The organism is Occallatibacter riparius, assembly GCF_025264625.1.
Taxonomy (GTDB): Bacteria; Acidobacteriota; Terriglobia; order Terriglobales; family Acidobacteriaceae; genus Telmatobacter; species Telmatobacter riparius.
On record NZ_CP093313.1, the window covers coordinates 6,678,272 to 6,735,942 of the forward strand.

Consider the following 57,671-nt stretch of genomic DNA (forward strand, 5'->3'; position numbering starts at 1 on the left):
CTTCAGTCGTTGCGGGTGTGGGTTGAGTCTTAATGGACAATGCCTCTGGCGCAGTCGCTATCGGTGGCAGGGACTCCATCTCTTTCCGCCAGCTTTCCAGCAGTTCGCGGGTCTGCGCGCCTCCTGCCTCAAGTCCCTCCAGAATTGCATTCTGTAGATACTTGTGCAGGAAGAATACGTCAATGCGCTTGCCGAATTCGGGCTCTTCGGCGGCCGCAATCAACTCCCGATGCAATTGCTCGGCAGCGCCCGCCGCTTTGAGCAACGCGATCGAAGCCGAAACATAGATCCGCTCAAGCCGGCCGGCTGCTTCACCCAGCATTTGGGTCAGGCGGCGCGCCTCCGTGGGGTCGCCGAGATATCCTAGCGCCAGCATCGCGTTCAGCCTTCGATAATGGTCGTGCGATTCGAGGGACTTCGCCAGGTCCGGATGACGCGTCCCAAGACGCGCCAGCGAGACCAACGCCTCCGCTCCGTAAATGGATTCCTGGTCAGAGATCGAGGTCAGAGCCTTTCGCGCTCGATCCTTATCGCTTGCCCGCCAACCCGCCTTCGCGAGCGACTGGCCGCCCTCTCCCTCGCCGCTCTCAAACACCTCCAGCAGAGCATTTGCGCCCGCCGTGGAATCACTTCGCTCCAGGGCATGCAGAAGGGACTGCCGAATGCGCGGCACCTGCTCGACGCGAAGCCAATCGACAATCGGTCTGACCGTTCGCACAAAACCGAGGCTCGCCAGCAGTTGTGCGCCAAACCAGCGGACCCGCCAGTGCGCGTGACCTGACCAGTCGCGTAGCACTTGATCCGCGACATCCCCTCGCCTCCAGATCAGGAACGTGTGGTTCGATTCACCCCACATCTCGGAATCATCGATGCCGATTCGCCGAACTGACGCGTCGGGCGAGTTGGCGACCTTTTCCAGTTCGAAACCATCTCCGTCCCACCTGTGCGTAATCAGTTGTTCCAGCACCCACAGATTGCCTATGTTGATCCTGGCGCACGATACGCAGCCGCTTCGAAAGACAAATGTGCTCAGCTTCTCCCACGCGAACCTGTTCTCGTTGATGAGGTGCCAGAGTGAAGCTCCGTCGGCGCCCGCATAGCCGTATGCCATTACGGCGGCATCGGCATCGCCCGGCCTGAACTTCTCGATCTCAGCCTTGATCGGGCCATAGACGCCGGTCGAGATACTGCTCGGATCGCTCAGACCTGCGCACAGAAATGCCGCGGAGAACTTGTCTCCAAACTCATTCTTGCCTTGTAGCCGGTCCAGAAGGCGCGGACCAACACTGGATTCCCTCGCAGCCACATATCGCAGCCAGCGTCGTCGCACCTGGACCGTCTTCCCGTAATCGAGCGGACGCGAAAACAACTCCTGCTCCGCGACATCCCCCAACTCCACAAGCTCGCGAAGTGCATTTGATCCAGCAATGGGATCGCCCCCGAAGAAGTCCTTGATCAACCCCTGATCCAGCGGCATGGTGACAAATCTACACAACTCCTAGGCGAACTTACTAGAAAGATCATTGCCCCAGCCCTGACTACCCTCTAGGAAACCTGGGGCACCGTCTCATGCCAAAACCAGGCCCTCAAGTCGGAAGAACAAGATAGGAAGGCTCATTGAGCGAGGATCGAGGCAAACTCCCCGAGATGGAGTCGTATATGGTTCCCGCGGATCGGTCCTGGTAAGCGGGCTTCAAGCCCGCGATCTTCCACGGGGCATCAATGAGTGCATAATCGCAAACGCGCTCATCGACTGGGACAGCGCCAGCCACTTCGCCCGTGACCACCATCACCGATCAGCCCGACAAACCTCGCTACAATCTCATTAGGCTCTCGGAGAAATCCGGGAGTTTCGCCGTTTAAGGGCGGATGGCACCCCCTCCCCCCCCCGTCGCTGCACCAACCTTGGTGCAACCCGTCGGAGGGCCGTGGAAGTGAGGAACCCCCACCCCCCGGGCGAACGGGACAACGGGACCATGAAGAGGCGGGACATGCAGCGAGAGGAACGAAGCTCAGAAGGAAATGGGGTACCCCCCTCCCCCCGTCGGGATCCGAATGACCGAGAACCGGGGCAAGGCACCCCCTCCCCCTCCCGGGTCGGCCAGCCAGTCGAACGAGTGGCCCGGCGGGTTGAGCGATGAGAAGCAGGGTACCCCCCCCCCGCCACCGCAACATATCTGGTGCAATCCAGTGCGGGACGAGGGTCATAATGGCCGGAACACCCCACCCCCTCCCCCCAGCCGGTAGTCGAAGCCGCCAAGACCTGGGCAGGTACCCCACCCCTCCCCTTGACTACCGAATCGGATAAAGACAGTCCAAAATGCCAATCCTCGGTTGCAATTTGGACCCGGGAGCTCCTATTATCCATATATGCAAGGTCTGACCTGTTGTCGCTGCTGTATGCACGCATCGCGCGCACAGGTGACCTGCACCACGAGCTAGTTCGTACCCCAGGTTTACCCGACGCCCGCGATGGCTACCCATCGCGGGCGTTCGTCTTTTGCGCGGAAGAAGCCACCTCAAAGCTGCCTCCTCCCCCGCAACGACATCCTTCACATGAACGAAAGCCGAGGCATTATGAGCACCGCAGTCCCCGTGAAAGAGACAAAAGCCCAACGTTCCGAACGCCTGAAGAAGCAGCTGAACCCGTGGGAAGCCTTCGACGAAGTGCGCCAGTTTGCGCGCGACGGACGCGCCAGCGTCCTGCCCGAGTGGGCCGGGTTCTACTTCAAATGGTGGGGCGTTTACACCCAGGGCGACGGCGTGGGCGCCACCGGCGGCAAGGGCGGCGAGGGCCTGGCCAGCGAGTACTTCATGCTCCGCATCGGCATCCCCAACGGCATCCTGACCTCGCACCAGCTCCGCACCATCGGCGGCCTCACCCGCAAATACGCCCGCAACCTGGCCGACATCACCACCCGCCAGAACATCCAGCTCCACTGGCTGACGATCGAGTCGCTTCCCGAAGTAGTGGACACGCTGGCCTCCATCGGCCTCTCGCCCAAGGGAGCCTGCGGCGATGTTGTCCGCAATGTAACCGGCTGTCCTCTCGCCGGCCTGGCCCACGACGAGCTGATCGACGCCTCCCCTGTCGCACAGGAGATCGCCCACCTGCTCACGGCCAATCCCGACTTCGTCAACCTTCCGCGCAAATTCAAGATCTCCGCAACCGGCTGCCCTGACTGGTGCAACTATCCGGAGATCAATGACGTAGCCCTCACAGCCGTAGAGCGCGAGGGCGAAGTCGGCTACTCGCTTTGGGTGGGCGGCGGCCTATCCAAGGAACCCCACCTCGCCGTGAAGCTCGACGCATTCATCCTGCCGCACCAGGCTGTCCCCGTGGTCAAAGCGGTCGCCGAGATCTTCAAGGACCAGCAAGGGCTGCGCGAGAACCGCGACCGCGCCCGCCTCAAGTACCTGTTCCTGAAGGAAGGCTGGACCGCCGAAAGGTTCCTCGACGAACTCCAGAACCGCCTCGACTTCACCCTTCAGCCAGGCGCCGAGGACAGGGTTCCCGCCGGCACCCTGCGCGATCACGCCGGCGTTCATCCGCAAAAGCAAGCCGGCCTCTCCTATGTCGGCGCAAGCGTTCTCCGCGGCCGTTTGACGGGCGAACAGCTTGAGGCCGCCGCCGACCTCGCCGACCGTTTTGGCAGCGGCAACCTGCGTGCGACGATCTCGCAGAACCTGATCTTCGCTGATATTCCGAACAAAAACACCGCCGAACTCGTGCAGGAACTCGGCAAGATCGGCCTGCATGTCGACGGAACGCCGTTCTGGCGCGGCGCCATCGCCTGCACGGGCACGGAGTTCTGCAAGCTCGCAATCTCAGAAACCAAGGCGTTTACCCGCTGGGTAGTGGAAGAAATGGAAGAGCGACTACCCCAGTTCGACCAGGAACTGCGCCTGCACGTGACCGGCTGCCCCAACAGTTGCGGGCAGCACTGGATCGCCGACATCGGCATGGAAGGCAAGAAGATCAAGTACGAAGGCCAGATGATCGACGCCTTCTACTTCTGCGTCGGCGGCGGAGTGGGCCAGGACGCCGGCATTGCGCGGCCGGTCGGCTATCGCTGCCCCGCACCGCTGGTGCCTGAATCCATTGAACGCCTGCTGCGCCAGTACCTGGGAAGCCGAGATGGCGACACGGAGAATCTGCGTGCCTGGTTCCGCCGCCACTCCAATGACGAGTTGCGTGCCTACTTGGCCGGCGAGCCGCTTCCGGCAGTCGAGCGCGATCTGCCCACCGGCGCCGTACCGCACTCCGTCGCTGAATAACGCACCAAAGGAGACTGCATGAGCCTGTTGCCGATCTTCCTGAAACTCGAAGGGCGCCCCGTTCTCGTGGTCGGCGCGGGCGCTGTCGCGCTGGACAAGATCGGCAGCCTGCTCAAAGTGGGCGCAAGGCTGCGGGTCGTCGCGCCTGAGGCTCGTGCAGAGGTTCGCGCCCTGGCGAGTGACAGCGTAATCGAGTGGGTGCAGCGCGGGTTCGAGCCCGCCGATCTCGATGGCCACGAGCTCGTGATCGCAGCCACGGATCAGGCCGATGTAAACGCGGCCGTCTATCGCAATGCCGGTGAGCGCGGCATCTTCTGCAATAGCGTTGACGACATTCCCAACTGCGATTTCTTCTTCGGGTCAGTGGTCGCGCGCGGCGAATTGCAGATTGCCATCTCGACCGCCGGCGAAAGTCCCTCTCTGGCGCAGCGTCTGCGACGCGAAATTGATGCGCAACTGCCGCAGGACCTCGGCCCGTGGCTCGAACAGATCGGCGAACTGCGGCGCGAGATCCTTGCCACACATCCTCGAACTGAGGAACGGCGCCTGCTTCTGCACGAACTGGCGCACCGCCCGCTGTGCGATTCGCCTACATGCTCAACGCGACTCATGGCAAAGCCGGCCAAGGCGCCTTCTGATCAGGCTGCCCAGGTCTACCTTGTAGGTGCCGGGCCGGGCGATCCCGATCTGTTGACGGTGAGAGCCGTGCGCCTGGTCCAGTCGGCCGAGGTCGTGCTGCACGATGACCTCGTTCCTCAAGCCATTCTGGATCTCGCGCCTAACGCTGAAATAGTCAACGTGGGCAAGCGCTGCGGGGTCAAGCGCATCACTCAAGAGGAGATCAACGCGCTAATGATCGATTACGCGCGTGGCGGCCGCGTGGTGGTTCGCCTTAAGAGCGGCGACCCACTGATCTTTGGCCGTGCGGCGGAAGAGATGGACGCTCTGCGCGATGCACGTATCCGTTTCGAAGTAGTCCCGGGCATCACGTCGGCGCTCGCAGCCGCGGCGTCGATTCCTGCTTCGCTCACCGATCGTCATGCAGCGTCCAACGTGATCTTCTCGACCGGCCATCATGCGCAATCGCACAACGATGCCGCTCTGCCTTCCATCGAAGACGCAACCCGCGTGGTCTACATGCCCGGACGCGACCTGACTCTGCTTGCAGAGGAGTGGCTCACGGAGGGCCTTCCGGCCGATTTTCCCTGCGTGCTGGTTTCCCGGGCCGCTCAGCCTGATCAGCAGGTCTGGCACACGACCTTGTGGCATCTTGGCAGCGCACCGGCGATGCAGGCGCCGAGCCTGTTGCTCGCAGGATGGGCAGTGGGCAAGCTTCCGGCATCCGCGCTCAAAGGCACGATTGAAGACGCGCTGCCGGCCTGAGCAGCAAACCGACCTTTTATACTGGACCTTTGCAGAACAAGTGCTACGCCCTTGCGATCGCAGGCGCGTGCGCAAGGAGAGCGAGCATTGGCTCAGGCGGAGATCGGCATCATCGGCGGCAGCGGGCTCTATTCCATGCCCGGATTCACTAACATCCATGAGGAGCGCGTGGAAACGCCTTTCGGCGACCCGTCCGACGCGTTCGTTCTCGGCGAGCTCGAGGACCGCAAGGTTGCCTTCCTCGCCCGTCATGGCCGCGGGCATCGCATCCTGCCGTCGGAGCTCAACTTCCGCGCCAACATCTACGCCTTCAAGAAGCTTGGCGTAGAGCGCATCATCTCGGTTTCGGCCGTGGGCTCGCTGAAGGAAGAGCACAAGCCCACCGACTTCGTGATTCCCGATCAGTTCATCGACCGTACGTTCCATCGCATCTCCACGTTCTTCGGCGAAGGCATCGTTGGGCACGTTGCATTCGGCGATCCCGTCTGCGCAACGGTTGCGAACGCGGCGAACGAAGCATGTGCCAAGGCCGGCGTGGTGGGCAAACTCGGCGGCACCTACGTCTGCATGGAAGGCCCGCAGTTCTCGACGAAGGCGGAATCAAACCTCTACCGCAGTTGGGGCGCCGACGTGATCGGCATGACCAACCTGCAGGAGGCCAAGCTCGCGCGCGAGGCGGAGATCTGCTACGCGACCGTCGCGATGGTCACCGACTATGACTGCTGGCGCGAAGGACACGACGCGGTGACGATCGAGGAGATCGTCGCCGTGCTGCACAAGAACGCCGCCAATGCATGCGAAGTGGTAAAGCAGGCCGTGGCCGCAATGCCTGCGGAGCGCACGTGCGCGTGTGCCTCTGCGGCAAAATACGCAGTGCTAACGCAGCCCGACGCCATTCCCGCCGCAGCGAAGGAACGCCTCGGCCTGCTCTTCGGCAAATATCTCGGCTGGTAGTAGATATTCCATCTCCCGCTCATCGGCGAGTTGAACCGCATTGAATGACAATCGCATTGCGCGCCGCGAAGCCCTGGCTGTTCTGGCCTGCTGCGTGACTGCATCCGTGGTGGCCTGCGCGTGGAGCTGGCAACAGGATGCACTGCTGAACTATGGCGATGCCGAAGCTCACCTGCACATTGCGCGTCGCGTTCTCGATTCGCATCGTCCCGGGCTGACCCAATTGGGGTCGGTGTGGCTTCCCCTGCCGCACCTGTTGATGATTCCGTTCGTCGCATGCTTCGACTGGTGGCGAAACGGGCTTGCAGGACTGATCCCGTCGAGTCTCGTCTGGCTCGCATCGTGCTGGGGAATCTATAAGCTTGCACGCCGCTGGTTGCGCCCCGCACCGGCCGCCATCGCGCTCGCGTTCTTCGCGCTCAACCCCAACCTGCTCTACCTGCAAACTACGGCCATGACCGAGCCTCTCTTCGTCTGCGAGATGGTGTGGACCGTCTTGCTGCTGGTGGAGTGGAGTGCTGCACTGGATGCGGCTGACCACAGGCGCAGCACGCGCCTGCTGTGGCCAATTGCGCTCATCCTCGCTGCTGCTGTTTTCACCCGCTATGACGGATGGATCATGGCGCTGCTTGCCTGGACTGCCATCGGTATCGTGCTTCTGAGGCGCAGCAAACTGCGCTCCGGCGTCTTCTGGATTGCGACGGTGATCGTTGTCGCGGCACCACTCGTCTGGTTTGCGTATAACCAGATTGTTTTCGGTGACTGGCTCGACTTCGCTCGCGGTCCATATTCGGCGAAAGCCATCGAAATGCGCACCGCGACACCCGGAGACGGACCGCCACACCCCGGATGGCACAACATGTGGGTGTCGCTGATTTTCTACGTGAAGGCCGCTGAGATGGTCGCCTTTGCCGAGCAATGGGGCAATTTGCTTCTGGTGATCAGCATTCTTGGAACTACGTGGGGATGGCTGATAGCGCGGCGAAAAGCGTTCGCGTGGGCGCTGCTGTTGTGGCTGCCGTTTCCTTTCTATGCGTACTCGGTAGCGTATGGATCCGTGCCGATTTTTCTGCCGGTGTGGTGGCCGCACTCGTTCTACAACACGCGGTATGGGCTGGAGATGATTCCGGCGTTTGCGCTGGGTGCGGGCTTCGCTGCGAATCTCCTGCTGACCGCATTGGGCGAATTCGCGCCGCGATCAAGGCGCGCCGTCACTGCCATTCTGTTTGTCCTCATCGGGTTGAACCTCGGCATCATGCTTCGGCACAGGCCTTTGGTCTATGTGGAAGGAACGAAGAACGCCACGGCACGCCGGCCTTATGAACGGGAGATCGCTTCGGCGTTGCGCGCGCAATTGGCCAAGCGTCCCGATGCGATCGTCCTGACGGACACTTCGGTTTATCCGCATATTGTGGCACTGAGCGGAATTCCTCTGCGGCAGACCATCAATGAAAGCGACAAGGAGTTCTACCAGGCGGCGCTTCAGGCGCCTGCGCAACACGCCGCCTTAGTGCTCGTGCTCGAGGGAGGCCAGATTGAGAAGGCGGTGCACGACCATCCTGCCGGCCTTGTCGTGATCGGCCGATTCTCGGCTCCATACCAGCCCGCCGTAACGCTTTACGCCTCCGATACCTCACGCTCGATCGATGCGCGCGGAGCACCCGAAGCGGTGGTAGCATCGGCCAAGGAAAAACTCCCATGAGCATATCCCTGGCCCATTTCTCACAGCCCTATAACTTCGATTGGTTGCAACAGCAGGTGATTGCGAACGGCGCGATAGGGCGTCTGCTGCTTGCATGCGTACTCGGGGCCATGGTTGGCCTTGACCGCGAGGTGCACCGCAAAGCTGCCGGCGTTCGAACCAATCTGCTGATCTGCATGGGAAGCGCATTGTTCACGCTGCTCTCGGCGGTGCTTGCGGGAGAGAACGGTCCAAAGGGTCAGGTAGCCTCAAACATTGTGCAGGGGATCGGCTTTCTGGGCGCGGGAGTGATTTTGCACAACCGCAGCCGCATCAGCGGGCTCACCAGCGCGGCGAGCATCTGGGTTGTGGCCTCGATCGGCATGGCGGCGGGAGCCGGACTTTACGCCACCGCAGCGGTTGGCACTGTCATTGCGATTGTCAGCCTCGAGATTGTGGGAATTCTGGAGCGGCGCGGCAATCTGAAGGGCTTTCCGCTCGTCTACGAAGCGCGCGGCAGCAACGAGACTCTGATGCTAACCTCGATCTTGGATGCAATGGACCGATGCGGCGAGAGGCTGACTGACGTTGGCCGCGACGCCATAGGCGATCTGCAGCGAATCAATTTTGTGCTTACGGCAACATCAAAGAAGCACGCGCAACTGCAGAGCCGCTTGAAGACCGAGACTGCGATCGATTCCATTCATACATTCCGCGATCCGGAGGAAGATTGATTCCCTTCATCAAGGCCCACGCTTGCGGCAACGACTTTCTCATTGTGACCGAAGATGCGGCGACAGGCCGCGACTGGGCGGAACTGACGCGCAAACTGTGCGAGCGCAACACGGGAGTAGGCGCCGATGGAGTCGAGTTTTTCGCCTGGACGAATGAATCCGGTCCAGGGCCGAAGTCTGGGCGTATCCGCCTCCATAACTCTGACGGCTCCATTGCCGAAATCAGCGGCAACGGTACGCGCTGCGTCGCTGCCTGGATGGCGGAGGCGACGAATGCTCGCGCCGGGGATTCCCTTGAAATCGAGACCGACGCCGGGCTGCGCGTGTGCCACGTCAATGCGGTGAATCATGCAGGGGAGTTCACGGTCGACATCACGACTGGCATGGGCGTGCCACTGTTTGCGCGGCGCACAGTGACGATTCCGGGCGGCGTGCAGGTAGAAGGCGTTGAGGTTTCTACCGGCAATCCGCATTTCGTGATCATCGTGGACAATCCTGATTTTGAAGTGGATGGCCAGCGCTGGCCGAGCATCGGACAACAGATCTGCGGCCACCCCGACTTCCCTCACCAGACCAACATCGAGTTCGTCCGCATCCTGAGCGCGAGCGAGATCGAGATTCGCATCTTCGAGCGCGGCGTGGGACCGACCACTTCGTCAGGAACGGGAACGTCTGCGTCAGCGACTGCGGCCATCGCGCTGCACGGATGCACGTCGCCACTGCGTGTGATCGCGCCGGGAGGCGCACAGACTGTTTTGTGGAACGGGCCCGACACGGAAATGCATCTCACCGGTCCAGCGGCGCTGATTGCGCGGGGTGAGGCTTGGTAATGGAGTCGGCTCCGCTGGTTCGTCTTGCGCCGGTAGAAGAGGGCGCAGGCGTGAGTATCGTTGCGCCCGCGTCATTCGCGCGGCAGGATCGCATCGATGATGGTGTCAAGGGGCTTCAGGCCGCGGGCTTTGTGCCTCGGTTCGCGGAAAACGCACTGGCGCGCGGGCCGCTGTTTTTCGCGGGAACGCCCGAGCAGCGGATATCTGATCTCCATTCGGCTTTTGCTGACACGGAAGCCCACATGATCATGGCACTTCGCGGAGGCTATGGATCGAATTACCTGCTCGACAGGCTTGATCTGGAGCTAATTCGCAGCCATCCAAAGCCGTTTTTTGCGTACAGCGATTTGACTGGTATTCAGCTTCATCTGCTCGACAAGCTCGGGCTTCCGGTCTTTCACGGGCCCATGCTGGCCGCTGACTTTTATCTCGAAGACGGCGTGCACCTGGCGAGTTTCAACGCGGCGCTTGCCGGCGAGCCCTATACGGTGGGAGCAGCGGAGGGTCTGCGCAGTTTGCGTAAGGGAAGTGCAAGCGGCACGCTCTACGGAGGCTGCCTGAGCATTATCGTTTCGCTGCTTGGCACTGCGTACGAGCCGCAGACGGAGGGCAAGCTCCTCTTCCTCGAGGACGTCGGCGCGAAGCCGTATCAGATCGACCGCATGTTGTGGCAGCTCCGGCATGCCGGTAAACTCGACGGCGTGCGAGGCATCGTCTTCGGCGAGATGCTCGATTGCGCTTCGCCCGGTGTGGGTCCCGAACTGCTCGAGCAGGCGATTCTGAGCGCGCTTGAGGGCATTGATGTTCCCGTGGCTTTCGGGCTGCGGAGCGGGCACGTTTCGCGACAGAACGTGACTCTTACGTTTGGCGTGCAGGCGGAACTTGAGATGGGCGAGGAGACGGAGCTGCGCATCTTCGAACCCGCCGTGAAGAAATCCGAGAATAGATAGGTGCAGGTTTCATCAGCAATGAAGGCAATGATCAGTTTTGAACGACCGGCGGTGACCCGGTGAGCCAATCCCAAAAGCACATTCACCTGAGCGGAATCTGCGGCACGGCCATGGCGTCGATCGCGGGCCTGCTGCAACTGCAGGGACATCGGATTACCGGTTCGGACAACGCGGCCTATCCGCCCATGAGCGACATGCTGCGCGAACTCGGCATACCTGTGCTCGAGCCTTACTCGGAGTCCAATCTTGATCAGGTTCCGGACCTCGTCGTCATCGGCAATGCGCTCTCGCGCGGTAATCCCGAAGTGGAGCGCGTGCTCGATCAGCGCATTCCGTTCGCGTCGATGGCCGCGTTGACGCACGATGAGTTTCTGAAGGGGCGCGAGTCGCTGGTTGTGGCTGGCACGCACGGCAAGACGACCACGACGAGCATGCTTGCGTGGATTTACCAGGTTGCGGCGCGTGAGAATCCCGCGTTCGAGCCGTCGTTCCTCGTCGGCGGCGTGGCGGAGAACTTCGGATCGAGCTTTCAGTTGCGGCCAACGCGCACCTTCATCATTGAAGGTGATGAGTATGACACGGCCTTCTTCGACAAGGGACCGAAGTTTCTGCATTACTTTCCCGATGGGCTGATCCTCACGCACGTCGAGTTCGACCACGCGGATATCTACGCCAATCTCGACGCGGTAAAGACAGCGTTCAAGCGCCTGGTGAACCTGGTTCCGCGGCGTGGCGTGATCGTAGCTTATGACGCAAGCGAGAATGTGACCGAGTGCGTGTCGCGCGCGTTCTGCCGCGTGGAGCGCTATGGATTCAAAGCTGACTCGGACTGGCGGATAGAGAATCTGCGGCTCGTAAGCGGCGTGATGCACTGGGAGCTGTGGCGCGCAGGCGCGAAATGGGCTGATCTCGAGATGAGGCTCGCCGGCGAACACAATGCGCTGAACGCGACCGCCGCCGCTGCGCTGGCTGCGAATCAAGGCGTTCCGATAGAGGCGATCCGGACGGCGCTGGCTGAGTTCAAGAGCGTGAAGCGGCGGCTGGAGGTGCGCGCTGAGATCGACGGCGTCACCATCATCGATGACTTCGCGCACCATCCGACAGCCATTCGGGAGACACTGCGGGCGCTGCGGGCGCTCTATCCGCAGTCGCGACTGTGGGCGGTGCTGGAGCCGCGATCGAACACGCTTCGGCGCAAGGTGCTAGAGACTGATCTTGTCGAGAGCCTGCGGAATGCTGATCGTGTGGTGCTCGCCGGCGTCTATCAGCAGCAGAGGATTGCCGAGGACGAGCGGCTGCATCCGGAGGATGTGGTGCATGCGCTGAACGCGGCTGGAACACCGGCCGCGCTCTGCCCCAACGTGGAAGCCATACTCGACGAGATTGTTCCGAAGCTGCTGGCGGGCGATGTGGTGGCGATACTTTCCAATGGCGGCTTTGATGGCATTTATGAGAAGCTGCCCGCGCGCCTGAAGGCTCGTGCGTAGCCATGTTCGCGTCGCTCCTATTAATCGTCACCATCGTGGTTCTCGGGATTCCCGCGGCCTTGATCTGCATTCCTTATGCGATGGTGACGGGCAATGCGACTCCTCTGTACAACGCGTCGATGGCGATTGTGCGGACGGCGTTCCGGCTGGCGCGGATCCGCGTCGACATTGAAGGCATGGAGCGCGTACCGGCACATACCGCGTGTATCTTCATGGCGAACCACATCTCGAACCTCGATCCGCCTGCGCTCTTCCCACGCCTGCCGGGGCGGACGTCGGCGTTCCTCAAGCGGTCGCTGATGAAGATTCCAGTGCTGGGCTACGGGATGAAGCTCGGCGAGTTTGTTCCGGTCGATCGTGAGGGCCGCGTGGAAAGCGCCATTGAGAGCGTGGCGGAGGCGCGGCGGGTTTTGGAGAAGGGGCTGCACATCACGACGTTCGTGGAAGGAACACGCTCGCGCGACGGGCGTCTGCTGCCCTTCAAGAAGGGGCCGTTCTACCTGGCTATGCAGACTGGCGCGCCGGTGGTGCCGATCTCGATCTATGGGACCGAGCAGATGATGGCCAAGGGCAGCATGGCGATCAAGCAAGGGACGGCGCATATCGTCTTCCACGAACCCATTGAGCCGCAGGCATTTGCGACGCGGGAGGAGCTGATGGAGGCGGTGCGGGTTTCGATTGCTTCTGGTTTGCCGGAGTGGATGCGGGGCTGAATCTCCGTTGGAGGGGGTATTTACTGCTAAGTACAATCGCGCATTAGTTATTGTAACAAATTGTTTTAGACATATGAAATTTTGTACGACGCTATCTATTTCACATTATTGAACATGAGTGCAATTTAGGCGAATATATGGAGAAGCAAAAACAGGGGGAGGGGTAGCTAATTTTCTAGTAAACCCAATGCCTTAATAGTTACTCCCCATACATTCCCTGAATTCCGGGTGCCGAGCCTCAGGGAGCATCCAAGGCAGCCCTCCCCGGAGCGGCGCTCAGGGCCACCCACGACAGACATGTGCGCTCCACATGCTCACAGCCCCTTTTGAAGTACAGCACCGCGCCGGGGAACAAATCCGATGTGAACTCGACATGGAAGATTGAGCAGTTCGCGTCTCGCAGTATAGCGAAAATGCGGTTCAGGTTGTAATTGTTCATTTGCATCTGCGGCTGATTGAACGGACGACCATCCTTGAGGTTCATCAAGCCGTGAAAGAGCTTTGATCGGCCACGCATTTTCTGCATCGCATCCCAAACGGGTATCGGAAGCCTCCCGAGTCGCCGCACCAGAAACGTCAGGTGGATCACGCCGATTCCATTGGGAGAAAGCAGCCCGACAAGTTGCCGGAGAACGCCTTCGCCCGTGCGGACAGGGATGTGCTGAAAGACAAGATGCGAGTGAATCAGATCGAAGTTTTGCGCAAGGCTGTTCAGCCGTTCGGGATGTATCAACGTCGCTTCGGGGCAGTTCTTCTGGGCCTCGTTCAACATGCTTTCGGATATATCGACGCCGACCGTATCTGCGATTTGGGACAGGGGACGCAGGAGCCGGCCCACGCCGCATCCATAGTCCATAACCCTCTTCGGCTGGAAGTCGGAATGCGTCTTGCGAATGGTCTCAAGCATATGCTCAATGTGATGCTGGCCGGTCGCGAAGAACTCCTTCAGGGAATCATCGGTCAGCTTGTTGCATCTGAAGCGGGGATCGCTCAGCACTCCGTAGTAGGGGTCTTGCGCTCCCCACTTTTCCCATGCGTGATCAGGGCCCATGTTAGTTCTCCAGTCCTTATTTCTCTGCGGGAATTAAATCTGACGCAAAGCACGAAGACGGCTTCAGGATTTGATGTTTTCCTTGGCATATGCTCGGCGTCCTGGCGGGATGCCAAATTGCATATCTGAACCGTGCCGTGGATCGGAAAGGGAAGCCGTCGCGCTGCGGCACCACTGGGAACCTGATAATGCGAGTTAGCTACTGCTTCTGAGCCCCGGAGCCTGTAAACATAAAATCCCAACGTTTTCACGATAGGAAAGCGCCGTTGGCCGTGTAAGTGATAGCGGTCACGGTCGATACGAGATCGAGGCCCCGGCCTACGGCTCGATGATGGCGTTGTAGCCGTCGTTCAGCAGGCGCTGGCGCATGGCCGACGCGTCGGCGTGTGTGGCGAACGGGCCGACCTGCACGTGGAGAAGATTGTCTGCCGGGTCGCGCCGTGATGAAACTACGTAGCCACGCTTGCGCAGGGCGCTCACCAGCACGTCCGCATCCTCGGAGTGCGATACGGCTGCAATCTGCACCATCCAGATGGAGCCCTGGTTGAGGGCGGACTGCACTTGGCCGGACGCCGCAGAGGCTTGGGAAGAAGACTGTTGCGCGGGCAAAGCCGTCTTCACCACCGCGGCATCTCCCGAGCTTGCGGGCGATGAGGCGGGGGCCGGGTAGGCCGCGTTTACGGCAGAGGGGGCATTCGATGGCTCCGAAGCTGCAGCTGCGGAAGCATCCGTGGGGGTAGCAGTTTGATCGGTATGAGGCTGCTGGCTGGCCTGATTTGCCGTAGGCTTGGCTTGCGCGAGCAACTGGGCTGCGGAGGGTCCGGTGGGCTCAGCCGGCGAGGCCGCGGCTTCAATCGGGGCTCGATGCCCAGTGGAGTAGCCCCAGACAAAGCACAGCGCGCAGAGCGCGACCAGCCCGAAGGCCATGGCGATCAGAGCTGCCGGGCCTAAGGTGAGTTCTTTGTCGCGCGCCTGTTCTTCCATAGGCTCGAATGCTGTTCCGCCAAAACGGCTGGGCATAAATCGGCTCTCTGGTTCAGGCCGGTTGTACGCGGCCTGTCGATCGAAGGGAATGGGGCTGCGGCCGAGAAGCAGCCCCCGGAATCGTTCACTCGACTAGTGTAGGCTCACGAACAGTTTTCCAGAAGGGCGATTTGCGGGCCGCACCCGATCCTAAACCTCTCCCGCTCTGGGTGGATTGTCCACCTGGGCGGCCGGCGATCCGGGTATTGAGCCGGGGAGTTTGTTCAGCAGCGACAACAGCTCCACCGGAAGCGGGAATACGATGGTGGTGTTCTTCTCGACGCCGATCTCGGTGAGTGTCTGGAGATAACGCAACTGGAGGGTGATGGGCTGCTTGGCCAGGAGCGCGGCGGCATCGACCAGCTTCTGGGCGGCACTGAATTCGCCTTCGGCGTGGATGATCTTGGATCGGCGTTCGCGCTCGGCCTCGGCCTGCTTGGCCATGGCGCGCTGCATGGTGTCGGGCAGGTCTACCTGCTTCACTTCCATGGAGACGACCTTGACGCCGAATGGCTCGGTGCGCTGGTCAATGATGGTCTGGATGCGCAGATTGAGCTTGTCGCGATGGCTGAGGAGCTCGTCGAGCTCGGCCTCGCCCAGCACGGTGCGGAGGGTGGTTTGGGCCACCTGCGAGGTCTGGTAAAGATAGTTGCTGACCTTGATGACGGCGTTGTTGGGGTCGACGACGTAGAGCGTGACTACGGCGTTGACCTTGATGGTGACGTTGTCTTTGGTGATCACATCCTGCGGCGGCACTTCGAGGACTTCCTGGCGGAGCGACATGCGGCGGATGGTCTGGATGGGCCGGAAGACGAAGATGATGCCCGGGCCTTTCGGCAGGGGGCGTACGCGGCCGAGGGTGAAGATCACGCCGCGCTCGTACTCAGGCAGGATCTTGATGCAGTTGATGAGGTAGAGGACGATGATGGCGATGACGACAAGAACCGGAATGGAAGAATCGACGCCCATGGTTTTTCCCTCTTTTTGGATTCGGAGGGAATTGTACTCCAGGGGCGGTTGGGTATTCTTCACAACATTCCTGCATGTGACGACCGCCACAGACGGAACAGTCGGCAATGCAGATGCTGCACTTATGTCGAGAACTAACCCGAGTTTCTCCATCGCCGCTGTTGTCGCAATCTTGACGTTCGGCTTGTGCCATCCAGCATTCGCGCAAGCCGACCATTGCGGTCAGCCAAATGAAGCGCTCAGCTCGACGGATTGGCCGTTGATGAGACCAGCGCACCTCCCGTTCGAGGTGAAGTTCACGAACCCCTCAGGGTGGGTTGGGCTCAGCCACGTATTCGGAGCCCAGAAACACCTGCAGGCGCGTTGGCGCAATTCGCTCCCATTTCTGACTCCAACTTTGGTCGAGTCGTTCTCAGGGTCTCGTGCGAGTGCTTCTGTTAACAATCCATCCCCGGTGTTCTACGTGCACGCAACCGAGAGTGCGTCGTTGTACCCAACCTTCGCTCCAGAAATGATTCAGTTGCTGCGACTCAAAGTAAAGAGTGATCGCCGGGAACTTGCAGTATCCAAAGGAATGACGATTTTCACGTTTGCAACGGTGCCACCTAGTAGCCTCTTCGTACCGTTAGCAGCCAGACGGCTTTCTCCCACTCTGATTGAGGTAAAGCCCCGTCATCCGCTCCCACCCGGCCAATACCTCATCACAATCGGAGCGCAGGAATACGACGGCTTTGACTTTGAAATCGAGTGTGGTCACGTAACAAAACTTTAAGCCAGGGGCGAGCTTGAGCCTCACCGTCCGTGTCGCTCATCACTGATTTCAGCTTCAGCACTGCTCGATTTTTATGGAAATGAGCGGAAAGACTATTCTCTTCTTCTTCTGTTCGGCCTTACTTGCCGCCACGATCACGGCGCAGCAGAAGCATACAAGCAAACCTGAGGGAACAGGGATCGTCTCGGGCCGGGTGTTCTGTGCCAACACAAACACACCGGCTCGAAAAGCAAGTGTCGTTCTTGTACCTGCCGATGCAGTGGACGGGCTTGGCAGCGACGGGAACAAGGGGATTGACTTTGGCGGTAACGCCGTCGAAACGCTCCTCGATGGCAGCTTCACTATCCCGAAAGTTGCGCCGGGGGTGTATTACGTTATGGCCTCCGCGCCGGGCTATATCTCACCACTAGCGCCACTTTTTGTTCCGACGGCTGAACCCACCAACCAAAATGCTGGAAAGAAGCCCGTAATATCAGCGCCTCGAATCACGGTGCAGGCTAATCTGCCGTCCACAGTCACAGTGGGCATCGATCGAGGCGCAGCCGTCAGCGGCACTGTCTTATACGACGATGGCAGTCCAGCCAGCGACGTCGATCTCCAGTTGCTGGTGCGGTCGAAAGGCAAGTGGATATCCATTCCACAAATTCCCGGCGAACGGGCTTCTCACATCGGCTCTACTGATGATCAGGGCCATTACAGAATTGCCGGTCTGCCTCCTGGCGAATATGTCCTCGATGCAGAGCTGACATTATCTACAACTACTTTCACAACCGACGCGCAGGGTAGGTATGTGGCGATGTCGAATCATATTTACGTGGCAGACGTATATTCCGGCGGCACAACGCGCACCAAGGACGCCGTTCCTTTCAAGCTCACAGCGGGTGACGAGCGACCCGGCGAAGACATCTACATCCCGCTCAGCAAACTACACACTGTTCGCGGAAGCCTTATCGCGGCGCGGGATGGTCATCTTCTCAACGGAGGAAAGGTCTCCTTGCTATACACGGACGACCACTCCGTTGCATACGATACGAATCTATCGAAAGATGAGGAGACATTCACTCTCAACTACGTCCTCGAGGGAGACTACATCCTTCGCGTCGATGCGGTTTCTGATGTCGAGTACCGGGAAGTGCCGGTTCCGGGGGGATTTCAGCCCACCAGAATCGAGTCGCGAACGGTCCACACTTACGGAGCTATTGAGCAGCCGCTCCACGTTGCCGGCGAAATCAGTGACGCAGTCATCTCGGTTCCTGAGCAGTCCGCACAGAAGACGGGTTTGGCGCAGTAGACGGTAGTGGAATCGGGACTGCGCACGAGGGGTCGGCGACTCTTCCCTATCGCGTTTGTTCGCCTTCCCGCGCTGGATACGGCACTGCTTCAAGACAGTCTCAGACCGATTCGCTAAGCGGCGGGTCCGCTGCGGGTGGGGGTGACTTCCAGCAGGAAGTCCTTGTGGCCGATGACGCGGAGAGGCGTGCCCGCGGGAACCTCCTGGTCGGCAGTGGCCTGCCAGATTTCACCGTCGACGAGGACGTGCCCTTGCGGTGTCAGCGGTTCCATGGCGGAGGCGGCCTTTCCGACAAGCGCGTCGAAGCCCAGCCGCTGCTTGAGGTGACGCGCTCGCATGGCGATGCGCACCAAAAGGACCGTGATGCCGCCAAAGCCGGCGCTGATTGCGATAGCCACCCAGGGATTCACTGCTAATTCCGGAATGGGCGCCGCGATGAGGGTAAGGGTGCCGAGCGTCAGGCAGACGATGCCGGCTATCGCGAGGGCGCCGTGGCCGCCGAATTTAGCCTCAAGTACGAGCAGCACCGCCGCGGCCAGCAGCAGCATGACGGCGGTGTAGCGGATGGGCAGCAGGTTCAGCGCGAAGATCGCGAGCAGCACCATGAGCGTGCCAAGTGCGCCGGGCACGATGGTTCCGGGCGTGTTGAACTCGAGATAGATGAGCAACCCGCCGCCTACGAGCAGCAGCAAGGCGATGTTGGGATTCACGAGCCAGTCGAGCAGGTCTTCGCGCATGGAGGACTTGAAGGTCTGAATGCGCGCATTGGCGAGATGCAGAGTCTGTTTGCTGCCGTCGAGGCGGGTGATCTCGCGGCCGTCGAGCTTTTGCAGCAGTTCGGACTCGCTGGAGGCGGTTAGATCGATGAGGTGCTGGTTCAGCGCTTCCTCCGCGGAGTAGGAATGCGACGACTGCACTGCAGCTATGGCTGCGTCGATGTTGCGGTTGCGCCGACCCACGTAAGAACGCAGAAACGCCTCGGCGTCGTTCTCGATTTTCTGCTCCAGGGTCTGGTCAGGCTTGCCGAATTCGTAAACCACATGCGCGGCGCCAGCGTTGGTTCCGGGGGCCATGGCGGCGATGTCGGCGGCTTCAAGCAGGAAGAAGCCGGCCGAAGCGGCGCGCGCGCCCGCCGGGGCTACGTAGATAATGACCGGCACTTTCGAACTGAGGATGGCTCCGGCCATTCCGCGCATGGACTCGACGAGGCCGCCGGGGGTGTTTACCTGGATGAGAAGCGCCGCGGCGCCGTCGGTGTTGGCCAGGGCCAGGGCTCGGTCAAGTTGACCGGCGCTGACCGGCTGGATGGTGTCGTTGAGGACGAACTTTTCGATGAGGGGCTGCTGGGCGTGGGCTGCGGCGAGAAGAAAGGTGAGCAGGCTGAATGCGAGAAGGAGCCCGCGCATGGGCCGGCTCGGCCGATTGGTGTGGTTCGCAAGCAGTCGAAACATGGCTTGCTCCTTAGGGAGTTGCTCCTCACGGAGTCTGTTGCTTGGTAGCTCCCTGCTTTGCGCTCAACTGGCGCAGAAGTTCTTTTGCCGCCTGGCTGTTGGGGTTCAGCTTCAGCGCTTCATCGGCGTTGTGGCCAGCCTGCTCGAGTTGGTTGGCAGCCAGATCGAGCCGCGCCAGGATCAGATACGCATCGACCGTGGGCTGCAGTTCCAGCGAGGCCTGCGCCTCTTTGCGTGCGCCGGCGGCGTCGCCGGTGCGCTCACGGACCTCGGCCAGCCCTGCGTGCGCGGCCTGGGAGCGGTTGTCCTGAGCGATGGCCTGCTGATAGAGACGCTCGGACTCGAGCAGCAGTCCGCGCGAAAGATAATCGCGGGCCTGGACCGCCAAGGTCTGCGCTCGCTGAGCGGGCGGGAGGGCAGCGAGGCGAGTGGCCTCCATCTGATCGAGCATGACGGCTGCCTGGCGGAAGGCGACGGCGTCGAATCCGCGGACGATGCGCTCGAGAGGCTCGACGGTAGATGTAGAGGACGCGCCCTTCCAAGCGGACTGGATTTGTTGCGCCTCACTGTCATTGGGCCGCGCCTTGAGATATTGCGCCAGCTCGGCTTGCGCTGCGCCTTTGTCGCCGTGGCGGTTGAGGCTCACGGCGAGGTTGAAGTGGTAGTCGGCCGCGGCGGGGTCGGCACCCTCCGCCTGGCGGAAGAGCGCGGTTCCATCGTGCCCCTGACGGGAGACGGCTACGCCCTGGTTGTTTAGCACTGGAGCGAGCGGCAGCACGCGGGCGACGCCGGCGAAGGCGGTCTCGGCCTTCGCGTAGTCTCCGCTGAACATCAGGGCCAAGCCGCGATAAAAGCCGGCCTCGAGCGATTCGGCATCGTTGGTCTTGACCTTGGCAAATGCGGCGGCAGCCTGTTCATAGCGCTGTCCGGCGTAGTCCGCACGCGCCAGAGCCATCCATGCTTCGCTGAAGTCGGGGTTGAGCTTCACGGCCTGCTGCAGATGGCGAAGGCGCTCGTCCTGATCGGGCTCAGTGATGCCGCGAATGTACTGCTCGAAGGCCTGGAGATGCACGTTTGCGCCGGCGGCGACGAAGGTCTCCTGCGCTACGGAAAATGCGGGATCGAGCTGCTTGGTGAGCTTCCACGCGAGAGAGTCGAACACAGCCACCAGGTCGCGCATCTCTCCGCCAGCGGTGACGGGCTCGCTCATCTTGAGGCGCGGGACGCTGATGATCTGCGCTTCTGTCTCGATGCGGGAGCCTTCGGTGCGGAAGCTGCCCACGATGATGGAATCCGCGTCGAGCGTCTGCGCGATCTTGAGCGAGCTTGCATGCGACGGCTGGAATCCCGCGGGGAGACCGAGATGGTCAAGGGCATAGAGCCGGTCGGCGCGGCTGAGGGGGGCGAATCCGGCGGAGAGGAACCGGCTGCCGAGGATCTGGGACGCTCCCTCGCGTATCCATTCGAGGCTGGGCTGGCCGCTGTTGTTGTCGAACGGGAGCACGAGCAGAATGCGGCCGCGGCCAGCGCCGGCGTCCGTGGCCTGGGGATTGGCCTGAAAAGCAGGACAAAGCGCTGGAACCATCAGCAGCGCGAGCACAACCAGCCGCCAGACAGGGCGGAATCGGTGAGGAAAGTGAATGGACACGACAGGCTGATTATAGGCTGTCTAGCGGCTCGAAGTTGTTGCAGCACCGGACGCGAAGACGGCGCCTGCCGGCACGTCTGAGCGCGCTTCGAACTGGCGATTGAATCGGATCAGGCCGATCCACATGCCCTGGTCCTGGCCTTTCCAGACGAGCTGTCCATGGAGACGCTGGGCGATGGCTTCGGGGGGCAGATCGTGGTGCAGGCCGAAGTACTTCTCGTCGAAGCGGCGGCCGAGCGAGATCAGTGGCGGAGGGTCGTACTTGGTGGAAAACACGAGGGCCGCGGAGTATCGGCCCGGCTCGTCGGCGGCCTTGTCGATCTGCGCGGAAGAGAAGTCGTCGATGGCGTAGACGTCCCAGGGGTGCTTCACCCAGCCGAGTTCGGGCTTGCTGAGGGCGTCGGTGACCGGCCAGGCGGAGAGGACGGTCGCACCTGGATATTTGGCCTTAAGCTGCGCGATTCCGGCTTCATGCAGGCGGATCACGTGCGCGTAAGCGAGGTTGTCCTCAGGCGCAAAGCCATAGGGGGGATTGACGAAGATGCCAGCCACGAACCCTGCGGCAGAGAGCCCGGCGAGCCAATGCCAGTAAGGAACGCGGCGGTGAAACGTGGAGACCGCCAGCACCAGGACCAGCGGATACATGGGGAGCAGATAGCGGCACAGCAGCGCTCCGCCGAGGACGCTGAACATGGCTGCATTCACGAGCAGCAGAATGAAGATGCGGCGGCGGACTCCGGGGGCGATGTCGGACTTTTCGTGGCCGTCACCGTCGAGTTGCGGCTTCAGCATGAGCGCGGCACCGGTCAGCAGGATCGGGACGAACATGTTCATGTGCCCGGTGAGATGAAGAACGCGATGGCCGAAGGCAGCGAGCACGCGCGTGGGCGTTAGCGTGGCCTGCGCGTTGTAGCGGAGGAACTCGGGGTTGCCGAAGAGAAAGCCGGTTTTGGCGTAGTGAAAGACGTACCACGCGGCCAGCGGGATCGCTGCGCTTGCCAGCCAGAGCACTTCCTTGATGCGGCGCGTGCGCGCGGGTCGATGGGAGCGGATGGCATGAACGGCGTAGATCGCGGCCAGCGTGAGGGGGATGGCAATCGCTGTCTCTTTCGACAGAGCCGCCGCCATGAACCACGCGGCGGCAACACGAGGCTCGCGGCCGCGGTCGGGCAGCGCGTAGACCAGGCCCCACAAGGTGCAGGCGGCGGCAAAGATGTCGGCGTGAGCCAGGGTGCTTTGGGCGAACCAGATGGGGTAGAGGCCGGTCAGCAGAGTCGTCCAGAAAGCTACGGCCTTTGAGCCGTTGACGCGCAGCACCAGCTTCCAGACGGCAAGCAGACCGAGTGCGGCCACGATCAGGACGGCTTCGCGCGTGACCTCAGGGGTGAAGTCGGAAGCACGCCACCACAGCGCGAGGTAGACGCTGGGCAGGGGTGGATGGGCGTTGGTGAGGGTTGTGAACGGGATCAGCGAGCCGGTGCGGAAGAAATCCCAGGCGGCGGGAATGTAGTATCCGGCCTCGTCCCAGTAATAAGGCAGGCGCAGCAGACTGAAGTGCGTGACATAGAGCGCCACGAAGATGACGGGAAAAATCATCCACAGCGGGAAGGGTGCGTCCAGCCGTGGCTCAATCAGCTTTCTCCAGCGCAAGCGTGCAATCCTCAGCGGTCAATTCAGGCTTGGTGCTGCATGCCAGTTCCAGCGTAACGGATCAGTGGACGGGCCCCTGCGGAAACGGATGCGATTGCGGTTCGAGCGCCAAGGGGCCGAATGCCTGCTCGTATTGGGCGAGGTTCTGGCCGAGGACGTTCCAAAGCGCTTTCGCCTGCTGCGGGCTCAGATAGATGGCGTCGCGATTTTTGATGGTGACCTGCTCGGGGCCTTCGCTGCTGGCGAGGCCGAACACGAGCTGAAAATCCCACACGCTGACCCGCACCTGCACACTGTTGGCGTAGGACTCGCGGAAGTCAGGCGACTGCGACACATTGATCTGCGGCTGTTGAGGCGTTGGATTCATGAACTCAGCTTACTCTGCCGAGGCGCAGAAGGCTGAGGATAACGGCGGGGCTTCCGAGAGGCCCCTCGCGAGGACAGAGATGCCTTTGCCCGCACGCTTTCGTCCAGTCGTCGACAAATCAGGCCGTCAGGTTCGGTTGAGTTGCCCAATCAGCCGGCACCTGAAAGGAGACCGCTGATGGTGCAGGATTCCCTGAAGTTGAGCCAATTCGGCAGCAACCTCTTCTCGTTCGCCTTGAAAAGCACCAATTACATCATCAAGTCGTGCAATCTGAGTCTGCAGGTTACCGATTGCCCATTGAAGAGCAGATCGGACCTCCGCTGCGTTGAGCGGGCCCTCTTCGAAAGTAGGCACTTCGCCTCACAGATTTTTGAGTTGAGGAATTTTTATCGTGAGTCGACCTAAATTGCAATCCCTAGATTTCCACAAAGATATCCTCAAGGCGCAAGCTAAATGGGTTTTCTTCGGACAGAAGGACGGATGGCGGCTTGCGCCGGGTTATCGATGGCGCCGAGGAGAGGCGCGGCGCCTGCGAGTGGAATGGGGCCGGGCAGGAATGTCGCTTTGCGCGCGAGATGATTCTGGCTCGCAGGCAGCGGACTCAAGCGCCTCGAAGGGAAAGAAGGCACCCTTGAGCCTCGAGCCGTTATCCCAGACGCAATAAGCCTCGCCATCGACGGTTTGAATGACGGCCATCGGCCGGCTCCCCGATTTGAGGCGCACTAGTACTCCGGGCTTGAGCATAAAGCTTCTCCGTTGCCGGGACCCAGATGAAGGGAGTATGAACGGAACGGCGGGGGAGGGGTATCGGGGAGATTCCTAGGTTTTGCGGCGTTCCAGGTGTGGTGAGACTCGTTCGGAGCGATTGTCAGTTACTCGTCAGGATCGACATGTCGACACACGAGTCGGCGGTCGACTTGCCTGCCTAAAATGACCTGTTGAGCTAAACTGCGATCCGTGCATCAAAAAATCGGATCGCCCATCGGGATAGTTCTAGTTTGGGCTCGCCCGACAGGCGATCCAAAACTCCTTCGGCAAACCGGCGGGCTTCGGCGTCTCCGTGCAGCATCCTCGTTAGCACAACAGCGCGACTCCCGGCGAAAAAATCAGTTCCTCCATATTTGCGAGCCTCGCCGGGGACGTTCGCCAGCTTCGCGAGGATCGCTTCGTGATCGGGAAACGACTGCCAGAATCGCTCGGCCATACTGAGCATCTCGCTCGCGTACTGTACTCCCAACCGTGGGCAATCATCCACCGTGGTTATTGCGTATTTGCCCGTGACACTTTTGAATAATTCGTGCTTGTCAAGCCGGGTGCCGATCGTGGCCCTTTGAAGAACGTCATGCTCATTGATCAACTCGTTCTTCTGCTCAAATCGAAATACTTCGTCTTCGACTTCATCCAGCCGAATGCTCGCAAACGCCGGATCAAGCACCAATGCGGGTTTGCGAATATGCGAGGCGATAGCAATGGACTGCCTGCCACCAGAGATCGCGCGGTCATAGCGATCACCGTAGAAGGGATCCGATGACCGGGTGAATCCCTTGCCATTGAAATAGTGGTCAAACTCCCTCAGCAGGTGTCGTTTCAAAATTGAGGCCACTGGCTCATTCCTCGCTCCAAAGATGGCGCCATACACACTCAGCATCACCAGCGTAGCCGAATTCCAGACTTCGGCAACTAGTCACTATGCCTTCTCTTCGTCTGGGTTATCGCGGGAGCAGATGGGCTTCGCACCGGTTCAGAGTGGGTACATTCTAATCCAGGTGGGCACAAAAATTGGGCACGGTTGAAAGAGCCCGTTCCGCGGCTCGGCTCTAGATAATTGGTGCGAAAGGAGGGACTCGAACCCTCATGGGTTTCCCCGCCAGATCCTAAGTCTGGTGCGTCTGCCAATTCCGCCACTTTCGCACACGTAGACTGCCACTGCGGAAGGCGGCGGTCCTCTTCGAGTCTAGCTGCTCAGCGGTCGCGGGGCAATCTCGGGCTGGCTTGGGCGGATAAACGTGGGCAGATCGGGTTTCGTGCTATCCCACCCTTGCGGCGAAAAGACCGCAAGGATGGGGCACCCAAAGATCGTGCGGTCCGGCACCGGGTCATTCCGGCAGGCGGTAGAACGCGGCGCAGTTTCCACCGAGGATCGCGTCCTGCTGGGCCGTGGAGAGCCCGTCAATGTAGTCCGTGACGATGCCGATGGTCTCGTGATAATCGGCCGCCACCGTGCATACGGGCCAGTCGGAGCCGATCATGATGCGCTCGGGCCCGAAGGCTTCGAAGATCACGTCGAGGTAGGGGCGGAAGTCCTCGGGTTGCCACCCGGTCCAGCGCGCCTCTGTGACCATGCCGGAGACCTTGCACATGACGTTCGGGAACTGCGCGAGGGCGCGAATTTCGGTGTTCCAGGGCTCGATCGCGCCCTGCGCGATGAGCGGTTTGGCGATGTGGTCGAGCACGAAGTGCTGCTCCGGGAATTGGCTGACGAGCTTGACCGCGGCCCGCAACTGGCGCGGGTAGACGAGGATGTCGTAGGCGAGGCCGAAGGCCGCAAGCTGCGCGATGCCACGGCGGAAGTCGGCGCGCAGCATGAAGTCGTCGTCGGGCTCCGCCTGCACGACGTGTCGCACGCCTACGAGCTTCGGGTCGCGCGTGAGGTCTCGCAACTGATCCGGAAGCTGCGCGGAGCGGAGGTCGACCCAGCCAACCACGCCGCGAATGAAATCGTTCTGCTTGGCGAGGGAGAGGAGCCAGCGGGTTTCTTCGAGCGACTGCCGCGCCTGCACGGCGATGCAGCCTTGGAATCCCACTTGGGAGAGCAACGGCTTCAGATCCTGCGGCAGGAAGTCGCGGCGCAGCGCCGCCATGGGCTCGTCGATCCAGCCGTATTCGACTGGGTCGTAGTTCCAGAAGTGCTGATGAGCGTCGATTCGATTCATTGGTTCAGGGTCCCGGCGCATTTGGTTTGGGGTGAAATGCCACAGCGCATCGCGAGCGCAATTATATTGCTCGTATGCGTCCCCAAAGCCTGTGCATTGCCATTGCATCTGTGAGCTTACATGTTGCGGCATCGGGTCTCGCCGCATTCAGCCAGTCGAGCAAGCCGCCCATTACGCTCGACGAGTATTTCAATACAACCGCGATCACTTCCACCGCACTGGCGCCGGACGGAAGTGCCGCGGCGATTGGTACTGAGTCGCCCGACTGGAAGAACAACGCGTTCCGTCATGATTTGTGGATGTGGACGAAGGCCGGCGGTCTTCGCCCGCTGGCGCACATGGGCAATGAGGCCTCGCCTGCGTTCAGCCCTGACGGGAAATGGATCGCCTTCGTGAGCGATCGGCCGCTGCCCGGGGAGAACGGCAAGGCTGGTGACGCCGGCAGCAGCGCGGGTGGCGATGACGACAAGGCCAGCCGCATCTGGATCATCGCAGTGAACGGCGGCGAGGCTCTACCGCTGTATGCGCAGAAGCTGGACGCGCACTCGTTTGCATGGTCGGCGGACGGCGCGGCGATCTACTACTCGGTGACGCAGCCGCTCACGGAGGAGCAGAAGGACGCGCAGAAGGCGGAATGGAAGGACGTGACGCGCTGGCGCGAACAGCATCGCGGCGACCTGCTGTTGAAGCAGGCGATCGCTCCGGCGCTGGTGGCCGCGGTGGCCGTGGCGCCGCCGCATCCCGATAAGGACTCGGCGAGGGACGCCGCGAAGGACGCCAAGGATAAGAAGAAGAGCGAGCCGGTTCTGCCACCTGACGCGGAGACGATTGCGCGCAGCATCTATGCGATTGGCGAGATTGCGCCTTCGCCGGATGGGAAGACAATCGCGTTCGAGACGGAGCCTGTACATCATCGCATGGAAGGGCCGGCGAACTTTGAGATGTACATGGTGAGCACGGGCGGGGGCGAGGTTCGGCAGCTTACCCACAACGAGGCGAGCGAATCGAATCTGCGCTGGTCGCCCGACAGCAAGGTTCTCCACTTCGCAGTAACCGCGGCTTCCGGTTCGCTTGAAGGGAAATACCGCGACGTGCAGGGCCGGCTTTATCGGGTGGATGCCGCCAGCGGCAAAGTCGAGCGCCTGGGATCGAACTTTGACGGAACGTTCGATCAGTTCTCGCTGCTGGGCGATGGGCGGGAGATTGCGCTGGGCATGAAGGGCACGGAGACGCAGTTGTACCTGATTGAAGGCGACAAGGCCACAAAGCTGCCGGGGCGCGCAGGTAGCTATGGCGGCATCACGACTGCGCTGCACTCGAATGCAATGGTGGTGCGCTGGTCGACCGTGACGGACCCGACGCAGGTTTATTTCGCCGGCGATCCGCTGCATCCTGATCAGTTGACCGCGCTGACCAATTTGAATCCCATCTTTGGCGAGCGGGCGAAGCCGGAGTGGGAAGCCTATACGTGGACTGCAGATGACGGGGCCAAGGTGGAGGGGATGCTTATCTATCCGCCCGACAAGAAGGGTGCAAAGCATCTGCGCATGTTCACGCTGATTCACGGCGGGCCTGCCGACGCGGATGGCAACAAGTTTGGCGCAGACTGGTACGACTGGGCAACGCTGGCTGCAGCGAACGGATGGCTGGTCTTCCGGCCGAACTATCGCGGATCGTCCGGCTACGGCGATGAGTTCATGCTGCAGATCGAACCGCATCTTGTCTCGAAACCGGGCAAGGACATCATGGAAGGCGTGGACGCGCTGGTGAAGGACGGCATCGCCGACCCCGATCACCTCGCTATCGGCGGCTACAGCTACGGCGGCTACATGACGAACTGGCTGATCACGCAGACCACGCGGTTCAAGTCAGCAGTGACCGGCGCGGGCGCGGTGGAGCATGCGGCCAACTGGGGCAACGACGATGAATCGTGGGATGACGCGTGGTACCTGGGTGGGCGGCCGTGGGAGAATCCGAACCTCTATCAGAGCGAAGCCGCGCTGTTCCAGTTTGACAAGGTGAAGACGCCGACGCACCTGGTGCAGGGCGGGTCGGACATCCGCGTCAGCTTCCTGGAAGGCGAAGCGATGGAACGGGCGCTCGAATCGCTTGGGATTCCGCATACGTTTCTTGTGTTTCCGGGCGAGGGGCACGGGCTGGGGAAAAATCCGTGGCACGGGTATATCAAGGTTCGCGAAGAGCTGAAATGGCTGGACAAATACGATCGGCAGTCGTCCAACTAGAATGTAAATGAGTGCTTTCGCCGAAGTTGTGGAAGCCCTCAGGCCCTTCGGCGCATCTTTTTACAAGGAACGGCCTTTGTGGCCCTATGAACCCCGTTACTGCACCAGCCCGGCAAGATACCCGCCCATCGCGGCGCGCCTCGTTCGAGCAGACGCTGAAGAGCGCCCGCCGGACGATGGTGCTGAGCGAGATCCTGAAGATTGCGCTGGACAGCTTCCGCGCCAGCAAGGTGCGGTTCATGCTCACGGCGCTGGGCATGGTGATCGGTACGGCGTCGGTGATCCTGGTGGTCACCATCGGAATGACGGGCAAGCAGTTCATCCTGAACGAAATCCAGAAGATCGGGACGAATGAAGTAGAGCTCGAGTATGCCGGGGGCGGCGCATCGGGATCGGAAAATGTCGTGTACAACGACTTTCTGACTCGCGACGACGAGAAGGCCGTCACGGCCCAGTTGCCGGGCATCCTGTACTCGTCGCCCGTGCTGCAGATGAACACCCGCATCAGCTTTGGCGGCGGCGTGGTGAAGGACACGCTGGTTCTAGGCGTGAGCCCGCAGTACCAGCACATTCGCAACCTGCTGGTGCCGTATGGGCGATTCTTCGACGAGACCGATGAGAGCGCGCACGTCAATTGCGCCGTCGTAACCGAGACATTCGCCAAGCTGCGCTACGGCAATGCGGATGAAGCTGTCGGGCGTGAGTTCCAGATCAGCGGAATTCCCTTCACGGTGATTGGCGTCTTCCGGCAGAGTGTGAGCGACTTCGGCCAGTCGGAGATTGCCGACGAAACCATCCTGATTCCCTTCTCCGTTGCGCGCTACTTCACCGGCACTGAGAATCTGAAGCAGATTTACTTCTCGATGCGCAGCATGGGAGAGGTGACTGACGCGACGAAGGAGATCAAGCGGATCGTCAGCGCGCGGCACCGGCCCAATTCGGTTTACAAGACGCAGGATTTGCGCGAAGTGCTGAACATGGCGGCGACGGTGTCGAATGCCCTCACGGCCATATTGGTGCTGGTGGCCGCGGTAACGCTGGCGGTAGGCGGCGTAGGCATCATGAACATCATGCTGGCCACGGTGCGCTCGCGCATTCGCGAGATCGGCATACGCAAGGCGCTGGGCGCAACCTATCGAGAGATCAAGCTGCAGTTTCTGGCGGAGGCCATCATCATCTCGCTGACAGGCGGAGTGATTGGAACGGTTGTGGGCCTGGCGCTGCCCTTGTCGGTGCGCTTCTTCACCGACTTCCCCCTGCCCATCTCGGGATGGTCGATCTTGATCGCTCTAAGCGCGGCCACCATCGTGGGCATCGTGTTCGGCACCGTTCCGGCCACGCGCGCAGCGCAGATGGACCCGGTAGAATCGCTCAAGTATGAGTGAGCCCCAACTGCCACCCGATTCAAGCGAAGAGGATCTGGATAGAGCACCGCGAACCATCAATTTGTGGGTGGTTTACGGGCTGATGTTCCTTGCGCTGCTGGTGGCGATTGGGCTGGCTACGCTGATCGTGCTGCCTTTTTATCAGCATCGGCGATAGAGCATTACGCGATCAGGTCGTCGCCGGATCGAGCGCGGCAAGGATCATGTCCGTGTCGTAGACGCAGCCTCCCCAAACTCCGCCGCTGGCATGTACAAGCGCTGCCCATAACCGCGTATCGTCCGGCAGATCTGGATGAGGGCGGAGGTCTTCGCGCGGGCTGCGCTCGGCAAGACGTCGCACGCCTTCTTCCGCTGTGAACTCGCCGGCGGAGTCACCGATCAGGTTCACCGATCCGACAAGGCGTGTGCGATCGATGATGATCTCGATGAGGTCGCCGTCGAGGACTCTGCCTATGGGGCCGCCGGCGAGCGCTTCCGGCGAAACGTGGCCGATGCATGCGCCTGTCGAAACGCCGCTGAACCGCGCGTCGGTGATGACCGCGACGTGCTTGCAGTGAGGCAGCATCTTCAGAGCGGAGGTCACCTGGTACGTCTCCTGCATGCCAGCGCCCTTGGGGCCGCCGCAGATGAGGACCACTACATCGCCATGGCCGACGCGACCGGACTTGATGGCCTCGATGGCGGCCTCTTCCGTTGTGAAGACGCGCGCTGGCCCGCGATGGCGATAAACGTTCTCGTTGCCGATGAGAGAAGCGTCAATCGCAGTGCTCTTGATCACAGAGCCCTCGGGCGCGAGATTGCCGGCGGGAAAACAGACCGTGGATGTGAGGCCGCGTGAGCGAGCGCGATCCGGACTCATGATGACTTCGTCCGGGTCGATGTTGTCGCGGTCGCGCAGTTCGCGGCGGAGAGCGGAGCGGCGCTCGCTCTGCCGCCACCAGTCGAGGCTCGCATCGAGACTCTCGCCACTGACGGTCTTTGCGCTTGTGTCGAGCAGTCCGGCCGCGCGCAGATGCAGCATGACTTCAGGCACGGCGCCGGCGAGAAACACCTGCACCGTCCCAAATCCGCGCGGGCCGTTGGGCAGCGCGTCGACGAGACGAGGAACTTCGCGATTGATCGCAGCCCAGTCATCGACCGTCGGCCTGCGCAGGCCGGCATGAAACGCAATTGCCGGAATGTGCAGCAACAGATTGGTTGAGCCGCCGAAGGCCGCATGCAGCACCATCGCGTTGCGCAGCGCCGCGGGGGTGAGCACATCGCGCACACCTAGCCCAAGTTCATGCATGCGCAGAATCGCGCGCGCGGATCGCTTCGCTGCATCCAGCCAGATTGCATGCCCTGAGGGCGCAAGTGCCGTATGCGGAAGCGACAGTCCCAGGGCTTCGCCGACGACCTGCGAGGTGGCAGCGGTGCCGAGGAACTGGCATCCGCCACCGGGGGATGCGCAAGCGCGGCACCCCATCTCCGCGGCATATTCCAGCGTGATCTGCTCCTGCGCAAAGCGTGCTCCGATGGTTTGCACCTTGCCGGCATCTTCTCCTTCGTCCGGCAGGAGCGTAACACCGCCGGGAACAAGAACCGCAGGCAACGCACCTGACGAGGCCAGCGCCATCATCATGGCGGGCAGGCCCTTGTCGCAGGTGGCCACGCCGAGCACGCCTTTGCGCGTAGGCAGCGAACGCATGAGACGGCGCAGAACCATTGCGGCGTCGTTGCGATAAGGCAGCGAGTCCATCATGCCTGTGGTGCCCTGCGTGCGGCCGTCGCATGGGTCGGTGCAGGCGCCGGCGAACGGCACCGCGTGCTGTGCCTTCAATTCGCGCGCCGCTTCTGCAACCAGAAGCCCGACCTCCCAGTGGCCCGAGTGAAAGCCGAGCGCGATCGGCGAGCCGTCTTGGGCGCGCAACCCGCCGTGCGTGCTGAGGATGAGGAACTCGGGATCGAGCACGCGCGCCGGGTCCCAGCCCATTCCGGCGTTCTGCGTGAGGCCGAAGAGATTGCCGGAGGGCGCATTGCGCAGCATCTCCGCCGTGATGGGCAGCGATCCCTGGGGCCCTTGTGCATGCGTGGCAACGCGCAAGAGGTCGTCGCCGGCGGACTCGATCACTGACTGGAACAAAATCGCCATGTGTCTATCGTCCACTCGTTGCTGGCGCGGCGGCCGTGACGGGCTTGAGTTCGAAATGGTGCGGCACAGGCGCAGCCTCGGCGTAGATTTTGTCTTCGAGAGAATCCTCAAATGCCTGAAGGCGATCGGCGCCGCCGTCTTCCGCGCCCGTGCCGGCGTTCTGGATGCGCATGCGGGAATGGACGTAATGGGCGTCGACGAGGTCACGCACATCCCAGCTTGCCACCTGCGCCTGCGAGCGCATGGGGGTGTTGTAGTCGGCGAGATTGATGCCGGCCGCGAGTTCGTCGGCGGAGAACTTGCCGATGTCGCGATCGTCAATGCGCAGCGCGTACTGACCCGGCGCAAGGCCGTTCACGATGAGCGGCTGTTGATTCAGCGTCTTTTGAATATCGCTGATTTCGAGCAGTACGTTCGTGAGGGCATTGGCCTTGTCGAACGGCAGCGGCAGGCCGTTGTCGAGTTGCGTCCAGGTGATTGTGTCGCCTTCGCGTTTCAACTGATCGATGGCGGTGTTCTCCGATCCTGTGATCCGCGCGGCCTTCGCATCGATGGTGACGCTTGTGACGATAGCTGGAGCGTTCCAAGCCTTGAGCAGAGCCTCGGCCATCACCCAATGCGCGGTTGGCTCGGGATGCACGCGGTCTGGCAGCAGAAGCTTGGCCACGCGAGGATCCAGAGACTGAGCCTTTTCGAGCGCTGCAACGACGAGCGGGTTGAAATCGGCGAAGGTGGCGCCGTCCTGCTGCGCGAGTGCGCGATCTTCCTCGGCAAAGTGCTGCATGACGCTGTTATAACCGCCGGCAAACGTTGGCTGTGCGGTCACATCGTCAAACGGAGAAGGGCCGATGAGCGTGAGGCGCGCTGCGGGTGCGTGCTGCTTAATCGAATCGAGGATGTGCTGGTAGCCGGCCTTAAAGGTGGAGTCGATCTGCGGTGTGGTGGCCTGGTAACCGCCGTCGTTCATGCCCAGCATGATGGTGATGACGGTCGGCTTCTCGACAAAGACATCGCGCGCGAGCCGCTGATCGATGGGTCCGGCCCATCCGCCGGTGACGCGATCGCCGCCCACGCCTGCGTCATAAAAATGCACGCGCATGTGTGGGAAGCGTGTGACGGTGTAGAGCTGCACGAACTGGTTGTAGTAGTTCTGCTCGGTGATGCTGTCGCCGTAGACGACGACGCGGTCTTCAGGACGGAGATAAAAGCCGCGTGCGACATTGGCCGGCGGCTGCGGGCCCGGAGCCATCGCCACTGCGACGAGCGAGTCGGCACAGCCGTAGTAGAGAAACCACTTGCCGTGAAAAAAGACGAGGCCTTCAGCGAAGGTGGTGCCGGCGGCATACTGGCCGGTCTTCTCATAGGGCAGCTCAGGCTTTAACACCGGCTGATCAAGTTGCGCGATGAGGTGCTTCGGGTCGTTCGCGGCGAAGAGGGCTTCGCCCGCGGCATAGGCACTCGGGCCGAGCTCAGGATCGCCCCCGCTCGTTGCGTTCTTGCCGTTGTAGAGGACCACGATGCCTTTGTTTGTGAGGATGGGCGGCGGCCCTGTCTCGGGAAATGTCGAATCGAAGTGGCCGGCGCGCGGCTTGAGCAGCTCGATCGCATCGCCCTTTGCGTCTTCTACCGGAGTCCAGTGGATGGCGTCGTCTGACGTGGCGATATGAATGAAACCTTCACCCCAGTACATCCAGTATTTGCCGTTGATCTTTGCGGCGATGAGGCGGCCCTTCGTGGCATCAAGGCGCGTGACAATGCCGGCGGACTTGTACATGAGCTTTGCGTATTTGCCGCCGGCTGCTGTGAGAAATGCGGGGCCGTGCTTGGTCCAGTGCTCGAGATCGGGCGAGCTGGCGATGCCGACCGAGTAGGTCTGGCGGTTCCACTGCGTGTAGGTGAGGACGTAGGTGCCGTCTTCGAGCTCGACAATGCGCGGATCCTCAACGCCGCCCTGCCACTCGCGCGCTTTCTGATCGTCTTCCGCGGGATAGAAGACAGGCGCGGCGCGACGCGTGAAGTGAATGCCGTCGACGCTCTCCGCCAAGCCGAGGCGCGAGGTGTGCATGCCGATCTGCATGGTGCCGGAGTTATCTTCAGCTCGGTACAGCACGTAAACCTTGCGGTCGCGGACGATGGCCGCGGGATTGAAGGTGTGCAGCGCCTCCCACTGCACAGGGGCGTGCAAGATGGGGTCGTCAAACTTGGACTGCGGATTGGGAGTTATAACGGGATTGCCTGAGGCCGGGCGGGAGAACGGCCCTATGCCCCAGTCGGGCAGAGTCTGCGCGTGCGCGGCGGCAATCGAGAACAGTAGTGCGAATAGAGCGGCCCGGAATTTCATGAGTTCTCCTCGTGGTGCTTCAATTGCGATCATGCGCATCGCACCCCAGCATAATTCAGTGGACAGTCCCTAAGTTCACACTATGCCACTGCTGGAAACTGCCGCGAGCTGCGAACGATGAACTGTAAACTGACTTGCCCGCCCGACCCTCTACAATAGCTGCATGCGAGGCTGGTCAATCCCGTTGGGGCGCTGGATGGGCGTCGAGATGCGCGTCCACACGTTCTTTTTGCTGCTCGCGGTGGTGTGCATCGGCCTTGGCGTGTCTGAGGGCGGCCAGTTCGGATTCCTGCGCGGAGTGGGCCTGTGCTTCGTGCTCGCTGCCGCCGTTGTAGTGCGCGAGATCGCGCGCCTGCTGGTGGCGGCCTGGCTGGGCCTGCGCCTGCGTGCCATTCTTCTGATACCGATTGGCGGCATGTTTGCGTATGCGGACCCGGAGAGCCAGGAACTCTCCACCACTGGCGGCGCACAGTTTGCACTCGCGGCCGCGGGGCCTTTGGCCAACATGCTGACGGCTATCGCGCTCGCGGGGCTCTTCCTCGGCGCAGGAGGCAGCTTCGATATCCTGGGCCGCCCACTGGTTACGGCAGGACACCTGCTCCGCAGCATGGTGTGGATGCAGGTAGGACTGGGCGTGCTTCACATGCTGCCCGCATATCCTCTGGACTGCGGCCGCCTGATGCGTGGCAGCTTTGCACGCGCTCATGGAATCGGGCCGGCGAGCCGCGCCGCTACAGGGCTGGGTCAGTTGATCGCGCTGGCCGCCATGGTGGCCGGCATGGTGTTCCATAGCTGGTGGCTTATCATTGCCGGGTTCTTCATCATGATCGGCGCGCAGATCGAAGATCAGGGCGTCTTCTTCCAGTCGGTCGTCGACACGGTGCGGATGCGCGAAGTGATGCTGACGGATTTCGCCACGCTGTCGCCCTCAGACACGCTGGCCGATGCGCTCTCGCGCTGCGTGCACTCGCTGCAGGAAGATTTCCCGGTGGTGCGCGGACCGAATCTGGTGGGCATCGTCTCGCGTCAACGGATTGTGGACGCGCTGCGGAACGACGGCAACGGCTATGTGCAGTCGGTGATGTCGCGGGCGTTCCAGGTGGCGCGGCCCGAGGATACGCTGGGCACTACGATTCGCCGCATCACGGCCGGCCGCGGACTATCGCTCATTCCTGTCACGGAGAGCGGACGGGTTGTGGGCATTGTGAGCGTGCAGAACCTCATGAGCTCGATGTCGCTGCTGGCCGAGCAGAGGCGGTATGAGCGCGAGGAATCCGAATAAAAATAGTTCGCAGTTCTTAGTTCACAGTTCTTAGTTTCGACCGCTGTCAACGCGCAGTGTAGGTGAATGAGAATGGGGCTAACTGTGAACTACGAACTGCGAACTATGACCTGCTACTGCCATGCCCTCTGACTCTGCTGCTCTCGCGCCCGGTCTCTACCTCGTCGCCACGCCTATCGGCAATCTCGGCGACATCACGCTGCGCGCGCTTGACGTGCTGAAGCATGCCGACCGCATCGCGTGCGAGGATACGCGGCAGACGCAGAAGCTGCTGAACCATTTCCAGATCACGACGCCGACAGAAAGCCTCCACGAGCACAACGAGCGCGAACGGACGGCGACGGTCATCGATGCGCTGCGCAAGGGCGCGCGTATTGCCGTGGTCACCGATGCCGGAATGCCGGGGATCAGCGATCCCGGCGCGTGGCTGACCGCGGCAGCGATTGAGGCTGGCATTTCCGTGATTCCGATTCCCGGTGCCAATGCGGCTCTGAGCGCGCTGGTGGCCAGCGGCCTCAACCCCGCTGAGTTCACGTATCTCGGCTTTCTGCCGGAGAAGGCGGGCCAGCGCCGCACACGCCTGGAACAGATTGCCGCGCAGGCCACCGAGAACCCGCGCACACTCATCTTCTACGAAGCGCCGCATCGCATCCTTGAGACGCTCAGCGATCTCGAGTCGGTCTTTGGACCGGGTCTGCGAGTTGTTTTGGCCCGTGAGCTGACCAAGATGCACGAGGAGTTTCACCGCGGCACGGTCGCCGAGGTACGCCAGGATCTCGCCTCTCGTGACCGGGTGCGCGGCGAGATGACTCTGATCGTGGAGGCGCCGGCTGCCTCGGTAGCCTCGGCCTCAATTTCGGAGAAGCTGTCGGAGCGCGTGGCTCGGATGCAGGCGGAATCGGGAATCGATGAGAAAGAGGCGCTCAAGCGTCTTGCCCGCGAGCTGAACCGCTCAAAGAGCGAGCTCTATCGCGAGTTGCAGCGGGAGCGCGCCCGGCGCTGAGAGCTTGTCGCCGAACCGATCCGGAACCGATCCTGAGTCGTGTTCGATCTTGAACACCGGGTCTCACGCCTGAACACTGATAAACGCAACATCGTGCGTCAGTCGATTGAAAATACAGCGGATCGGCTCCAGCGCCGATGGAGGGGCGAGTGCTGAGTATCACGGTGGAGGTCCCCATGCCCGGACTGCGCCAGAACCTGAAGTTTGCCTTCCGCCAGTTGATCAAGAGCCCCGGTTTCACGATCATAGCCGTCGTTATCCTCGCGCTGGGCATCGGCGCCAACACGGCCATCTTCAGCGTTGTGCACGGGGTGCTGCTGGAGCCGCTTCCCTTCCCCGATGCTGATCGGCTGGTGCAGATCTGGCATACGCCTCCGCAGGAGCAGTTCCCGGGCATGACGCAATTTGCCGTGTCGGCGGCCAACTTCCTCGATTGGCAGAAGCAGAGTACGTCGTTTGAGGGAATGGCGCTCTACAGCGGCGGCGGATTCGAGCTCGATGGTGGATCGAAGCCCGAGACGATCGTAGGCGCACGCGTTTCCAGCGGGTTCTTTCCGGTGTTGGGAGTTCAGCCGCTGCATGGGCGCCTGTTCACGGCCGATGAGGATCATCCGGGCAAGAATCATGAGGTCATCCTGAGCTACAAGCTGTGGAAGGAACGATACGGAAGCGATCCCAGTGCGATTGGCCAGACGATGAATCTGGACGGCTCGCCGTACACCATCGTGGGCGTGATGGGCCCGCAGATGCACAAGCCGGACTTTGCGCAGATGTGGATGCCTATGGGGCTTACACCCGACGAAGCCGTGGTGCGCGGCGAGCACCACTACATGACGGTGGCTCGGCTCAAGCCGGGAGTGACGGTGGCGCAGGCGCAGGCTGAGATGAATGCCATCTCCCAGCGCCTGGCGCAGATGTATCCCGCCGACGATAAAGGATGGGGCGCAAATGTTCTGACCGTTCGCGACGACCTTGTGGGCGATGTGCGACCGGCTCTGCTGATGATGCTGGGAGCGGTGGGGTTTGTGCTGCTCATTGCGTGCGCCAATGTGGCGAATCTGCTTTTCGGGCGGGCGTTCGCGCGGCGGAAGGAAGTCGCGATCCGGTCGGCGCTGGGTGCGAGCCGTTCGAACGTGACCCAGTTGCTCCTGCTGGAGTCGGTGATTGTGTCGCTCGCAGGCGGAGCACTTGGATTGGTCACTGCGCATTTCGGGATCGAACTCCTGCTGAAGTTTTTCGCTGACAAGCTGCCGCGCATGGGCGAGATCGGGCTGAGCGCTCCGGTGCTTCTGTTCACGCTCGGCCTGTCCGTGGTGACGGGATTGATCGCAGGCCTGCTGCCGGCACTGAGCATGACGCGCGGCGACGTGGCCGACGCGCTGAAGCAGGGCCTGGGCAGGACGGACACAGATGCGAGCAGCGGCTTTACGCGCTCGGCCCTGGTGACGGTGGAGGTGGCGCTGTCGCTGGTTCTGCTGATTGGCGCCGGGCTGATGGTGCGGAGCCTGTGGAAGCTGCAGGCTGCCAACCCGGGATTCGACGAGCGCAATGTTTTGACGATGAGCATCAACGTGCCGAAGAGACAGTTCACGGCGCCGGCTCAGGAGACGCAGTTCTTCACCGACGTGCTTGACCGGGTGCGTGCTGTGCCGGGCGTAGAGTCGGCGGCCGCCATTGACGATCTGCCATTGGAAGGCGGTTCGAATCAGCCAGTACTGGCCGAAGGGAGGCCGGTGGTGCCCATGTCTGAGCAGCCTGAAGTGTCAGTGCGCGTGGTGATGCCGGGTTATTTCAAGACGATGCGGATACCAGTCCTGGAGGGGCGCGACCTGGAAGCAAGCGATACGCCGGATTCGCAGGCCGTAGTGGTGATCAGCAAATCGATGGCAAAGCAGTTCTGGCCCGATGGGAGCGCGGTCGGCCGCCGATTGAAGCTGTCGTTCTTCCCCGACAAGGAACGAGTGGTCGTGGGCGTTGTAGGCGACGTGAAGCAGGCCGGGCTGGACAGCTCAGCCGGGATCGCAACGCTTTACTGGCCGGTGGCCCAGGGGAGCGACTCAGCGATGGGACCCTGGCGGCCGTATGGGCTGAGCCTGGTGGTGCGAACCACGGTGCCGCCGCTGAAGGTGTCCAACGCAGTTACGGGCGCCGTGGCGCAGGTGAACAGCAACATGCCGGTGGACAACGTGATGACGCTGGAAGACATGGTTGGCTCAACGCTGACGCAGCACCGGTTCAACATGCAACTGCTGACCATCTTCGGCACCCTGGCGCTGGTGTTGTGCACCATTGGGATTTACAGCGTGCTTGCCTACTCGGTGAAGCGGCGCATGCGGGAGATCGGTCTCCGGATCGCGCTGGGTGCAAGCATGCGTGACGTGGCTAGCCTGGTGGTGCTGCAGGGGATGAAACCAACTCTGGCAGGCGTGGGAATCGGACTGGCGGCGGCGCTGGCGATGGGAAGGATCGCCAGCAGCCTGATTTACGGCGTGAGCGCCCGCGACACCGAAACCTTCGTAGCGGTGACGGCGCTTCTGGTGCTGGTGTCGTTCGTGGCCAGCCTGGTGCCGGCGTGGCGGGCAACGCGGGTCGATCCGCTGGCCGTGCTCAGAGAGGATTAGACAGGATCCGAGGTTACGTTCGTCATGAATGCAGAGCCCTTATGTAAAGGGCTCTGCACACCTTGGGCGTGGTACGTTCACGTGGGTTTCACATTTCCCGCTTGACGACGCAACGGGCAGATAGTCATACTCCACGACGGTGCCGGAGTTGGAGCATTTTCTAGCGTTCCAACCCAGAGCAGGTCATATGGATCTCATTCTTCTGCGTGTTCTGTTCGTTGTTTTGTTAAGCGTTGTCTGTTATTTCCTTCGCCCCTTCGGACTTACAGCATGGCAGGGTGCGTTAGCGGGCGGGTTTGCTGCAGGGGCCGTCATCGTCTTCGAATTCCGGGTGCGGGCTCTGAGCCTGCGACGCCTTATTGGCGCTGTCTTCGGGTCGGTGCTGGGCATCTTCGGCGCGGCGCTGTTCTGCCTGGTGCTGCGGTCGGCTGAACTCACCAAAGACACGTCGGCCGTGCTGCAGATCTTTGTGCTGCTGCTAATGACCTACATCGGGTTGTTGGTGGGCGCCAACAAGGGCGACCTGCTGAATCCCGCGGCGCTGGGTACCTTCTTCAATACCGACCGGCCCGCCAAGCGCTCGGCGAAGGTGCTGGATACCAGCGTGATCATCGACGGCCGCATTGCCGACATCGCGGAGGCGGGCTTCATCGACGGAGTCATGGTGATTCCGGAGTTCGTATTGCGCGAACTGCAAGTGGTTGCGGATTCAACCGATTCCAGCAAGCGGCAGCGTGGCCGCCGCGGCCTCGACATGCTGCAGCGGATGCAGGGCAATGCCAACCTCCAGGTGCAGATCGTGTCGGAGGACTTCCCGACCATCCGCGAAGTCGACCTGAAGCTGCTGGAGCTGGCCAAGAAATGGGAAGCCAAGGTCGTCACCAACGACTTTAACCTCAACAAAGTGGCGCACCTGCACCACGTTGAGGTTCTGAACATCAACGACCTGGCCAACGCGCTCAAGCCGGTGGTTCTGCCCGGGGAACGCATGACCGTGCTGATCCTGAAGGAAGGCAAGGAGTACAACCAGGGCGTCGGCTACCTCGACGACGGCACGATGGTTGTGGTGGATCACGCGCGCAAGATGATTGGCCGCTCCGTGGATATTTCGGTGACCAGCGTGCTGCAAACCGCGAGCGGCAAAATGATCTTCGGGAAGATGGACGATAACCCGAAGAGCGGCGATGCGCCGCGGACCACTCCGGTGGAACTGACGCGGTAAGCGGCTACTCGTAGCAGCGCCAGACTTCGCTCGCATCAAGTACGAAGCCCTCGACTGGTCCAGTACCGATGATGGTCGACGACGACTCGATGCGCGGCGGCCTGCCTTGTTCGTAGATGTGTACACTGCGCTCGGCAGGATCGACCAGCCAGCCCACCTGAACGCCGTTGGCAATCCAGTTTTCCATTTTCTCGAGCGCGGGGGATAGGCGGTCGCTGGGAGAACGCAACTCCACAATAAAGGCTGGGGCGCGCCGCAGGAAGCGGGCAAGCTCGCCCTGCGAGAGTCCCACAAGCTGTTCAGGCGTGAGGTAGGCCCCATCGGGGCTCAGCATAGAGCCATCGGGGAGAAAGAAACCGGTGTTCGAGTCATACGTCCGGCCGCGCCGGTGTTGAATCCACCAATTTCGAAGCTGCCGAATAATCTCGCTGTTGCCCTCGCCTGCCGTGCCGCCTGCAGGTACGTTCACTTGGATGGTCCCCTCTTTCGTGCGCTCCAACTGCACGAACTCTGTGCGTTCGCACAGAGTCTCAAATTCCTCGTCGCTCAGCGGAGGATGCAGCACGATGCTGCGCGGGGGAAGGACCGGGATTTCGACGAACGCTTGCATGCGGCCGGCGCTCCTGACTGCGTCTCTATTTTGGCACAGTCGCAGGTCGGGTGTGAGCGCGCCTACTTGTGAACAGCATCGAGGTCGAACCGTCCGAGCAGGAACGGCTCTGATGTGGGCGGCGTTGAGCCGCTGACGATCACCGGGTACGGCGTATCGCTCGCCGTCGGGAAGCCCCAGATGTTTCCGGTATGCATGTCGACTACGACCTTGCCGAGTTGCTGCTTCATGGCATCGGGGGAGCGCAGCAGATAGACGCCGGGTTCGATGTACAGATCCTGGCTGGTGGCTTGCGCCGCGGCCGGCGTGGGATGAATGAGCGGCCGCAGCGCGATCGCAACGAGCGCCACGGCAATGACAGTAAGAACAGTTCGAGTGTAAGTATCAAATCGCATAATGACGGAATGATACTCCGCACGGCGGCTTCTTCCATCACCTTGAATGACTATTGCGAAAGCCGGATCTCGCTCACCTGGATCACGGGCGCAATATCTGTGTAGCTGGGGATATCGCCCTGCAACACGTCGGCGTTGGGCAGGAAAGCGGAGGTGAATGCCTCCACGCTCTCGCAGGTGAAGGCGCAGATCGCCGTAAACGGCGGAAGCTGGTCGGGCATGCCGCCAACCATGCCGATCTCCACGGACACTGCCTTGATCGCCGAACCGAGCGTTCCGATCGCCAGCGGCATATGGGTGTTGAGGTAGTAGTCGACATCGAAACGGCAGCCGGGTTTGGAGGGGTAAAAGATGGAGACACGGACCATGCTTTCCACAATACGCGACCAGACACCTTAGCTGAGTGACAGAAAGCGAAAGGCTCGGAACCATCGGTTCCGAGCCTTCAGCATTGGTGGAGGGCTTATTCCGTACGCAGCGCCTCCACGGCGTTGATGCGCGCGGCGCGCGCCGCCGGAGCCGCCGAAGCCAGAACCGCAGCCAGCAGGATCACCAGGGCAGAAGCAACGAATGCCAGAATTCCCGGCTGATTGAGCGCTGTGACATATTTATCGACCGCGCGTGTTGCTGCCGCGCCTATGACAATGCCGGCGCCTACGCCGATACAGGCCATCACAGCGCCATCCACCAGGACATCCTTGAGGATGTTGCTGCGCTGCGCACCCAGCGCCATGCGTATGCCGAATTCGCGCGTGCGGCCGCTGACCGAGAATGCGAGGACACCTGCGACACCAACGACGGAAATGAGCAGCGCGACGGCGGCGAATCCGCCGAAGACGACAGCGTTCAACTTATCCGGAGCCAGAACTTCCGCGCGGATGTCACCGAGTGTGCTGGGCTTCTCCACGGGCTGGTCGCCAGATAGCTGGTGGATGGCCTGCGTGATCGCAGGCACAAGCTGGTAAGCATCCTGTTTGGAGCGCACGAAGAGTCGACCGCTCGACCACTCCTGGTCGACCGGCTGATAGACGGTCATGGCGGGGGAGGGGATGAGGTTCTCGTCGTCGAGGTCGGGCACCACCGCGATTATTCGGCGCGGCTCCTGGCTGATGCCGATGAACTTCATGACCCCATCCGTCCACCAGAGCTTGCGATTGAGCGCATTCTGTCCGGGGTAGAGCAGCTTGGCGAGGCTCTGGCTGATGATGATGACGCGCTCGTGGCCGTCCCGGTCATCGTCGTTGAAGTCGCGGCCCGCAATGAGCGGCATCCCCATGGTGGCGAAGAATCCGGGCGAGACCGATCGGAAGTTTGCGCGGAAGTCCTGGCCATCGGCGCGGCGCGCGCCTTGAGCAGCAAAGGTGAAGGCGATGTTGAGCGCTTGCTCATCGCGCCAGGGAACGCTGAAACCGCTGGAGACCTGTTCGACTCCAGGGAGCGTGGCGATGCGTCGCTCAACATCGTGGTAGAACAGACGCACCTGCTCCGGAGTCTTGCCATAGTTCATCACGGGCAGATTGACGGCGAGCACCTTGTCCGAAGAAAACGGCGGACGCGTGTTCTCCAGGACGAAGAGGGTCTTCATCAGCACGCAGGCCCCCGCGAGAAGCAGGAACGATGCGGCGATCTGGGTGACGGCGAAGACGCGCAGGCGGCGGGTGCTTCCCCCGGCCACGCGCGTGCCGCGGCCGGTGAGGCCGCCCTGCGGCGAATCCGCCTTAGGCAGGCGCGGAATATAGGCAAGGAACACGGCCGCGATGATGGCGAGCGCGATACCGAACCAGACCAGGCTGAAGTCGAGGGATATCTCACTCCCGCGCACGCTGAATCGCGAGGCGTACTTGGCCAGCACCTTCACCATGGGGATGGCCAGCAAGATGGCAGCCACTGCGCCGCTAACGCAGAGGATAAGGCTCTCGGCCAGCAGGGACCGGCGCAGCGTTGTGGTGGAGGCGCCGAGGGCAGAGCGAACGGCGAGTTCGGATTCGCGGCGCACCGTGCGCGCGAGTACCAGGTTGGCAACGTTGGAGCTGGCGATGACGAAGAGCAAGCCTGAGGCGGCGAAGAGAATCCACAGGATGGTGTTGGCGCGGGCGTTGATCTGCTCGTGCATGCGCTTCACACTGATCTGGTAGCGATCGCCGGATTTGTAGACCTCGGGGTGGGATTTGACCATCGAGGCGTAAACGGTGTCGAGTTCGGCGCGGGCCGAGTCAAGAGTGGCGCCCGGAGCAAGGCGGCCGAAGACCTCGGTCATGCGGTGTTCGCGGCCGGTGACCATGGTGGCGGAGAGGTGATGAGGGCTGGTGACGACGTTGGCGATGATCTCCGTAGCAACCGGATAAGGCACGGAGGGCTGGAGCACGCCAATCACAGTCGCGGAGCGCGCGCCAGAGTAGCTCTCCAGCCGAACCTGCTTACCCAGCACGTTGGGGTCCGAGTGCATGGCTTCGCGCCAGAAGTTATACGTAAGCACCACCACACCGGGTGCGTTCTGGCCGTCATCGGCGGGCCCAATGAGGCGGCCGAGAACAGGGCTGAGGCCCATCACGTCGAAGTAGTTGCCGTCGACCACGCCGGCCGGGATTTCGCGCGGGGTGCCGAGGCCGACGACCGTGAAGCCGATCGTGGAGAAGGTGCCCAGCTTGCTGATCGCGTGCAGATTTTCGCCGATGTCTTTGATCTCAGGGACAGAAAACGTCGCGTTCTCCACGCCGAGCCCCGGGGCGCTCTGACGAATGTAGAGCAGATGGCTCTCGTCGCGGTTGGCCAGCGGCTTGAGCAGCACAGCGCGCACAACGCTGAAGATGGCGGCATTGGCGCCAATGCCGAGCGCGAGCGTGAGGGCGACCGTGAACCACAAGGTTTTCACGCGCCAAAGCGAGCGGATAGCGATGCGCAGATCGTGCAGGAAGAGCATGGGTGACCTCCCAGGGCCCGGATTTTGGGGAAGCGTGCCTCGGTTATGTTGATATCAACCGATCTCAACCAATGTCAAGGTCATTATCCTTCAGATTGCTGTCAAAACGTCGTGGAGAAAACGTGAAGCGGCCCGATTTTGCTCTGTAACGCATGCAGGAATAATGCATTCCCATATAAGAATATGTCAAGCGCGACTTGCGCTACACATCCAGCCGATTCGAGGCCGCTACGCGCCCGTACCAGTAGCCCGAATCCTTGATGGTGCGCTTCTGGTTGCGGAAGTCTGTGTAGATCAGCCCGTAGCGCTCGGTGTAACCCTCTGCCCACTGGAAGTTGTCGAGCAGCGTCCAGGCATGAAACGCGCGGACCTTGGCTCCCTCTGCGATCGCGCGCGACAACTCCGCAAGTTCGTCGCGATACCACTGAATGCGCCGCGTATCGGGGACGCGCCCGTGTTCGTCGGGTGAGTCCAAATAACTGCAGCCGCTTTCGGTGATTTCAATCGGAAGGCTGTAGTCGTGGCTGATCTTCGTCACCAGGTCGTAGATGCCGCGCGGCCATATCTCCAGGCCGGCATCGGTCAGCGGTCCTTCGGTAGGCATCCCCGCACGGAAGCGCGTGTAGGGATCGCGGCCGCCCGGCGAGTTGCTCTCAATCTCGGTGCCGCTGAAATTCCCTCCGCTCTGAAACTTCTCCTTGCTTGCATCGGAGACCACGCGGCGCGTGTAGTAGTGGAGGCCAATCCAGTCCAGCGGTGCATAAAGGATCTTCTCGTCGCCGGCCTTGAAGCCCATCACATCGAGTGGCGGCTCGCCCACAAACGCATTTGGGTAACGGCCCGTCATCGCAGCTTCAAGGAAGAACACGTTGTTCATCGCGTGATAGCGCGCCGCAGCCGCGCGGTCGCCGTCCGTGTCCGTCTTCGGGTAAGCGGGCGCCATCTCATACGCGCTGCCGAACGTGGCCTTCCCCGACGCCGCTTTCACGGCGCGGTGCGCCTGGCCCTGCGCCAGGGCCAGCGTGTGAGTAGCTTTCAAAAAGTCACTGAAGCTCGTCCGGCATGGTGGAAATGCGCCGGCCGCATAGCCCATGAACGCGATTGCCCACGGCATGTTGAAAGGCGCCCACACGGTGATGCGGTCGCCGAGATGCTTGGCGAGAATGCCGGCATAATCCGCGAAATAGTTTGCCAGGTCGCGATTGGGCCAGCCGCCGCGGTCTTCAAGCGCCTGCGGCAGATCCCAGTGGTACATAGTGCACCACGGGCGAATGCCGGCCTCGAGCAACGCATCGACAAAGCGGCTATAGTGATCGATCCCCTTCATGTTCGGCGCGCCCACTCCGGTTGGCTGGATACGCGGCCACGAGATGGAAAATCGATAGCTCTTGACGTTGAGCTGCTTGGCTAGCGCGATGTCCTGCGGGTAGAGGTGATATTGATCGCAGGCCACGTCGCCCGTAACGCCGCCACGCACCTTGCCCGGTGTGTGCGTGAATCGATCCCAGATCGACTCGCCTTTGCCGTCTTCGTTCCAAGCACCTTCATTCTGATAAGAGGCCGTCGCGACTCCCCAGAGGAACCCATCCGGAAACCGAGCAGCTTTGATCGCAGACTCAGGAATGGCGCCGGGAACCGAAGCAGAGGAACTCTGCGTTGCAGCGTAGTGGGATGACAGAGCAGCACCTGCAACAGCGGCCAGAGAACGTGCGGCAAACTGACGACGGTTCATTGCAGACTCCTCGATAGAGTCAGCCCGGTAGGTCAACCGGAGCCTCGAAGAGACTATCGCACATCGGCCTATGCGCGACTGGGAGTTTCGTTCTCCATGAGGTAATCCTGCTGATGATCTTTGCCAACCACAAACGTCTTCTCGCCGATGATGCGGAACCCCCACCGTTGATAGAAGGCGATCGCGCGTGGGTTGCCGGAGAATACGCTCAGCCAGATGCCTGCCTTCGCCGCCGCCTCGGCAGTCGCGAGCGCCTCTTTCATGAGTACGTTCGCAAGCCCCGTGCCGTGGAAAGGCGTATCGACGTAGAACTTCCTCAACTCCACGTCTGCACGTGACTGCTGCGGCGCTGGAGCTTGCGCGACCAGTGCGAAGCCGGCGAGCCGGTTCGACACACGCGCCAAAAGAATCGCATTGCCAGGGTCGTCGATGAACTCGCGGAATTTCTGCGCGGTCAGTTCCCGGGACGTGAATGCAAGCAGGTCTTCAGCAGGCGTATGGGCGGGGCAGCCCAGGTGGAAGAGCGCGGTCGACAGGCGGGACAGGTCCTCGCTGTCGTCGGGCGTGGCGCGGAGAATATTGGGCTCGAAATCTGCCATTCGAATCTCGATGACAATGACGACTCAAGTGAAGTCAGCAGACCCGGCCGAGTAACTGAATCGGCCGGGCCCGCTGGAGTATTGCTAGTACTTCGGCACCGATGGATCGATCTGGTCGCTCCACGCGCCGATGCCGCCGGCAACGTTGGCGACCTTGGGATAACCCTGCTGCTGCAGGAACTCCGCGATGCGCTGCGAGCGCCCGCCGCCCTTGCAGTGAATGACGACTTCACGGTTGCGATCGATTTCGCTGAGGCGATTAGGTACGTCGTTCTGCGGGATCAGCTTGCCGCCGATCTGCGCAATCTGCGCCTCCCAAGGCTCGCGCACGTCAATGAGCTGTACGTCTTCACCCGCATCGATGCGAGCCTTCAATTCCTGCACAGTAAGCTGCGGAATGCCGTTCTTCAAATTCTTCTCCTTGGGGCTCTCCGGCACAATGCCGCAGAACTGCTGATAATCGATGAGCTCGGTGACAGTGGGATTGGTACCGCACACCGGGCAGTCAGGATTCTTGCGCAGCTTGAGTTCGCGGAAGCGCATGCTGAGCGCGTCAACAAGCAGCAGACGGCCAATGAGAGGTTCGCCCTTGCCGAGGATCAGTTTGATGGCCTCGGTGGCCTGCATAATGCCGACAAGGCCGGGCAGGATGCCGAGCACTCCACCCTCGGCGCAACTGGGCACCAGTCCCGGCGGTGGCGGCTCAGGGTAGAGGCAGCGATAGCATGGTCCGTCCTTCGCAGCGAACACGCTGCACTGCCCTTCAAAACGGAAGATGGACCCGTACGCATTCGGCTTGCCCAGCAGCACGCACGCATCGTTGACCAGGTAGCGCGTGGGGAAGTTGTCGGTCCCATCGGCGATGACGTCGTAGTCCTTGAGGATGTCGAGTGCGTTGGCGCTGGTGAGCATCGTCTCGTGCTTGACGACATTGAGCGAAGGGTTGAGCGCCTTGAGCTTTTCTTCGGCGGAATCGAGCTTCTTGCGCCCGATGTCCTGCGTGAAATGGATGATCTGGCGCTGCAGGTTGCTGGCGTCGACCACGTCGAAATCGACCAGACCCAGCGTGCCCACTCCAGCAGCAGCGAGATAAAACGCGAGCGGCGAGCCGAGCCCGCCTGTTCCCACACAGAGGACCTTTGCGGCTTTCAGCCGGCGCTGGCCCTCCATGCCGACTTCAGGCAGGATCAGGTGGCGCGAGTAACGCGAGAGTTCGTCGGGCGTGAGCTCGGGAAGAGCGGCGGTATCAGTGAAAGTAGTAGCCATTGAGTTCTCAGTTCACAGTTCGAAGTTCACAGTTGCTCGATAACGGCTGAGGGCTTACACCCGCCGGCGATTGACGGAATGATCGTCAGCGTGTCGTTCTCCAGCACGGCCGAATCTTCCTTCTGCGGCAGATAGCGCACATCCTCGTCATTCAGATAAATGTTCACAAACGCACGTATTTTGCCCTCGGCGTTGAACAGATGCTTGCGCAACTCGGGGCGGTCGAGCGTGAGCGCATCCATCGCGCCTCGCACCGTGGGAGCGTTGACCTCGATCTTTGATTGCCCGTCGACATACTGACGAAGCGGCGTGGGGATAATGATCGTCATTGCGTATCGATAACCTCGCGGTACTGATTAGATGATGCATGGTGAGACAGGGATCAGGGAAGTCATGGGGCGCAAACGAAAGCGGCTTCGGGTAGCCCGAAGCCGCTTCGAGTGTTGCAGTTGCGCGCTCAGCGGGTGCCCGGCTTGCTCGCGGCGGCCGGCTGGGCGGCCGGCTTGGGGGCAGCCGGTTTGGGAGCAGACGCCTCTGATGCGGCTTTCATCCTGGGTTTCCAGAAGTCCGGATCGGCCTTGGCCCAGGAGTCTTCCGGATAGCTCTGCTTCGGGTTGATGCTGAACAGCTCCGAGTGGGATGACTCAATGGCCTGCCCGAATGCCTGATCGATCTTGGCCATCCCGTCCTCGCCGCCGGCAGCCTCCATTACCTTGTTGAAAGCCGCGTTTTCGTCATCGATTTCGCTCAGAGAGTTGCGCGCGGTGATCGAGAGGTAGGTGCAGCAGTCTGCCCCATAGTTCACCTCGTAAGCGGCCCAGTGTGCGCTCGAGCCTGCCTTGTCCAGGGCCTCTTTGTACATTTTGGTAAGGTCCGCAAAGTCCTTTCGGTGACCCGGGCGAACCCTGAACGAAGTGATCTCGTAATAGCGCGCGTGCGAGATATCGCCGTGCGGGTGAAAGCTCAAATCCGGATTGTAGAAGCCTACTGCCTGGTCCATGCCGTCGAGCAGTTCACCATCGCCGGAGGCCGCACGATCGAAATCCGTTGCGAACGCGCCCGTTGCGAGGACCTTGTTGTCGGCCTCCCACGCCTGCAAAGAAGGGAACCGTGTGATGTAGAGCGCACGGGACTTGCCGGACATGGAGTTCAGGGCTACATAGTGGCCCTGCAGTTTGGCTCGATTGTTGAGGGATACGAAGGCGGCTTCGGAACGGTCGTGGACCATGCCCATTTTGCCGGGTTTGATCCATTCACGCGTGATCTGGATGACCTTCGGCGGCGAGGGCATGGCATCCTGCGCGCCGGCGAGGCTTCCGCCGAGGACAACGACAGACATCCCAAACAGGACGGGGCAGAGGATTCTCATTGGCAATCTCCTTTGATTGATTTGCTTGATTCCTGGAATGACCCATAGAGAAATAGCAATGCTTCGGGGCCCAAACCCAGGGGAGTGCCAATTGGTGGAATATCGCGACTATCGGCCTGGCCAGTCCAGCATGTCAAGTAGATTCTGTGCGGGTAAAAGCGGCTGCGCGCAAATTGCGGGGAGGGGATTCGTCAACCTGCAACTTCGATCGTCTGCTGCTCGAAGCGCTTGTCTTCCTCGGTGGTCCCGGCTAGCAGAAATGCGTTTGTGACCTCTGCCCTGCCCTTCGCCACCGCGGTGATGACATAAGTGCAGCCCACCCAGTGGGCTTCTGCAAAATCAGTCTGCGACCATTGCGCGGGATGATCGGGATGCGAATGATAGAAGCCGGCTACATCGAGGCCCTGCCGCATCGCATCGCGCTGGATGCGCACGAGTTCGGCTGGATCGATGTTGTAGCGATTATGCGCCGAGTCGGTGCGGGTGTTGCCGGCGCGCACGGCCGACACAACCGACCAGTTGCCCTGCTCGAAGTTCCCCAGCAGAACGCCGCAGCACTCGTACGGATACGTCTCTTCGCCGTGCGCGCGAAGATCGTCATAAACCTTCGTCGAGATTGCGAGTACGCTCATCGATTCCGCTCCTGCTCAGCGCTGCGAACTACGAACTGCGAACTATGAACTAGATCGAGTAGTCCCATTCTTCCTCCCAGAAGCGTTCGCTGAGGTACTTGTCAGCCGAGTCAGGAAATATGGTGACAATGGTTGCGCTGCGGCCGGCTGCCGCCTCTTCTCGCGCAATCTTCATGCTCGCCGCAACTGCTGCACCCGCGGAGATGCCCACCAGCAGGCCTTCTTCGCGGCCCAGACGTTGAACCGCGCTATATGCGGCTTCCGTTTCGATCTCGAGATTGCGATCGGCGAGCCCGGGATCGTAGATGGATGGCACGATGGCGGTAGCCATGTGCTTCATGCCCTCCAGTCCGTGAAACGGCGAGTCGGGTTGGAAGCTGATGGCCTGAATCGCCGGGTTGAATTCCTTCAGCCGGCGCGTGGTGCCCGTGAATGTACCGCTGGTGCCCAGGCCTGCAACAAAGTGCGTGAGCTGCCCGCCGGTCTGCTCCCAGATTTCGACGGCTGTCGTGTTGTAGTGCGCCTGCCAGTTGGCTGGGTTCGAGTACTGATCAGCATAGAAAAACTTTTCGGGCGACTCGGCGGCCAACTCGCGCGCACGCCGGATAGCCCCATCGGAGCCCTGACCGGGATCGGTCCACTCCACCTCCGCACCATAAGCGCGCAGGATGTGCTTGCGCTCCGGCGAAACATTACTGGGCATGCAGAGCAGCACGGGAAAGCCGAGAGCCGCACCCAGCATGGCAAATGCAATTCCGGTGTTGCCGCTGGTTGCATCGAGCAGCGTCTTGCCATGCGCCAGCAGCCCGCGGTCGAGCGCGTCACGCACCATCGACCACGCAGCGCGGTCCTTCACGCTTCCGGCGGGGTTCACCCACTCGGCCTTGGCCAGAAGAGTGATACCCGGCAGATCGCGAGCGACCTTCTCCAGGCGCAACAGAGGTGTGTTGCCGATGCGGTCAGCCACCAGCAACCCAGGCCGAGGATGCGTGGGCGTCGTCTTCATTCGTTTCGAGCGGGGAAGCGGCTATCATAAAGAGTGCGGAAGTTTTCGCAACTCTTGTCCTTATCCTCGCAGATTGGTGCGCATCATGGCTCGCAAGACGAAGAAGAACCGAAACTTTGAAGAGATGCTGGACGCGCTGCGCGCCCAGGGATTCGATGTGACTCCCTACGCGGGCGTCGACCACGGCATGCAGGTTTCAAAGAACGGCGTAGCCGCAGTGATCGTGCCCGGCGTAACAGATGCAAAGTGGGAGAGCGGCGGCGAGAAGCTGGCCGTAACGCCCGGTTTGCTGGTGCGCGGCGAAATTGCCCGCCTGCTTGATCGCGGCTATCAGAAATTCCTGGCGACGGCCAAGTTCGAATTACCCGCGACCGCGGCGCAGTTGCAGGCCATCCACGCCTTCACTGAGGAACTGAACCTCGTCACCGGCGCGCTCGGCTTGTTCAACGAGTCGCTCGGCACAACCAGTGACGTGTACCTCTACGATCGTGTGCGCGGACGCGAAGAGGAAAAGCAAAAGCCGCCGCGTCCCTGGGAACTGTCCGAAGGCCATTGAAACTGCGCTGAGGTACGTCTGTACATCGCGCACATTGGTCGCCTCCGGCCTCTCCGGCCCTTCCTTGCGGCTCCTTCCTGCCGCAAGGACTCAACCCCACCCAGAACACCTTACGACGCCACCGCTAGCTGCTGATGCACGATCCGCGTGCTTCCCTTGCGCGGCCCGCGCTTGCGCGCGCTCATCACCTTGATGCGATCGAGCAGATCGTGCGCCGTGCAGTTCTTCTTGGCCAGCAGCAAATCCGCGCCGTGCAGCGAATCTCCCATCTTGGCCGGATCGCCGAGCAGGATCATCGGAATATGCGAAGCGATGTGTTTCAGGCGTTTCACCAGCTGGTCCCCATTCATCTGCGGCATTAGAAAATCTGTCAGCACCAGGTCGACCGGCATCTCCGAGAAGACTGCAATCGCATCGTGCGCGTTGTTGGCCGATACCACCCGGTATCCATTGGTTGACAGCATGAACTTCAACACTGAGAGTTCCTGTTCGTTGTCGTCGACGCAGAGAATGATCTTTTTGGGACGCATGGAAACTTCTTCGCTCCTTCACTCCGAAAATTGTTCTTGTCACCAGAGACACACGATTCCTGTCCCGCCTGAAGGCAGGTTTTCGTGGTCCAAATACCTATGCGCTTGGCCGCAGAAGGCTGTGCTTCCGGGTGGATTCGTACGTCGCAGCGTGGATGCGTGATCAGTTTCCCTGGCGGGCAAACCTCTCCGCAAGACACTCTCCGACAATCGGGGGCCCGGCAACAAGCAGCCTTCTCACGCGACCAGATTGCGTTGGAAGCCTGTTCAACTCCGGCTTATTCGCCGGCTGAATTCTTGTTCAATGCTTGGCAAGAGTACGGTGATCGGAATCGCGTGTGAAGGGGGAAAAAGAAGCGAAACATCGCAGTGGAAAACCAGGACATGCAGAGGGAAATTGCATAGCCCGCACAAACGAAAGCATTTTTTAATATGAATTCCTGTTGAAAGCGTGTGTATCACGGCAGGAAAAGCTGGCCTTTTGCAACAACGATGGTGCTACCCGCCACTCGAACATCCGTCACCCTCACACCGCTCCCATGCGCAGTGAGAAAAAGCTCACTCGGCCGCCCGATCTCCATGCCCTGCCTCACCAGAACCTTCTCGTCCGGCCGCACAATGCCCTTCCCCACCAGGTAGCTGATCGCGCACCCGGCTGCCGAACCTGTGGCTGGATCTTCTCCGCCGTAAAACTGCATCCTCGATCGAAAACTCGCACCCTCCCCCTGCGCCTCATCGCCCTCTGGAGCCATCACATAGAACCAGCGCGCACCCCGTGCCCTGAGCCAGGCAGTCGCCCTATTCTGGTTCACGCGCAGTCGCCTCAGTGCCTCCACTGAGCGCAGCAGAACGATCGCGAAGGCCGTGCCCGTGGACACCACCTGCGGAGTGGCCCGCGCGTCAAGATCGTCGATACCTAGGCCGCAAAGCCCGGCCACTTCTCCGCGGTCGAGTTCCGCTCCAAACTCGGGATCGCGTTGCGTCATCTCTCCGTAGAGGCCGTCGCCGCTGAACCGCACCGGAATCGGCCCCACATTCTCGGCCAGCTTCACAGTCTCGTCGCGAACCGTCTCCGGCGCACTCAGCTTCAGAACGCTGGCCGTGCCCAGGGTCGGATGCCCGGCAAACGGCAGTTCTTCCTCCGTGGTGAAGATCCGCACCCGCACGCCTTCTCCGGCTTCAACCTCCGCGGCGCGACGCTCCACGAACGTCGTCTCCGAAAGGTTGAACTCCTTGGCGATGGTCTGCATCTGTTCGGTGCTCAGCCCGGCGGTGTTCATCACAACCGCAAGCGGATTGCCCGCGAACGCCTCGCTGCTGAACACGTCGGCAATGTAGTATTCGAGAACTGCGCTCATCTCTACCTCCAGGTCCCTACCCTGAAGGTAGGCTATCGCCCCGACTGCACGATAGCTTTCGCGGACTGATGGCCAAAAAATGCGCCATGGCGGAAAGAGAGAAACGCGGCTCTGATGCTCAAGCAGGGATCGAATCTATGGGCCGAACAAGGCACTGCCCGTCTAACTAATCTTCTTATCCAGCGCGATCAGAGGCCGCGGCAGACGCGTGCCTGCGCGATCCAGGAATAAGCGCATCCGCAGAGCCTCTGCACGCTCCACAGCCACCAGACGAACCTGGCGCCGAATGTGATCCTGATCAGTGAGAAACTGAAGCTGCGCCTCGTCGAAGTCTGCTCCCTCTTCAAGCCGCGCGATCCGCTCTTCGATGCTGCGTCGAAACCGCGGACTGATTTCGAATCCCTCTTGCACCATCGGCTCCCGCATCATGGCTTTCTCCTGCTTTCTACTATCGAGCTCAAGTTTTCTTTTACAGAGCCGATAGTAGAGATGAGCCGAATTATGCGCCAGATTACGACTTCCCTCCATGCCACTCATACAAAAGTAACGATTTGTCTCGAAACGCTACAGTGTCCGATTTTGCGGCAGTTTTCCCGTTCGCACCTTAGATCTGCCTTCTAAGTCGCCCTAACTCGCGATAACTCGAACCTACTTCGCTTTGCTGGCTCTGGTTCCCGCATCGGCGACAGCAAGCACGATGTGCGTGCCGTCTTCCAGGTGCACATTCTGCAGGTTACCAATCAGCGCTCCAGAGGCATTCGCAAACGGCTGCCCGTCCGCATTCGCCGCCAGCAGCACGCCGGGAACACCGGTCGTCTCGATCGTCACATCGCCCTGCCGCGACACCACCGTTCCCGTCGCATTCTTTCCAGTGGGAGCGCTGCCGCCAATCGACGACATAGATCCGCGCACAGCGCGCCCGTCTGCCCGATCGGCAGGCGCAACTGCGGCCGTGCCGCCCATAGTCTGACTCTCCTCCGCCGCAGTATTGACTGACTGCAGCACCGACTTGATGGGCAGGCTCTTTCCGCTCGTCAACTGTGCGCGATCAAACACGACCGTCACTTTCGCGTTTCCGCTTGCATTCCCGGCCGGCTGCGCATCCACAACGCGTCCCATGATCTTCGATCCCGTGGGGATCACCACTCCACCCGCAGTGGAGGCCTTGTCCGTCGTGCGCACGATGACGGCATCTCCCGCCTTCGCCGTCGCGGAATCGACTTTGTTCTCGAGGATCCCAGCTACCGGGCGAAGCCGTCCGTTATTCACTTCCGGGGCACTCGCGGTGCTTGTGACAGCAACAGCCCTCTGATTGGACTTCTGCGCTGCGTCAGGCTGGTGCTGTGCTGCTGCGTCAGCCGGCTGCAACTGTGAGGGCAAGGTCCCCGCTGTCTGTTGCGCCCCCAGTGAAACGTTGATAAGTCCGGCCAGCGTGAGAACCGGAAGATATAGCTTTAGGTTTCGCATAGATAAATAAACCTCCGTCGGTTTCCCACCCCCAGGCCCGGTGATATACCGGCGAATGCGGGAAACACAACGGAGGTTCTTGCAGCGCCCATGCCAATGGACGAAGAACAACAATTTCGAGCGAAGAGACTCGTTACAAACGTCTTACACGCCAGGCAACCCTTGCAGCGCACCGTGGGAATGCGAAAATGTTTCGCTTCGGCGCGTAAATTCGGCCACATCTATCTCGGCCGGGATCCGGAATAGCTTCTGGCTTTGCGGCCGGGGGAGGCTTAATTCGCCCGGCCGCGAAGCCAAACCAAGGCTACTTTTCAACCGCGGAAGACACTCCCAAAACCATCTGGGTGCCGTTGTCGAGATGTACGTTCCTGTTCGAAGCAGAAAGCATTCCTGAGGCCGCGCCGGAGGCATCGCCGCCCAGCATCACTCCCGGAACGCCTGTTGCATGCGTGCCCAGCGAGCCGGCGCCCGCCCCAGTGAGGGCGCCGTGACCCGCATTTGCCGTCGTGCCGCCGGCCGCGCCCAGCGTCCCGTGCGCAGCAGAACCCAGTCCTGCGCCGGCACTGGTCGTGCCCGATCCCACGGCACTTACGGTTCCCCCAGCTACAGAGCCAGCGGACCCCAGGGCCCCGCGGCTTCCCCCGCCGACAAGCCCACCGCCCGAACGAACGCCCATGGCCCCCCCGCCAACGCCCGCGCCGCCGGGGGCTGGCGCCGATGCAAACATATCCTCGTCTCCCGCCGCAGCCGCATTCACGGCTGCAGCCGAAGGCGAAACCGACTCAATCACCGAATGAATGGCCATGCTCTCGCCGTTGCGCAGCTCAGCGCGATCAAAGGCCACCCCCAGCTCGGAATCCTGATTCCCGCTGCCGTGCGCCTTCACATCGGTCACATGCCCAATCAGCCTGCTGCCCTTGGGGATTTCCCGGCCCTCTGCGGTGCGCGCCTTCTGCGTGGTCTTCATCACCACCGGATCGCCCACTTTGGCGGTCTTCGAATCGAGCCTTCCAACCAGTTCTCCATTCACGGGAGTCATCTGTACAGTTCCGGCGGCTGATCCGCCGCTGGCTGCATTGGCAGAGCCGAGGCTGTTCGTCGCCGACGCATTGCCCGCAGCCGAAGCCTGCGCGCTACCGCCCTGGCGGCTGGCCTGGGCGCTAGCACTAGCCGACTGGCCAGCCTGCACTCCGGGCGCAGACGCCGACGCGGATTGTTGAGTGGAACCGCTTGCCTTTTGCGAGACAACAGGGAAAGAAGAGCAAAGTACGACCGCAACCGCGAGAACCATAAAGGTCTTCATGGATTCGTATCTCCTGAATTGTTTGTTGGTTATCCGCTTTCTCTGATCGGCCGCTCCCAGTCCGGCCGGGAAATGCAATGTCAACGCCTGACCTATATGCATCTGGCGCGCCAAACCGGCCCAAATACCGCAAGCCCCAGATTTTCAGCGGTTTGGTTCCGAACCACGAAAAATGACCTCGCTCCGCTTACACCAGTGAGAGGCAACAGAGCCGTGGAATTGTGTAATTTTTTCCCGAAAGGGTCGAAGGCGAGAGTCTGACTTGAGCGAGTAGCTGAGGGCTGGCTACTGTGGCGGGCAGGGACGGCAGGCAAGGGCCGCCTGAACTCGGAGAGGGGTGAGTCAGGCGGCGCGTTTGAATGAGTTACTGTGCAGGCTTGGCGGAGGGCTTGGCCTTGGCCAGTTCCTTGGCCGCGTCAAGATGCTTCTGCAGGACCGGCAGGGCGGCGGTCGCATACGACTTGATCGCATCGCTCTGCGCCATAGTCGACTCCTTCTTGTACATCGCGATCGCCTTCTCATGTCCTGCGATCATGTCCTGGATGTACTTCTTGTCGAAAGCGGCGCCCTTTAGCTTCTGCATGGGGTCGATCATGGCCTTGTTATGGGTGGCATCGATCGCATCGGGCACATTGAGATTGGCCTGCTGCGCAATCGTCTTCAGCTGGTTGTAATCGCTGGTGTGGTCGGTCACGAGCGTCTGCGCAAAGTCCTTGACCGGCTGCGCGTCTCCGTTACTCGCCGCGAGCTGGCCCAGATTAGCTTCAACCATGTCCGTCTGGGCCGCCATCTCGATAAATTGTTGATCCCCGCCGGCCTTCTCGGCCTTCTTCTGCCCGAAAGCGGGCACTGCAAGCGCCAGACAACATACACACGTAAGCATGCGATTCATTCTGATTTTTCTCCCGATGTGAAGTGAGAAGCTGGGTTTCCACCGGGAGCTTGGATGCAGGATCGAAATAAACAGTGGCCAAGGAAAGTGTGATCAGGGTGATCAGATCCGGCCGGTCAGGGGATCAAGGTTCCATTTTGGGCAGGAACTCCGGGGGTCGGTTTTCTATTCCGTATTCCCTGCTTCTATTGGCCGCGCCCCTTCTCCGGCTCCGCCTTAGGCGCGAAGTACCCCTTGCGCACCTGGACATGCGTGCCTTCTCCGCAGCTCACTGCAACATGCCTGAAGCTGCCATCGAGCTTCGCGTTTGACGGCGTGTAGGTTCCCACGTACTGCGTGCGTAGTTCATCCTGAATCTGCTGGAAGGCCGCCTGGAGCTTCTTGCCGTTGTTGCCCACATTGATCAGGCGCCCGCCCGTCTCCTCTGACAGCTTCTTGGCTGCCGAGTAGCCCCCGTAGCCCATCTGGAAACCGCCGTAAAATCCCGTATCGGCGATGAGAATGACGTAGATGATCGCGTTGGAGCGCTGGGCCGCGGCAATGGCGTCCTGAATCTTGGTGCGGCTGCCCTGGTCCTCGCCGTCCGTAAGGATGATCATCGCTTTCCGGCCAGTCTCCTGGCTCAGCTTTTCATTGGCCGCAA

General features: G+C 61.2%; 48 protein-coding genes and 1 tRNA gene (2 of these 49 running past the window's edge). 18 read left to right on the top strand and 31 right to left on the bottom strand.

The genetic code is table 11. The features are described 5' to 3' along the window. Nucleotides 1–1,477, bottom strand: the 5' end (the start) of a protein-coding gene (locus MOP44_RS27320) for a carboxypeptidase-like regulatory domain-containing protein (RefSeq protein ID WP_260793735.1). Its footprint begins 1,529 nt before the window's first position; the window shows 1,477 of its 3,006 coding nt (coding positions 1–1,477); its start codon is at nucleotides 1,475–1,477; the stop codon falls past the left edge of the window. A 1,100-nt stretch (nucleotides 1,478–2,577) separates the two neighbouring features. Between MOP44_RS27320 and MOP44_RS27325 the strand changes: the two genes are divergently transcribed. The 9 genes from MOP44_RS27325 (at nucleotide 2,578) to MOP44_RS27365 (ending at nucleotide 13,010) form a co-directional block, all read left to right on the top strand. After that, on the top strand, nucleotides 2,578–4,278 hold the full coding sequence (locus MOP44_RS27325; RefSeq protein WP_260793736.1) for a nitrite/sulfite reductase: 1,701 nt from the start codon (nucleotides 2,578–2,580) through the stop codon (nucleotides 4,276–4,278). 18 nt (nucleotides 4,279–4,296) lie between these two features. Next, the gene (gene cysG / locus MOP44_RS27330; protein WP_260793737.1) at nucleotides 4,297–5,661 is read left to right on the top strand and encodes a siroheme synthase CysG; all 1,365 of its coding nucleotides are present in this window, start codon (nucleotides 4,297–4,299) and stop codon (nucleotides 5,659–5,661) included. 87 nt (nucleotides 5,662–5,748) lie between these two features. Then, complete coding sequence (gene mtnP / locus MOP44_RS27335; RefSeq protein ID WP_260793738.1) at nucleotides 5,749–6,615, top strand: S-methyl-5'-thioadenosine phosphorylase; 867 nt, start codon at nucleotides 5,749–5,751, stop codon at nucleotides 6,613–6,615. Nucleotides 6,616–6,655: 40 nt separating this feature from the next. Beyond that, entirely contained in the window at nucleotides 6,656–8,317 is a 1,662-nt protein-coding gene (locus MOP44_RS27340) for an ArnT family glycosyltransferase (RefSeq protein ID WP_260793739.1), read from the top strand. After that, the gene (locus MOP44_RS27345) at nucleotides 8,314–9,030 is read left to right on the top strand and encodes an MgtC/SapB family protein (protein WP_260793740.1); all 717 of its coding nucleotides are present in this window, start codon (nucleotides 8,314–8,316) and stop codon (nucleotides 9,028–9,030) included. The genes MOP44_RS27340 and MOP44_RS27345 overlap by 4 nt, the downstream gene beginning before the upstream one ends. Then, nucleotides 9,027–9,860: a diaminopimelate epimerase gene (gene dapF, locus MOP44_RS27350; protein ID WP_260793741.1), complete on the top strand. Its 834-nt coding sequence runs from the start codon at nucleotides 9,027–9,029 to the stop codon at nucleotides 9,858–9,860. Before MOP44_RS27345 ends, dapF begins: the two co-directional genes overlap by 4 nt. Then, nucleotides 9,860–10,810: a S66 peptidase family protein gene (locus tag MOP44_RS27355; protein WP_260793742.1), complete on the top strand. Its 951-nt coding sequence runs from the start codon at nucleotides 9,860–9,862 to the stop codon at nucleotides 10,808–10,810. Before dapF ends, MOP44_RS27355 begins: the two co-directional genes overlap by 1 nt. Nucleotides 10,811–10,869: 59 nt before the next feature. Next, a complete protein-coding gene (mpl, locus tag MOP44_RS27360) occupies nucleotides 10,870–12,297 on the top strand; it encodes a UDP-N-acetylmuramate:L-alanyl-gamma-D-glutamyl-meso-diaminopimelate ligase (protein ID WP_260793743.1) in 1,428 nt (475 codons plus the stop codon). 2 nt (nucleotides 12,298–12,299) lie between these two features. Next, nucleotides 12,300–13,010, top strand: coding sequence for a lysophospholipid acyltransferase family protein (locus tag MOP44_RS27365; protein WP_260793744.1), 711 nt, complete (start codon nucleotides 12,300–12,302; stop codon nucleotides 13,008–13,010). 238 nt (nucleotides 13,011–13,248) lie between these two features. On the opposite strand, the gene MOP44_RS27370 is transcribed toward MOP44_RS27365, so the two are convergent. From MOP44_RS27370 to MOP44_RS27380, 3 genes are all read right to left on the bottom strand, one after another. Then, entirely contained in the window at nucleotides 13,249–14,061 is an 813-nt protein-coding gene (locus tag MOP44_RS27370; RefSeq protein ID WP_260793745.1) for a class I SAM-dependent methyltransferase, read from the bottom strand. Nucleotides 14,062–14,379: 318 nt separating this feature from the next. Then, a complete protein-coding gene (locus tag MOP44_RS27375; RefSeq protein WP_260793746.1) occupies nucleotides 14,380–15,081 on the bottom strand; it encodes an SPOR domain-containing protein in 702 nt (233 codons plus the stop codon). Nucleotides 15,082–15,234: 153 nt separating this feature from the next. Continuing rightward, complete coding sequence (locus MOP44_RS27380; RefSeq protein WP_260793747.1) at nucleotides 15,235–16,053, bottom strand: slipin family protein; 819 nt, start codon at nucleotides 16,051–16,053, stop codon at nucleotides 15,235–15,237. Nucleotides 16,054–16,904: 851 nt separating this feature from the next. Between MOP44_RS27380 and MOP44_RS27385 the strand changes: the two genes are divergently transcribed. Further along, nucleotides 16,905–18,116, top strand: coding sequence for a peptidase associated/transthyretin-like domain-containing protein (locus MOP44_RS27385; RefSeq protein ID WP_260793748.1), 1,212 nt, complete (start codon nucleotides 16,905–16,907; stop codon nucleotides 18,114–18,116). A gap of 113 nt (nucleotides 18,117–18,229) precedes the next feature. Here MOP44_RS27385 and MOP44_RS27390 read toward each other — a convergent pair whose 3' ends face one another. The 7 genes from MOP44_RS27390 to MOP44_RS27420 all read right to left on the bottom strand — a co-directional run bounded on the left by MOP44_RS27390 (nucleotide 18,230) and on the right by MOP44_RS27420 (nucleotide 26,165). After that, nucleotides 18,230–19,567 (bottom strand): NfeD family protein, encoded by a 1,338-nt coding sequence (locus MOP44_RS27390; protein ID WP_260793749.1) that lies wholly within the window; start codon nucleotides 19,565–19,567, stop codon nucleotides 18,230–18,232. A gap of 25 nt (nucleotides 19,568–19,592) precedes the next feature. Further along, entirely contained in the window at nucleotides 19,593–21,215 is a 1,623-nt protein-coding gene (locus tag MOP44_RS27395) for a tetratricopeptide repeat protein (RefSeq protein WP_260793750.1), read from the bottom strand. Nucleotides 21,216–21,236: 21 nt separating this feature from the next. Beyond that, nucleotides 21,237–22,865, bottom strand: coding sequence for a glycosyltransferase (locus MOP44_RS27400; RefSeq protein WP_260793751.1), 1,629 nt, complete (start codon nucleotides 22,863–22,865; stop codon nucleotides 21,237–21,239). Between the two features lie 61 nt (nucleotides 22,866–22,926). Beyond that, a complete protein-coding gene (locus MOP44_RS27405; RefSeq protein WP_260793752.1) occupies nucleotides 22,927–23,232 on the bottom strand; it encodes a DUF3467 domain-containing protein in 306 nt (101 codons plus the stop codon). A 943-nt stretch (nucleotides 23,233–24,175) separates the two neighbouring features. Next, nucleotides 24,176–24,835, bottom strand: coding sequence for a hypothetical protein (locus MOP44_RS27410; RefSeq protein ID WP_260793753.1), 660 nt, complete (start codon nucleotides 24,833–24,835; stop codon nucleotides 24,176–24,178). A gap of 223 nt (nucleotides 24,836–25,058) precedes the next feature. Next, nucleotides 25,059–25,143: transfer RNA gene (locus MOP44_RS27415), tRNA-Leu, on the bottom strand. A 185-nt stretch (nucleotides 25,144–25,328) separates the two neighbouring features. Continuing rightward, nucleotides 25,329–26,165, bottom strand: a complete 837-nt coding sequence (locus tag MOP44_RS27420; RefSeq protein WP_260793754.1) for an amidohydrolase family protein — start codon at nucleotides 26,163–26,165, stop codon at nucleotides 25,329–25,331. A gap of 74 nt (nucleotides 26,166–26,239) precedes the next feature. On the opposite strand from MOP44_RS27420, the gene MOP44_RS27425 reads away from it, so the two are divergent. The 3 genes from MOP44_RS27425 (at nucleotide 26,240) to MOP44_RS27435 (ending at nucleotide 29,950) form a co-directional block, all read left to right on the top strand. After that, the gene (locus tag MOP44_RS27425) at nucleotides 26,240–28,408 is read left to right on the top strand and encodes a S9 family peptidase (RefSeq protein WP_260793755.1); all 2,169 of its coding nucleotides are present in this window, start codon (nucleotides 26,240–26,242) and stop codon (nucleotides 28,406–28,408) included. 86 nt (nucleotides 28,409–28,494) lie between these two features. Further along, entirely contained in the window at nucleotides 28,495–29,793 is a 1,299-nt protein-coding gene (locus tag MOP44_RS27430; RefSeq protein ID WP_260793756.1) for an ABC transporter permease, read from the top strand. Then, a complete protein-coding gene (locus MOP44_RS27435; RefSeq protein WP_260793757.1) occupies nucleotides 29,786–29,950 on the top strand; it encodes a hypothetical protein in 165 nt (54 codons plus the stop codon). Before MOP44_RS27430 ends, MOP44_RS27435 begins: the two co-directional genes overlap by 8 nt. A gap of 12 nt (nucleotides 29,951–29,962) precedes the next feature. On the opposite strand, the gene MOP44_RS27440 is transcribed toward MOP44_RS27435, so the two are convergent. Further along, nucleotides 29,963–31,924 (bottom strand): YjhG/YagF family D-xylonate dehydratase, encoded by a 1,962-nt coding sequence (locus MOP44_RS27440; RefSeq protein WP_260793758.1) that lies wholly within the window; start codon nucleotides 31,922–31,924, stop codon nucleotides 29,963–29,965. Between the two features lie 4 nt (nucleotides 31,925–31,928). Continuing rightward, nucleotides 31,929–34,265, bottom strand: a complete 2,337-nt coding sequence (locus MOP44_RS27445; protein ID WP_260793759.1) for a glycoside hydrolase family 130 protein — start codon at nucleotides 34,263–34,265, stop codon at nucleotides 31,929–31,931. Nucleotides 34,266–34,428: 163 nt separating this feature from the next. On the opposite strand from MOP44_RS27445, the gene MOP44_RS27450 reads away from it, so the two are divergent. The 4 genes from MOP44_RS27450 (at nucleotide 34,429) to MOP44_RS27465 (ending at nucleotide 40,393) form a co-directional block, all read left to right on the top strand. Continuing rightward, on the top strand, nucleotides 34,429–35,547 hold the full coding sequence (locus tag MOP44_RS27450; protein WP_260793760.1) for a CBS domain-containing protein: 1,119 nt from the start codon (nucleotides 34,429–34,431) through the stop codon (nucleotides 35,545–35,547). A 121-nt stretch (nucleotides 35,548–35,668) separates the two neighbouring features. Next, nucleotides 35,669–36,550: a 16S rRNA (cytidine(1402)-2'-O)-methyltransferase gene (rsmI, locus tag MOP44_RS27455; protein ID WP_260793761.1), complete on the top strand. Its 882-nt coding sequence runs from the start codon at nucleotides 35,669–35,671 to the stop codon at nucleotides 36,548–36,550. Between the two features lie 149 nt (nucleotides 36,551–36,699). After that, nucleotides 36,700–39,171 (top strand): ABC transporter permease, encoded by a 2,472-nt coding sequence (locus MOP44_RS27460; protein WP_260793762.1) that lies wholly within the window; start codon nucleotides 36,700–36,702, stop codon nucleotides 39,169–39,171. A 187-nt stretch (nucleotides 39,172–39,358) separates the two neighbouring features. Beyond that, nucleotides 39,359–40,393: a PIN/TRAM domain-containing protein gene (locus tag MOP44_RS27465; RefSeq protein ID WP_260793763.1), complete on the top strand. Its 1,035-nt coding sequence runs from the start codon at nucleotides 39,359–39,361 to the stop codon at nucleotides 40,391–40,393. Between the two features lie 4 nt (nucleotides 40,394–40,397). Here MOP44_RS27465 and MOP44_RS27470 read toward each other — a convergent pair whose 3' ends face one another. The 11 genes from MOP44_RS27470 to MOP44_RS27520 form a co-directional block, all read right to left on the bottom strand. Next, nucleotides 40,398–41,003, bottom strand: coding sequence for a Uma2 family endonuclease (locus MOP44_RS27470; protein ID WP_260793764.1), 606 nt, complete (start codon nucleotides 41,001–41,003; stop codon nucleotides 40,398–40,400). A gap of 62 nt (nucleotides 41,004–41,065) precedes the next feature. Beyond that, the gene (locus MOP44_RS27475; RefSeq protein ID WP_260793765.1) at nucleotides 41,066–41,398 is read right to left on the bottom strand and encodes a hypothetical protein; all 333 of its coding nucleotides are present in this window, start codon (nucleotides 41,396–41,398) and stop codon (nucleotides 41,066–41,068) included. A gap of 50 nt (nucleotides 41,399–41,448) precedes the next feature. Next, entirely contained in the window at nucleotides 41,449–41,766 is a 318-nt protein-coding gene (locus tag MOP44_RS27480; RefSeq protein WP_260793766.1) for an EthD family reductase, read from the bottom strand. 95 nt (nucleotides 41,767–41,861) lie between these two features. Further along, entirely contained in the window at nucleotides 41,862–44,318 is a 2,457-nt protein-coding gene (locus MOP44_RS27485) for an ADOP family duplicated permease (RefSeq protein WP_260793767.1), read from the bottom strand. A 202-nt stretch (nucleotides 44,319–44,520) separates the two neighbouring features. Further along, nucleotides 44,521–46,050, bottom strand: a complete 1,530-nt coding sequence (locus tag MOP44_RS27490) for a glycoside hydrolase family 1 protein (RefSeq protein ID WP_260793768.1) — start codon at nucleotides 46,048–46,050, stop codon at nucleotides 44,521–44,523. Between the two features lie 68 nt (nucleotides 46,051–46,118). Then, on the bottom strand, nucleotides 46,119–46,649 hold the full coding sequence (locus tag MOP44_RS27495) for a GNAT family N-acetyltransferase (protein WP_260793769.1): 531 nt from the start codon (nucleotides 46,647–46,649) through the stop codon (nucleotides 46,119–46,121). Nucleotides 46,650–46,733: 84 nt separating this feature from the next. Further along, complete coding sequence (moeB, locus tag MOP44_RS27500; protein WP_260793770.1) at nucleotides 46,734–47,915, bottom strand: molybdopterin-synthase adenylyltransferase MoeB; 1,182 nt, start codon at nucleotides 47,913–47,915, stop codon at nucleotides 46,734–46,736. A 26-nt stretch (nucleotides 47,916–47,941) separates the two neighbouring features. After that, on the bottom strand, nucleotides 47,942–48,244 hold the full coding sequence (locus MOP44_RS27505) for a MoaD/ThiS family protein (RefSeq protein WP_260793771.1): 303 nt from the start codon (nucleotides 48,242–48,244) through the stop codon (nucleotides 47,942–47,944). Between the two features lie 128 nt (nucleotides 48,245–48,372). Continuing rightward, nucleotides 48,373–49,284: a hypothetical protein gene (locus tag MOP44_RS27510; protein ID WP_260793772.1), complete on the bottom strand. Its 912-nt coding sequence runs from the start codon at nucleotides 49,282–49,284 to the stop codon at nucleotides 48,373–48,375. 191 nt (nucleotides 49,285–49,475) lie between these two features. After that, a complete protein-coding gene (locus MOP44_RS27515; protein WP_260793773.1) occupies nucleotides 49,476–49,916 on the bottom strand; it encodes a M67 family metallopeptidase in 441 nt (146 codons plus the stop codon). 49 nt (nucleotides 49,917–49,965) lie between these two features. After that, on the bottom strand, nucleotides 49,966–50,922 hold the full coding sequence (locus tag MOP44_RS27520) for a PLP-dependent cysteine synthase family protein (protein WP_260793774.1): 957 nt from the start codon (nucleotides 50,920–50,922) through the stop codon (nucleotides 49,966–49,968). Between the two features lie 85 nt (nucleotides 50,923–51,007). On the opposite strand from MOP44_RS27520, the gene MOP44_RS27525 reads away from it, so the two are divergent. Next, a complete protein-coding gene (locus MOP44_RS27525; RefSeq protein ID WP_260793775.1) occupies nucleotides 51,008–51,478 on the top strand; it encodes a hypothetical protein in 471 nt (156 codons plus the stop codon). Nucleotides 51,479–51,588: 110 nt separating this feature from the next. Here MOP44_RS27525 and MOP44_RS27530 read toward each other — a convergent pair whose 3' ends face one another. The 7 genes from MOP44_RS27530 to MOP44_RS27560 all read right to left on the bottom strand — a co-directional run. Then, a complete protein-coding gene (locus tag MOP44_RS27530) occupies nucleotides 51,589–52,008 on the bottom strand; it encodes a response regulator (RefSeq protein WP_260793776.1) in 420 nt (139 codons plus the stop codon). Nucleotides 52,009–52,466: 458 nt separating this feature from the next. Next, complete coding sequence (locus MOP44_RS27535; RefSeq protein ID WP_260793777.1) at nucleotides 52,467–53,366, bottom strand: PhzF family phenazine biosynthesis protein; 900 nt, start codon at nucleotides 53,364–53,366, stop codon at nucleotides 52,467–52,469. Between the two features lie 162 nt (nucleotides 53,367–53,528). After that, complete coding sequence (locus tag MOP44_RS27540; RefSeq protein ID WP_260793778.1) at nucleotides 53,529–53,795, bottom strand: hypothetical protein; 267 nt, start codon at nucleotides 53,793–53,795, stop codon at nucleotides 53,529–53,531. 219 nt (nucleotides 53,796–54,014) lie between these two features. Further along, a complete protein-coding gene (locus MOP44_RS27545; protein WP_260793779.1) occupies nucleotides 54,015–54,833 on the bottom strand; it encodes a hypothetical protein in 819 nt (272 codons plus the stop codon). Between the two features lie 304 nt (nucleotides 54,834–55,137). Beyond that, nucleotides 55,138–56,136 (bottom strand): hypothetical protein, encoded by a 999-nt coding sequence (locus MOP44_RS27550; protein WP_260793780.1) that lies wholly within the window; start codon nucleotides 56,134–56,136, stop codon nucleotides 55,138–55,140. Nucleotides 56,137–56,500: 364 nt separating this feature from the next. Continuing rightward, complete coding sequence (locus tag MOP44_RS27555; protein WP_260793781.1) at nucleotides 56,501–57,028, bottom strand: DUF4142 domain-containing protein; 528 nt, start codon at nucleotides 57,026–57,028, stop codon at nucleotides 56,501–56,503. 185 nt (nucleotides 57,029–57,213) lie between these two features. Further along, nucleotides 57,214–57,671, bottom strand: the end of a protein-coding gene (locus tag MOP44_RS27560) for a VWA domain-containing protein (RefSeq protein ID WP_260793782.1). The gene runs 610 nt beyond the window's last position; 458 of the gene's 1,068 nt are visible here — the last part of the coding sequence; its start codon lies off the right edge, out of view — the gene reads right to left on this strand; it ends in the stop codon at nucleotides 57,214–57,216.

Bases quoted from the DNA above. Each gene is read 5' to 3' on its own strand.
- MOP44_RS27325 (WP_260793736.1), top strand. From the start codon at position 2,578: ATGAGCACCGCAGTCCCCGTGAAAGAGACAAAAGCCCAACGTTCCGAA.
- cysG (WP_260793737.1), top strand. From the start codon at position 4,297: ATGAGCCTGTTGCCGATCTTCCTGAAACTCGAAGGGCGCCCCGTTCTC.
- MOP44_RS27345 (WP_260793740.1), top strand. From the start codon at position 8,314: ATGAGCATATCCCTGGCCCATTTCTCACAGCCCTATAACTTCGATTGG.
- MOP44_RS27355 (WP_260793742.1), top strand. From the start codon at position 9,860: ATGGAGTCGGCTCCGCTGGTTCGTCTTGCGCCGGTAGAAGAGGGCGCA.
- MOP44_RS27365 (WP_260793744.1), top strand. From the start codon at position 12,300: ATGTTCGCGTCGCTCCTATTAATCGTCACCATCGTGGTTCTCGGGATT.
- MOP44_RS27370 (WP_260793745.1), bottom strand. From the start codon at position 14,061: ATGGGCCCTGATCACGCATGGGAAAAGTGGGGAGCGCAAGACCCCTAC.
- MOP44_RS27375 (WP_260793746.1), bottom strand. From the start codon at position 15,081: ATGCCCAGCCGTTTTGGCGGAACAGCATTCGAGCCTATGGAAGAACAG.
- MOP44_RS27380 (WP_260793747.1), bottom strand. From the start codon at position 16,053: ATGGGCGTCGATTCTTCCATTCCGGTTCTTGTCGTCATCGCCATCATC.
- MOP44_RS27385 (WP_260793748.1), top strand. From the start codon at position 16,905: ATGAGCGGAAAGACTATTCTCTTCTTCTTCTGTTCGGCCTTACTTGCC.
- MOP44_RS27390 (WP_260793749.1), bottom strand. From the start codon at position 19,567: ATGTTTCGACTGCTTGCGAACCACACCAATCGGCCGAGCCGGCCCATG.
- MOP44_RS27405 (WP_260793752.1), bottom strand. From the start codon at position 23,232: ATGAATCCAACGCCTCAACAGCCGCAGATCAATGTGTCGCAGTCGCCT.
- MOP44_RS27420 (WP_260793754.1), bottom strand. From the start codon at position 26,165: ATGAATCGAATCGACGCTCATCAGCACTTCTGGAACTACGACCCAGTC.
- MOP44_RS27425 (WP_260793755.1), top strand. From the start codon at position 26,240: ATGCGTCCCCAAAGCCTGTGCATTGCCATTGCATCTGTGAGCTTACAT.
- MOP44_RS27430 (WP_260793756.1), top strand. From the start codon at position 28,495: ATGAACCCCGTTACTGCACCAGCCCGGCAAGATACCCGCCCATCGCGG.
- MOP44_RS27435 (WP_260793757.1), top strand. From the start codon at position 29,786: ATGAGTGAGCCCCAACTGCCACCCGATTCAAGCGAAGAGGATCTGGAT.
- MOP44_RS27440 (WP_260793758.1), bottom strand. From the start codon at position 31,924: ATGGCGATTTTGTTCCAGTCAGTGATCGAGTCCGCCGGCGACGACCTC.
- MOP44_RS27445 (WP_260793759.1), bottom strand. From the start codon at position 34,265: ATGAAATTCCGGGCCGCTCTATTCGCACTACTGTTCTCGATTGCCGCC.
- MOP44_RS27450 (WP_260793760.1), top strand. From the start codon at position 34,429: ATGCGAGGCTGGTCAATCCCGTTGGGGCGCTGGATGGGCGTCGAGATG.
- rsmI (WP_260793761.1), top strand. From the start codon at position 35,669: ATGCCCTCTGACTCTGCTGCTCTCGCGCCCGGTCTCTACCTCGTCGCC.
- MOP44_RS27465 (WP_260793763.1), top strand. From the start codon at position 39,359: ATGGATCTCATTCTTCTGCGTGTTCTGTTCGTTGTTTTGTTAAGCGTT.
- MOP44_RS27470 (WP_260793764.1), bottom strand. From the start codon at position 41,003: ATGCAAGCGTTCGTCGAAATCCCGGTCCTTCCCCCGCGCAGCATCGTG.
- MOP44_RS27475 (WP_260793765.1), bottom strand. From the start codon at position 41,398: ATGCGATTTGATACTTACACTCGAACTGTTCTTACTGTCATTGCCGTG.
- MOP44_RS27480 (WP_260793766.1), bottom strand. From the start codon at position 41,766: ATGGTCCGTGTCTCCATCTTTTACCCCTCCAAACCCGGCTGCCGTTTC.
- MOP44_RS27485 (WP_260793767.1), bottom strand. From the start codon at position 44,318: ATGCTCTTCCTGCACGATCTGCGCATCGCTATCCGCTCGCTTTGGCGC.
- MOP44_RS27490 (WP_260793768.1), bottom strand. From the start codon at position 46,050: ATGAACCGTCGTCAGTTTGCCGCACGTTCTCTGGCCGCTGTTGCAGGT.
- MOP44_RS27495 (WP_260793769.1), bottom strand. From the start codon at position 46,649: ATGGCAGATTTCGAGCCCAATATTCTCCGCGCCACGCCCGACGACAGC.
- moeB (WP_260793770.1), bottom strand. From the start codon at position 47,915: ATGGCTACTACTTTCACTGATACCGCCGCTCTTCCCGAGCTCACGCCC.
- MOP44_RS27505 (WP_260793771.1), bottom strand. From the start codon at position 48,244: ATGACGATCATTATCCCCACGCCGCTTCGTCAGTATGTCGACGGGCAA.
- MOP44_RS27510 (WP_260793772.1), bottom strand. From the start codon at position 49,284: ATGAGAATCCTCTGCCCCGTCCTGTTTGGGATGTCTGTCGTTGTCCTC.
- MOP44_RS27515 (WP_260793773.1), bottom strand. From the start codon at position 49,916: ATGAGCGTACTCGCAATCTCGACGAAGGTTTATGACGATCTTCGCGCG.
- MOP44_RS27520 (WP_260793774.1), bottom strand. From the start codon at position 50,922: ATGAAGACGACGCCCACGCATCCTCGGCCTGGGTTGCTGGTGGCTGAC.
- MOP44_RS27525 (WP_260793775.1), top strand. From the start codon at position 51,008: ATGGCTCGCAAGACGAAGAAGAACCGAAACTTTGAAGAGATGCTGGAC.
- MOP44_RS27530 (WP_260793776.1), bottom strand. From the start codon at position 52,008: ATGCGTCCCAAAAAGATCATTCTCTGCGTCGACGACAACGAACAGGAA.
- MOP44_RS27535 (WP_260793777.1), bottom strand. From the start codon at position 53,366: ATGAGCGCAGTTCTCGAATACTACATTGCCGACGTGTTCAGCAGCGAG.
- MOP44_RS27540 (WP_260793778.1), bottom strand. From the start codon at position 53,795: ATGATGCGGGAGCCGATGGTGCAAGAGGGATTCGAAATCAGTCCGCGG.
- MOP44_RS27545 (WP_260793779.1), bottom strand. From the start codon at position 54,833: ATGCGAAACCTAAAGCTATATCTTCCGGTTCTCACGCTGGCCGGACTT.
- MOP44_RS27550 (WP_260793780.1), bottom strand. From the start codon at position 56,136: ATGAAGACCTTTATGGTTCTCGCGGTTGCGGTCGTACTTTGCTCTTCT.
- MOP44_RS27555 (WP_260793781.1), bottom strand. From the start codon at position 57,028: ATGAATCGCATGCTTACGTGTGTATGTTGTCTGGCGCTTGCAGTGCCC.